The sequence below is a fragment of the Pseudomonas sp. NPDC086566 genome, assembly GCF_050280885.1.
In the GTDB taxonomy this organism is placed as follows: domain Bacteria; phylum Pseudomonadota; class Gammaproteobacteria; order Pseudomonadales; family Pseudomonadaceae; genus Aquipseudomonas; species Aquipseudomonas vlassakiae.
Window position 1 is genome coordinate 614,699 of sequence record NZ_JBNNWD010000001.1, and the last position, 57,292, is coordinate 671,990.

A 57,292-nucleotide genomic window follows, 5' to 3' on the forward strand; every position below is an offset into this window, starting at 1 on the left:
GATCTCCATGCGTGCGGCGGCCTCGGCATTCATCATCAAGCTGCCCAGGCCGGCGCCGGAGGACAGGAACAACTCGCTGCCCACCGAGGTCACCCAGGCGAATGCCAGGGCCTGCAGCACCCCAGTGGCGATGCCGGGCAGGGCTGCGGGCAGCAGAATCAGGCGCAGTTGCTGCCCAGGGCTGAGCATCAGCACGCGCGCGGCTTCGCGGTGCTGGCCCTCGACCTGGCGCAAGCTTTCGAAGGTGTTGAGCGCCACCGGGTACAGGGCGGCGAGGCTGACGATCAGCAGCTTGGCGCCCTCGCCATTGCCCAGCCACAGGGCGATGAGCGGGATCCAGCCCAGCATCGGCACTTGGCGCAAGGCGTGGAACAGCGGGGCGATCAGCCGGTTGGCGGGCGCCGAGAGCGCCATCAGCGTGCCCAGGGCGAGGCCGGCGACGATACCGATGGCCAGCCCGGTACAGGTGCGCAGCAGGCTGGCCCACAGGTTGACCAGCAGTTCGCCGCTGCCCAGCAGTTCGCTCAGTGCCGAACCGACCTGAGCCAGCGGCACGAACGCATAGGCACCTGCCGCGCCTTGGCGCGAGGCGTATTCCCAGGCACCAAGCAGCAACACGGGCAACACCAGACCCCGCAGATTGTTCAGGTTCATCAGCAATCCTCAGCGGCTCTGCCAGGTGGTGAAGCGCCTTTCGACGCGGCGCAGGCCATAGTCCAGGGTGAACCCGATCACCCCGGTGAGCACCACGCCGACCATCACCACGTCAATGCGCAACATCTGCCGGCCCATTTCGATCATCTGCCCCAGTCCGCTGTCGGCGGCCAGCAACTCGCACGCCACCAGCACTACCCAGGCGCGGGTCAGGGCCACACGGATACCGGTGACGATGGCCGGCAGCGCTGCCGGCAACGCGATGCGGCCCACCAGGGCCGGCCAGCTCAGGCGGTACACGGCGGCGACTTCGAAGTGGCTGCGCGGGATGGCACGCACGCCTTCGCAGGTGGCCAATGCCACTGGGAAGAACGCCGTCTTGGCGACGATCACCACTTTGAAGGTCTCGTCGACGCCGAACAGCAGCACGAACATCGGGATCAGCGCAATGCTTGGGATCTGCCGCAAGCAGTGGAACAAAGGCGCGCAGTAGGCTTCCACGGTCTTCGACAAGGCCAGTGCGGTGCCGAATGCCAGCCCGCCCAGCGTACCGAAGACGAAACCCAGGGCCAGTCGCGACAAGCTGCCGGCCAGGTGCTCTTGCAGCTCGCCACTGGCCAGCAGTTCATTGAAGCTTCGCCACACCTCTTGCGGGGGTACCAGCAGGTTGACGGGGAACAGGCCAGCGTTGGCCAGCATGCTCCAGAGGCCAAGCAGGGCCAGGGGCGATATCAGCCAGGTAAGGGGGGAGAGCAAGCGCATGGCAAACCTTGGAGGCAACGGACGATGTCAGGGGCTTTGCAAGAGCTGTGCCAAGCGCCCCGGCGCGTGAAAGTACGCCCATCGGGCCGCTTCCTGTTGCTGGCGCAGCAAGGGTGTGCTGCGCCAGCAACAGCCTTTCAGCAATACGCCGCCTGCGAGCAGGCTCAGAAATCGTAGCTCACGCTGGTGTAGTAGAACGCGCCCTGGGCGCCCTCGGGGCTTGTGATGGAGTACTTCGGCACGCCATACAACTGCGCGCCCTCAAGCTTGTCCGGATGGCTGTCGAACAGGTTGATCGCGCCGGCCGACAGGGTGAGCCCAAGGTCGAAGCGGTACGACACATCCAGGTCGGTCACCCACTGCGCGCCGAAGGTCTGGTCCAGCGCCGGGTTGGCGGCGTTGCGGTTTTGCCACTCGCCATAGCGCCGCTGCGCCACGGTCACGCTCCAGCCGTCATACAGCCAGTTGGCGCTCAGGGTCAGCTTGTCCTCTGGCGTGCCATCCTCGATCAGGCCCTGGGTGTTGCGCCCGATGATCTGGTTGCCGGGTATGCTGCCGACATCGTCCAGCCCGGTGATGCGCGTGTTGTTGTGTGCATAGCCGCCGTTGAAGTCCAGGCGCCCCCAGCGGGCCAGGTCGAGCTGGTAGTGGCCGGCCAGTTCGAAACCGTCGGTGCGGGTGTCGATGATGTTGGTGTAGAAGGCGGCACTCTGGATATTGGCGTAGGGGGTACCGGCGAAGATCGGCCTGACCACCGACGACGGCAACTGGTCGGACAGGGTGATGCGGTTGTCGATGTCGATGCGGTAGGCATCGAGGGTCAGCGAGGCATTGGGCAGCGGCTGCCAGACCAGGCCCACGGAGAAGTTCGTCGACTCTTCGGGCTTCAATGCCTTGCCACCGAGCAGCGCCGCCTCCGGGCTGTCGGCGCGCAGGGTGCGTTGCTGGACCTCGACCCAGTTGCCACTGCCCGGTGGCTGCTCCACCACCTGCACGCTGAACGACGACAGCCCGCTCTGTACCAGCGAGGGCGCGCGGTAGCCGGTGCTGGCACTGGCCCGGGCGGCGATCTGCGGGGTGAAGTCATAGCGCAGCGACAGCTTGCCATTGGTGGTGTCGCCGAAGTCGGAGTAGTGCTCGCTGCGCACCGCCACGCCAGCCTGGAATTGCTCGGTAAGCTGTGCTTCGACATCGAAGTAGGCGCCGATCACGCGGCGGTCGAGCGACACCGCATCGACCTGGGTAATGCCCGAGTAATAGCCTGGAATACGCCGGCCGGTGATCGGGTCGACAGTGTTGAACAGTGGCCCGTTGGACCAACCGGCGGCATCGCCTGCTGTGAGGTCGTAGTTTTCCTGGCGCCAGGCAAGCCCTGCCGAAACGGTCAGCGGTTTGAACAGCCAATCGTTTGCGAAGTCGCGGGTCCAGTCGAGGGTCAGGTTGGTCTGGTCGGCTTCGCGGCGGCCGGTGTAGATGGTCGAGGGGCTGGCGTTGCCCCAGCTGGGGTTGATGGCGTCGCGGTCGGTGGAGTCGACTCGGTTGTTGCCGTAGTTCAGCGCCAGGTCGAAGTGGCCCAGAGTGTCGTCGTCCAGGCGCAGACCGCCAGTGACAGCGTAGTCTTCCAGGCCATAGCGGGTGACCGGCAGGCGGCCGTCAGGGTAGCGCGCCAGGGCCACGCTACCGTAGTTGTTGCGCAGGGTCGTGGGCGGGTCGAAGAAGTTCTCGGCGTCGGTGTTCTTGTGCGCATAGGTGGCAAAGCCGTAGGCGCTCAGCCCCTCGCTCAGGCCCATCTCGGCATTGGCCGTGAAGTTGTACTGGTCGGAGACGTTGCCCGAGCCCCAGCGCCAGTTGCGGTAGCGGTTGTTCTGCTCGCGCGGGGTGTTGATGCTGGTGGAACCGGGGTAGAACAGGCGGTTGTCGTCGCGGGTGTCGCTGGCCGGGTCCTGGCTACCGGCGTCGAACGCCAGGGTCAGGAAGCCGTCGTTGGGCAGTGCGAAGCCTTTCCAGCCGCTGAGCTTGCGCTGCAGGCCGTCGCCCTTGTCGTAACCGCCGAAACGGTACCCGGCATTGCCGCCGTCATCGCGTTCCTTGAGGACGATGTTGATCACCCCGGCGATGGCGTCCGAGCCGTACTGGGCGGCGGCGCCATCGCGCAGGATCTCGACCCGTTCGATGGCTGCCAGCGGGATCAGGCTGAGGTCCACCGCTGCAGCACCGCGGGCGTTGATCAGGCCTTGGCGGGTGACGTTGGCGCTGGTGTGGCGGCGTTTGCCATTGACCAGCACCAGCACCTGGTCTGAGGCCAGGCCACGCAGCGAAGCACCCTGGGCAATGGAGCCGGCAAAGGCGCCCTGCGGTGATTGCGGGAAGCTGAACGAGGGCGAGAGTGCGGTGAGGGCGGCTGACAGGTCGCTGGCGCCGGTTTCCTGCAGCTTTTCGCCCGTGAAGACGTCCACGGGCGCGGCGCTTTGCAGGGCAGTGACATCACTACGATGGGTGCCGACCACGACCACGGTGTCGAGGTGGTCGTTGGCGTCGGCGGCAAAAGCGGGCACGGCAAGGCTGCCGATGGCCAGGGCGACGGCGCTGGCCAAGGGGGTGTGGTGGGGCATGCTGGTTTTCCTTGAGTAGGCATCGTTGCCCTGGGGCTGCGTGGCAGCCCCAAGGGCGCATCAGAAGCGGCTGGTGACGCTCAGGCCGACCGTGCGTGGGTCGCCGTAGGTGATCACGTATTGCCCGGCGCTGCCGTTGGGCCGGCCATGCACCTGGTAGCGGCGGTCGGTGAGGTTGTTGACGAAACCGGTCACGCTGAGTTTTTCATCCGGGCTGAACCAGGTCAGGCGGGTGTTGGCCAGGGTGTAGTGCGGTTGGCTGAGGGTCTTGTCGGCGCTGCTCTGGCGGTCGGCGAGGAAGTACTCCTTGTCGCGGAAGCTCACGTCACCCCCTGCCACCAGCTTGCCGCCCACGTCGAGCGGGATGGTGTAGTCGGCGCCCAGTGACACCACGTTGCGCGGCGAGCGCACGAAGCTGTTGCCGCTGTAGTCGCCGGTCACCGCGCCGGTGTTGGGGTTGGTGTTCTTGAAGTCGGTGTATTCGGTATCGAGGAACGATACCGCAGCCTGCAGGTGCAGGCGCTCGGTCGGCTGGCCTTCGATTTCCAGCTCGGCACCCTTGACCTTGCCCTTGGCGCCGTTGGTCAGTGCAGTGGTCAGCACACCGTTGTTGACCGTCAGCAGGTTCACCTGGATGTCGGAATAGTCGTAGTAGAAGAGGTTGGCGTTGACGGTCAGGCGGCGATCGAACCACTCCGACTTGAGGCCCAGTTCGTAGGCGTCGAGTTCTTCCGGGTCGACCGTGGTCAGTTGCGCCAGGCTGGTCGACAGGCCGGTGTTGAAGCCGCCGGAACGGAAGCCATGGGCGTAGCGGAAGAACACCCGCAGGTTGTCGTTGATGCGGTATTCGGGCGTCAGGTCGTAGGTCCAGGCTTCCCAGGTCTTGTCCTCCTGGCGGTTGCCGTTGGTGCCCACGCCTGCCAGCGGGATCAGCGGGCCGTTGGCAGTGGCGCGGGTCAACTGCGTCAGGTCCAGGTCGATGTCCTTTTTCTCCTGGGTCCAGCGCAGGCCGCCCGTGACGCTGAAGGCGTCGGTGAAGTCGTAGGTCAGGTTGCCGAACAGCGCATAGCTGTCGGTACGGTGGTCGTAGCCCAGGTCGCGAAACGCGGTGGTGCCGACCTGGTTGGAGCCGGTGCCATTGGGCGTCGGCCCCGGGGTAACGATCCGCTGCGCCGAGCTGTCGAGGTCTTCGTGGAAGTAGTGGGCGCCGGCCAGCCAGTGCAGCGGCCGGTCCTCGGGCGAGGCCAGGCGCAGCTCCTGCGACCACTGGCGGTAGCTGTTGTCGGTGATCGCCGCGCCATTGACCTCGTAAGGGGTGTAGTCGGCGTCGCTGGTGGAACGGTTGCGGATGTAGTCGTAGGCGCTGATCGACGTCAGCGTGTAGTCGCCCAGGTACCAGTTGAAGGTCAGCGACGCGCCGTCGTGGTCCAGGCGGTAGTCTTCGTTGACGTTGACCGAGATATCACGGCCATTGGGGCGTTGGTACCCGACATTGTAATAACGGCCCACTGGCAGCGAGCCGTTGCTGCCGTCGCCTTTGAACTGGCGGCTGTGCAGCTTCAACAGCGCGTCGAGGTCGGGGTTGAGCTGGGCCAGGAACTGCAGGCGGATGGCCTTCTTGTTCACGTCGCCGTAGGTGTGGCCGTCGAAGTCGTTGTTCTGGAAACCATCGCGCTCTTCGGAATACAGCGCCACCCGGCCGGCCAGCTTGTCATCGACCAGCGCGCCACCGACTGCGCCGGTGAGGATGCGCTCGTTCTTGCTGCCGAAGCCAACGGTGCCGTAACCGTCGGTGTCGAAAGTCGGCTTCTTCGAGATCACGTTGACCGCACCGGCGGTGGTGTTCTTGCCGTAAAGCGTGCCTTGTGGCCCGCGCAGGATTTCGATGCGCTCCAGGTCGAACAGCGGCCCGCCACCGGCAATCGGCGCGTTGAGGTAGACGTCGTCGGCGTAGATGCCCACCGGGTACACGGTCGCCGCACCGGTGTCGCCGGTGCCCAGGCCGCGGATGTACCAGCGCGGGCGGCCGTCGCCATCGGGGTTCTTGGCCGAGGCGTTGGGGACGAAGGTGGTGATGTCGCCCATCGCGCGTACACCGTCGGCGGCGAGGCTGGTGCCTTTGATGGCGGATACCGCGACCGGCACTTCCTGGAGGGTTTGCTCACGGTGCTGGGCAGTGACGGTAACGGTTTCCAGGGCCGTTTCGTTCTTGTTCTCTTCGCTGGCGGCGATGGCCTGGCCGGTGCCAGCCAGCAAAAGTGCGAGGCTGATCTGGCGGGCCAGTGGATGGCGTTGATGCATGGTGGTTCTCCCCGTATGTAAAGCGTTGTTGGGAAGAGCTAGAGCAGGGACTGTGCCATGTTTGTAAGGTACTGATATGTATGGATTAATCTGGTTTTTTCGGCGTCCGCTGCAGGCGGGGCAGCAGCGGGGTGCTTGGCGGCTGCTGCTGGGGCAGCAGGTGCTGGTCAGGCAGCAGCATCGACTGAAAGAAAACGGGGGCACGAAGCCCCCGGTGCGTCACACAGCCAACCGTGAAGTCGAGCCGATCACACTCTCCAGCACACTGAAGTCGATCCATTCGCGCACATCGAAGCGGCGCGGGATGAAGCCCCACCTGAACAGGAACTCGGTAAAGTCCTGCAGGGCCTCGATCGAGCGGCTGTCCAATGTGGTCCGCAGGCGGCGGTGGGCATCGTCGCCATACGCGGCAGCTACCCAGTATTCGCTGGTGTTCAGCTCCCGGGCGAGAAAACGCCGGGTGTCATCCGGGTTGGCCCAGGCCCACTGCTCGGTCCGTAGCACAGTGTCGACCAGGGTACGGCTGGCATCGAAATGCTCGGTCAGCAGGTGACTGTCCACGGTCAGGGTGCGCGGGGTACCGTTGTTGCTGCGGATCAGCGGGTCGGGGTGGCTGCCGGTGTCGACCACCACGCGCAGGCCGAACTCGTGGGCCAGGTGCACGGCGTGGGCACCCTTGAGGAAGATCGCGTCGATGTCGCCGCGCAACAGGCCGATCAGTTCGTTGTTGCGGCGGCTGAAGCGGCTGGTGCCCAGGCTCACTTCGGCACCATACAGATGCTGCTTTGCATCATCGCTGTAGGTACCACCGTAGGGGTAATCCACCAGTTCGACATCGGCCACCGCCAGCCCTTCGAGCTTGAGGGCGTTTTCCAGCCCACGCAGGGCCTGGGCGCGGGTGAAGTCGATCTGCACGTTGGCCCACTTGGGCAGGCCGAAGCGCCGGTTCCTCAGGTCGCGGATGCTGCGCACGCCGCTGTCTTCGGTGGTCAGGATCAGTTGCACCTCGTCGCTCCACGACAGCCCCAGCACGCGGGTGTCGACGCCGCTGGCATAGGCCCAGATCGCCGGGATGTTGCCGCCGTGGCGCACCGAGTTCTGCAGGTGGTGGTCATAGTGGGCTTCGCGTACCTCGCGTTCGCTGGACTCACGCAGCGACTGGATATTGGTGCCGAACGGCGCGAAGGCCTCGGCCAGCCGCCCGGACTGCACGGCGATGCCCAGGCCGGTCGGCACGGGACTGTGGGTGTACCAAAGGGTTTGCAAAGGCTTGCTCATGGCGTGACGGGCTTCCTGTCCAGGTTGATGGGGGCCAGCAGCTGGGCCAGCGGGCGCGGGTCGATCCAGTCGCGCACATCGAAACGCGCCGGGATGAAGCGCCAGCGTTTGAGGAATTCGACGAAGTCCTGCAAGGCCACGATGGCTTGCTCGTCCAGGCGGGTGCTCAGGCGCAGGTGGGCGTCGCTGCCGTAGGCGACGCTGACCCAGTATTCGCTGCTGTTGGTTTCCCGCGCCAGGTAGCGACGGGTGTCGTCCGGGTGTTGCTGGGCCCAGCGCTCGGCACGCAGTACCGAGGCGAGCAGGGTGGTGGCGACCTGCGGGTGCCGCTCGAGCAGGTGGCTGTCTACCGCGAGGGTGCGTGGCGTACCGTTGTTGCTGCGGATCAGCGGATCGGGATGGCTGCCGGTGTCGATCACCGTGCGCAGGGCAAAGGCATGGGCCAGTTGCACCGCGCTGGCGCCTTTCAGGAAGATCGCGTCCACCTCGCCGCGCAGCAGTCCGGCAAGCTCCAGGTTGCGGCCCTCGCTCTGGGTGCTGGAGACCGGTGTACCGGCGACGTTGCGCACCGGGCGGTCGCTGAAGGTGCCGTCGTAGCGGTAGTTGACCAGTTCGACATCACCGACCTGCAGCCCTTCGAGTTTCAGCGCATTCTCCAGGCCGCGCAGGGCCTGGGCACGGGTGAAGTCGATCTGCGCCGCGCCCCAGTCGGGCAAGCCGAAGCGTCGGCCCTTGAGGTCCTTGACCTGCTGTATGCCGCTGTCGGGGCGGGTGAGGATCAACTGAGCCTCATCGGCCCAGGACAGCCCGATCACCCGGGTTTCGCGGCCCTGGGCACGGGCCCAGATGGCCGGAATACTGCCGCCGTGGCGCACCGAGTTGCGCAGGCTATGGTCGAAATGCGATTCGCGCACCGCCTGCTGCTCGGCTTCGCGCAACGATTGCACCTGGGTGCCCAGGCGAGCAAGGTCATCCTGCAGCCAGCCTTGCTGGACGGCGATGCCCAGGCCGGTCGGCACCGGGCAGCGGGTATACCAGAGGGTTTCCAAGGGTTCGCTCATGTTGCTGCTCCTAGGTAATCAGGCGCTGGCCTTCAGGGGGGCGGATGCCGGGCCTTGCTGGACCAGAGGCAGCACTTCCTGGCCGATGCGCAGGGCTTCTTCCAGGTGCGGGTTGGCGGCGAGGATGAACGTGCTGAAGCCGGCCTCGCGGTACTCGGCGAGGCGTTCGGCGATGTGCTGGTGGCTGCCCACCAGGCCCACGGTCGGGCCGGGCTTGGCTTTGGCGAAACCGGCCCAGAGGTTACGCGCCAGGATCAGCTCGTCGAAGCCCTGCACGCCTTGGTGATAGGCCGCCTGACGGGCTGCGCCGACCGAGTCTGAGCCGGTCACGAAGCCCTTGGCCGAGGCGCTGGCCTTGCCTTCCAGGCGCTCGAACTGCTGGCGCAGTTCGCGCCAGGCCTGTTCCTCGGTTTCACGGGCGAACAGATCGACGCGCAGGCCGAAGCGCACCGTGCGACCTTGTTTGTCCGCCAGTTCGCGGACCCGCTCGATATGCGGCTTGAGCTTGTCGATCGGCTCGGCCCAGTTCAGGTAGACATCGGCATGGCGCGCGGCCACCTCCAGCGCGGCATCGGAAAAGCCGGAGAAGTACACGCCCGGCTTGCGTTCGTGTTGCAGCCCCGCTGGCAGGCTGCCGTTCTCAAGGCGATAGACCTGGCCTTCGTAAGAGAACCTGTCGTTCTGCCACAGGCCCTGGATCACATCGAGAAACTCGCCGGTGCGCTGGTAGCGCAAGTCGTGCTCGAGGAAATCGCCATTGGCGCGCTGGCTGGCCGGGTTGCCGCCGGTGATGATGTTCCAGTCCAGCCGGCCGCCACTGAGGTTTTGCAGGATGGCGGCCTGTTGCGCGGCGTAGGCGGGCAAGGTCCAGGTGGCCTGGAAGGCGATCAGGAAGCGGATGCGCCGGGTTTCACGGGCAAGCGCTGCGGCGGCGATCCAGGGCTCCGGCCCGGTCGGCAGCAGGGCGCCCTCGAAGCCGGCGAGCTCGGCGGCCTTGGCCACCTGGGCGATGTAGTCGATGTAGGTGAACCCGTCGCGTGAACCATCAGGCAGACGCCCGGGGGCGATGTGGCCTGGGCGGTGCTGCGGGTTGCCACGGTTGTGGCTGTCAGTGGAAAGCTGCGGGCCGTCGGTGCCCAGCGGCAGGCGCCAGAAGAATTCGGTGGTCATGGGGGCTCCTGAAGGGGGAGGGTGTGGAATGACGAGGGTGGTGCAACCGCTGTGCCATGCGGCGCCGGGGCCTGTGGCGCGGGGGGTTGCGTTGCCAGAGCCGTTCGAGGTGCTGCTGTGGCAGCAGTCGGGAAGCAGCGGATGCTGTGAGAGCAGCATGGACGTGCCGGCCACTCCCCGAGCGTACCCGGGTAGTGGCCGGCGCACTCAGGAGTCAGGCCGGCACGAGCGCCGGCAGGGCCTCGCCGGCACTGCGCAGGTAAGCCTCGTGCAGTGCCGCGTAAGCCCCGTTCCTGGCGATCAGCTCGGCATGCGCGCCTTGCTCGACAACGCGCCCGTGGCTGATCACGGCAATCCGGTCGGCGTCACGAATGGTCGCCAGGCGGTGGGCGATGATGATTGCCGTGCGCCCCTGGCACAACCGGCGCAGGGCTTGCTGGATACGCCGCTCGGTGTGCACGTCCACCGCCGAGGTGGCTTCGTCCAGCACCAGTACCGCGGGGTCGGCCAGGTAGGCGCGTACCAGGCACACCAGTTGCCGCTGGCCGTGGCTCAGATGCCCGCCGAGCGGGCCGACTTCGCTGTGGTAGCCCTGCGGCAGGCGTTCGAGCACCTGGTCGGCGCCCAGCTCGCGCGCCGCCGCCACCAGTCGGGCGTCGTCGGCACCCGGCGCGGCCAGGCGCAGGTTGTCGAGGATACTGCCGCTGAACAGTACGTTGTCCTGCAGCACCACGCCGACGTTGCGCCGCAGGTCGCGCTGGGCCAGCCCGCGCACGTCGACGCCGTCCAGTTTCACTGCGCCATGCTGTACCTCGTAGAAGCGCGTCAGTAGCTGGACCAGGGTGCTTTTGCCATGCCCGGAGGGGCCGACCAGGGCCAGTACCTCGCCGGCCCGGATGTGCAGGTCCAGCTGGTCGATCACCGGCCGGGTACCATTGGCGGCATACGCGAAGCCGACCTGCTCGAAGTCCACCTGGCCGTGCGCTCTGGCCAGCGGGTGTGGCGCCGGTGGGTCGAGCACCTGCGGGCGGGTGTCGAGCAGCAGGAAGATCCGCTGCGCCGAGGCGCTGCCGGTGGCGTAGCGCTCGAACAGGTCCGACAGCTCCTGCAAAGGCCCGAGAAACAGGAACACATAGAACAGGCTCTCGGCCACCTGGCCGACGCTGACCTTGCCTTCGGCCAGGCCATAGCCACCTACCAGCAACAGCACCGCCATGCCCGCCGTGCTGAGCAGCGCGGTGAACGGCGCGAACCATCCGGCACGCAGGCTGCCGCGGATCAATGCCTGGTTGAAGTCCTCCAGCAGGCCCTGGTAGCGCACCTGGTTGGCCTGCTCCTGGCCGCACTGCTGGATCAGCCGCACACCACTGACGCTCTCCACCAGGTGTGCGGTGAAGCGGCTGCGCTGTTCGGCAACCTTGGCCCAGTTGCGCTGGGACACCCGCTTGAAGCGCCAGGTGGCGATGGCCAGCAGTGGCACCGTGGCGGCCAGGCTGAAGAAGAAGGCGGGTTCGATTCGCCACAGCATCACTGCTGCCAGGCCACAGCGCAGCAGGGCACCGAGCAGCTCCGGCGGGCCCTGCACGAGCAAGGGCTCGAGTGCATCCACATCTCGGTCGGCGCGCGAGATGATGCGCCCGGCGCGGGTCTGGTCGAAGTAGCTCACCGACAGTGCCTGGACGTGGGCGAACACCTTGATTCGCAGGTCGTTGAGCACGCGAATGGCTGCGCGCCCGGCAATCCACTGTGACACCCCGGCGAGCAGAAAGCGCCCGAGCCAGCTGGCCGCCAGGCCCAGGCTCAGCCACAGCACCAGGCGTTCGTCCAGCAGCCAGCGCCCGCCATCGGCCAGCAGGCCGTTATCGAGCAACTCGCGGACGAACCAGGGCCGCAGGAACACGGTGAACACCAGCAGCAGCTCGATACCGATGACGGCGAGGATCTGCCGACGAATCGGCTGCAACAGCGGCAGCAAGCGCTGCAACATGCTGCGGTCCAGTGCCTGGCGGGCCAGGTGCTGCTCGATCTCGATATCGCTGGGCGTCTTGTTGCGCGCATCAGTCATGGTCGATCCCCAGCAGGTCACGGTAGTGTGGGTTGTTGGCACTCAGCTCGGCATGGCTGCCGCTGGCGCTGATGCGGCCGTTCTCCAGCATCAGCACGCGGTCGGCCAGCAGCAGCGTCGACAGGCGGCTGCTGATCAGCAGCAGGGTCGGGCCGTGGCCGGCATCGCCACGCAGACGCCGGATATTGTCCAGCACCCGGCGTTCGCTCAACGCGTCCAGGGCGCTGGTGGCGTCGTCCAGGCAAAGGATGTCCGGCGCCGCCAGCAGCGCGCGGGCCAGGCACAGGCGCTGGCGCTGGCCGCCGGAGAGGGTTACGCCGCGATCGCCCAACGGCGTATCCAGGCCATGTGGCAGGCGTTCGAGCACGTCTTCGGCAGCGGCAAGGCGCAGGCCCTCATGCAATTGCGCCGTGCTCGCCTGCGGCGCCGCCAGGCGCAGGTTACTGGCCAGGCTGTCGGAGAACAGAAAGGTTTCCTGAGCCAGCACCTGCACCCTGCGGCGCAGTTCGGCAAGGTCCAGGCCGCGCACATCGTGCCAACCGGTTGCGTCGCTGCCGACCAGCACAGCGCCGTGCTGCACATCGGCCAGGCGCGGCAGCAAGCTGGCGAGCAGGCTCTTGCCGGTGCCGGTAGCGCCGACCAGGGCGACCACTTCGCCGGGCTGTACGGTCAGCGAGCAGTCGTGCAGCACGTCGCGACCGCCTGCCACCGCACCGACCCGCACCTGTTGCAGCTTCAGCCCCAACGGCCCTGTCGGCAGCGGGGCAGGGCCAGCGACGATTGCCGGGCGTTCGTCGAGCAGTTGCCAGATGCGCTCGGCGCTGGCGCGGGCGTCGGCGAAGGTCTGCATGACCCGGCCTATGCCCTCGATCCGAAACACCAGGGTGGTGGCCACCAGCAACGAGGTGACCAGCTCACCGATGCCCAGCGCGCCGGCTGCCACCCGATGGGCCCCGTACAGCAGAATCCACACGTGCCCGAGTGCGACCACCGCCTGGGGCAGCGGAATGCGCGAGCTGGCGTAGCCCAGTGCGGCGCGGGCATGCCCGGTGAACACGCCAACCTGGCGGGCGAAGCGTTCGATGCGCTGCTGTTCCAGGCCGAACGCCTTGATCACCCGCACCCCGCCGATGCCTTCGGCCAGGTCCTGGCTGACCTGGTCGTAGGCCGCACCGACCGCACGGTCGAGGCTGACCAGGCGATCAGTCTGGACCACGAACAGCCACAGGCCGGCAGCGGTCAGCAACAGCGGTACCAACCCCAGCAGCAGGTCGTACCAGCACAGCAGGCCGACGGCGGCCATTACTACCAGCGGGGTTTCGATGATCTGCCGCCAGAAGGTGATGAGTGCGTCACGTACCTTGTCGGCATCACGGGTGGTGCGGGTCACCAGCTCACCCATGCCGTGGCGCCAGTGGTAGCCCAGATGCAGGCGCTGTACCTGGGTCAGGATACGGGCGCGCAGGCGCGTGAGCAGGGCCTGGCTAAGCACCAGTGACAGCACCGCCGCCGCGTATTGCAGCAGGCCGCGGCCCAGGGCGATGGCCAGCAGCAGCCATAGCCAATGCCAGGCCAGGGTGGCATCCAGGGTGCCGTCAGCCATCGGTATCACGGCACGGCCGCTGCTGACATCGTTGACCGCATGGCCGATCAGCCATTGCTGCCAGACCAGGCCCAGGTTGCCAGCGATGTACAAAGCGGTGACGAGCGCGAAGCGCCAGGGCATTTCACGGTAGATGGCCAAGGCGCGCAGGAGGGGGTGGTTCATGGAGAGACTCGGTACCGGGGCCGCACGGCGGCCCTTGCATTGGGGTTAGCGGCGCGTTGCGCCTTGGGCTTCCTTGGCGTTGAGCACGGCGGTGTACTCGCCTGGGTCGGCACCGTTGAGGTAGTAGTTGCCGACGTTGTGCAGGCGCCAGCGGATCGGGTCGTGGGTGGTGTGTACACGGGCGTTGCGCCAGAAGCGGTCCAGGTTCCATTTGCTCAACGAGGCGCTGGCCCCGAGCAACGAGAACAGGTCGCTGGAAATCTTCAGCGACGCGGCGTCGGAATGCGCACGGGCGGTGGCCACGGACAGGATCAGCTCGTCCTGCAGGGCCTTGTTCTCCGGGTCGCGCTCATGGGCGTCGAACACGCGGGCGGCATCGCGCAGCAGCGATTCGGCGCCGCGCAGGGCCACGGCGTACTCGCCGATCTGGCGAATCACATGGGGTTCGTCGCTGGCCCGCTCGACGCCGCTTTCGACCCAGGCACGGGCGTGTTCGCGCAGGTAGTCGATGCCGGCCTGCAACGCGCCGGCGGCGATGCCGGTATCGATGGCGGCGTGGAGGATTTGCGGGAAGGTCAGCCCGGTGCGTTTCATTGGGCCGCTGCGGCGCGACAGGTAGCGTTCATCGAGGACGATGTCGTCGAAATTGACCGTGCCGCTTACCGAGTTCTGCTGGCCGAAGGCTGCCCAGTCGTCGACCAGCGTAAGCCCGGGTGTGTCGCGGTGCAGCAACACGCCGACGCCACCGTCTTCACTGGCAGCGGTCAGCGAGATCCAGTCGGCCAGGTATGCACCAGTGGAGTAGAACTTGCTGCCATTGAGCACCAGCTTACCGTCGGCACGGCGCTCGACGCGGGTCTTGAGGGCGAACTTGTTCTTGCCACCGACCTCGGCCAGGGCATTGCCCAGGCGTTTGCCGGCGAGCACGTCGGCAATCAGGCGGTCGCGAACGTCATCGGCATAACCGGTGAAGATGCCGCGCAGCATCACGTTGTGGATCTGCAGCAACTGGCCGACGCCGCCATCGGCGGTGGAAATCAGCCGCACGGTTTCGACGATGGTCTGCACCGAGGCGCCGAGGCCGCCGAACGCGGCCGGCACACCGATGGCGGTGAGGCCGCTGCTCGACAGCAAGTCGGCCTGGCGGCGAGGCAGTTGGCCGTTGTTGGCGGGGTCGGCGGCGATCAGGGCGATTTGCGCGGCGACCTCGCGGGCGGCGGCGATGGCATCGGCTTCGCTGTTCAGGCGCTGGGTGGGATTGGGTTCGATGGCGCTCATGGGGGGTCTCGAAGGTTGTCTGGAAAGGCCAGGGCGTTTGCCTGTGAGCCTTGAGCAAGTTCTTTGCCATCGCCCGCCATGCCCCATGGCACAAGGCCTCAGCCTCGTCACTGCTGCTTGGGCAACAGCTGCCGGCAGGTGCTGTGCTGATCTGGCAGCACCCGGCCCGCAGTTTTGCTCCCAGCCCAGCAGCCGGCGCTTGCTGGCCGCTGCAAGGCCCCCGTGAATCAAGGCTTGCAGCGGTTGGCACGCACACTGCAAACGGGCCAGGACGACGCCCAAGGAGCCACTTCATGACCCTCGCTACTCCCATCCCGCCTGCGGACGGCATTGCCACCCTCGACCGCATCTGGTTCACCCGCTGCCCGGTCCCGACCGCCTCGGGGATCGCCTTCAAGCTCGGCTGGCTGGAGGAAGAATTCGCCCGTGACGGCCTGCCGGTCTCGACCCTGCAGGAGGCTCGTCAGCTGGGCCATCATCACTATGATCATCAGCTCCCGGGGCTGTTTCGCGAAGGCGGCAACGTGCCGGCCCTGGCCGCACGTGCCGCAGGTTCGCCGAGCCGTCTGATCGGCCTGACCTGGATCGAGGAATGGCAGACCATCCTGGTTCGCCCGGACTCGGACATCCGCAGTGCCGCCGACCTGCGCGGCAAGCGCCTGGCCCTGCCAGCGTGGGGCGACAGCCGCCCCGGCAGCATCGCCCGGGCCATGAGCCTGCAGGGCTACAAAGGCGCGCTGGCCTCGGCCGGGCTGCAGCTGGACGACGTGCAACTGGTGGAGGTGGCACTGCTCGACCAGGCCGACGCCACCACCGCGCAGCTGGGCCTGCAGCGCCTGTGGTCGGGGCTCGAGTACCTGGCTCGCGGCGAGGTCGATGCGGTGTACGTCAAAGGCGCTGCGGCGGCCGATGCGGCGCGCCGGCTGGGCCTGGTGGTGGGCGTCGACCTCGACCTGCTGCCCGACCCGAGCCATCGCATCAACAACGGCACGCCCCGGCCTATCACCGTGCACCAGAGCCTGCTCGACCACCACTACCCGCTGGTGGTGCGCTTTCTTGCCCAGACCCTGCGCGCTGCCGAGTGGGCTGCCGCTAACCGCGAGGCGCTGAACCACTTCCTCGAAGACGAGACCCGCGCTGGCAGCCAGGGCGTGGCCGAAGCCTACCGGGGCAACTTCCACACCACCTTGGCGCCGGACCTTTCTGCGCAGCGCCTGGATTTCCTTGGCAAGCAAAAGACCTTCCTCTACCTGCACGGCTTCCTGGAAGGCGATTTCGATATCGCCGACTGGGTCGATCCGCGCCCCCTGCAAGCTGCCCGAGAACTGCTGGCCCAGCGCCGCGCCTGACACCGTATCCGGAGAATCGACATGACCGTACTGATCAACGAACGCCCCGTCACCGCCGAACTGCAAACCTTCATCGACCAGGTGGTCGCCGAGGCCGAGGCGGCCTTCACCGTATTCCGCGAAACCAACACCATCACCGCCAACGGTACCGTGGGCTTCATCGAACGTGTGCCGGGCGAGGAGTTGCTGGTGTCGGTGAACTACGGTGGCCCATGGAACCACCGCAAGCCGCTGCAGGCCACCGTTACCGACTTCGCCGGCAACGTCATCGTCGGCAAGGGCAAGCGTGGGCTGGGGCGTTACACCAAGCTGTTCCAGACCCACGCCGATGTCACCACCGTGTCCCATGTGCACAGCCCGTACCTCGGGGCCTGGGCCCAGACCCACCGCACCTTGCCGTTCCACTACGTGCCAGTGCAGCGCTATCAGCTGGCCCGCGAGTTGCCGGTTTACATCGACCGGCGTCAGGCAGAAGTGGACTTCATTCTGGAAAAGATCGCCGAAAACCCGTTCAACCTGGCGATTCTCGAAGCCAATGGCGGCTCTACCGTGTGGGGCAAGCAGGGCCTGCGCGCCACGGCGGAGTTCATCCTGCTGCTGGAGGAGGGCGCACAGATCCAGCTGCTTGCCGATGCGCTGGGCGGCTCGCGCCCCTACGGACCGGGCGTGCTCACCCAGCAATGGAAAATGAGCGGCCTGTACGAGCGGGCGACCGAGCTGGGCCTGGTACCCGGCATCGACCGGCGCAGCTGATTCGGCTGGCGGGGCGCAACGTGCCCCGCAAGCCTGCTGGCCAACCTCACAGCCAAAGCAAGGACTCTCGACATGGCGGTAAAGATCCTCTGGTACCTGACCACCCCCGACGGCCCCTATCCCTGGGAGCCGGAAGGGCGCTGGAACACTGATTTCCAGCACCTCAAGCAATTGGCGGTGACAGCCGATCGCCTGGGCTATTACGGCTCGCTGCTCGGCTCCAGTCCAAACGAAAGCCTGGCGGTTTCGGCGGCGCTGATCGATGCTACCTCGCGCCTGCGGTTCCTGGTGGCCCAGCACCCCGGTGAGCTATCGCCGGCGGTGCTGGCCAAATGGGCGCTGACCTTCGACCAGTTCTCCAACGGCCGCCTGCTGTTCAATGTGGTCAATGGCAACGATGCCGGCCTGGCGACCCTGGGCGTGCATTACCCGCACGATGAGCGCTACGACTTCAGCCTGGAATACTGGCGCGCCTTCCAGGCCTTCTATGCCGGGGAAACCGACGGCTTCGACGGGCGCTACGTCAAGCTGTCGCCGCGTTCGCCGGCAGCGGCCCGGCACCCCTTGGGCGGCTGGCACCCGCCGCGGCAGAAGCCCGGCATCCCGCTGTGGGGCGCGGGTACATCGGCGCCGGGTGTGGCCCACTCGGTGCAACTGCTCGACGTCTACCTGAGCTTTGCCGACACACCGCCGAAGCTCGGTGACAAATTCCGCCGGGTGGCGGAGCAGGCGGCGAAGATCGGCCGCGAGCTGACTTATGGAACACGCCTGCAGGTCATCGTCCGCGAGACCGAGGAAGAAGCCTGGGCCCATGCCGAACGGCTGTTGCAGCGCACGTCGCTGGCCACGGCGCGGGCGGCCATCGAGCGTCAATTGCCACCCGGCCAGAGCCTGGACAGCTACGTCAGTGATGACCCGCGCATCCAGCGCAACCTTGACAGCATCCGCGCCGGGCGCCTGCCCACGGCGCGCGAGCTGGAGATCTATCCCAATGTCTGGCTCGGCCCCAGCCTGTTCGGTTTCAACCTGCTCGGGCCCGCCGCAGGGACTTACCTGGTCGGTAGCGCCGAGCAGGTCGCCGCACGCATCCGAGAGTACGAAGCGCAGGGCACTTCGGCGTTCATCCTGTCGGGCTTCCCGCTGATCGATGAAGCGCAACGGGTGGCCGACCTGCTGTTCCCGCTGCTGGACCTGGACCACGGCTTCGACGTGCCGCGCCTGGGCGTGGCAACCGCGCCGAGCGTGGCGCAACCGGCGTGAGGAGAGGGTGATGAGCGAGCTGTTTTCGCGCCGGGCGTTTCTCGGCAACAGCCTGACGGTCGGTGGCGGCCTGCTGCTTGGCGGCGGGCTGCTCAGTGGTTGTGACGGCGGGGCGCCTGTGGCAGCGGGAAGTACGCCGCTGACGAGTACGCCAGTGCGCGGCGGCCGCCTGCGGGTGGGCATCATCGATGGCGACCAGGCGGGCAACCTCGATGCGCACAAGCCGGTGGGCGGCGGCATCATCCGTGGCTGGGCGCTGTATGCCAAGTTCTGGGAGTGGAACGCCGATGTCAGCACACGCCTGGCCCTGGCCGAGTTTGCCGAACCGAATGCCGATGCCAGTGCCTGGACCATCCGTATCAAGCCGGGCCTGGAGTTCCACCATGGCAAGAGCATCAGCGCCGATGACATGCTGTTCTCGATCCTGCGCCTGACCGACCCGCAACTGGCTTCGCCGTTTGCCGGGCTGGTTGGCGCGATCGACCGCCAGGCGCTGCGCAAGCTGGACGCGCGGACCATCGAGGTCCGCTTCAAGCAGGGGCAGAGCTTCTATCCGCTGGATGAAACGCTGATCAGCTTCGGTGGCATCGTGCCCACCGATTATCACCCGCAGTACAACCCGGTCGGCGCCGGCCCGTATCGTCTAAAGAGTTTCATCCCTGGCCAGCGCTCGCTCTACAGCCGTTTCGAAAACTACTACAAGCCCAACCAGCCCTATGCCGACGAGCTGGAAATCATCGAATTCAAAGATCAGGTCTCGCGCGCGGCAGCGTTGCGCGCCGGGCAGATCGATGTGGCCAGCGGCGTGCAAGCCGAGCACAGCGCCTTGCTCAAGGCCGACCCGCGTCTGCGCCTGTACGCATCGCCCACCACGTCGTTCACCGGCTTCAACCTGAACCTGGCCAAGGCGCCGTTCCAGGACCTGCGCGTGCGCCAGGCGTTCCGCCTGCTGGCCGACCGCCAGGAGTTGGTGGCGCGTGGCCTCAACGGCTTTGGCCGGATTGCCAACGACCTCTACTCGCCGCACGACCCGACCTACAACCACGCCATCGGCCAACGTCCCTACGACCTCGATCAGGCGCGCTCGCTGCTGCGCCAGGCGGGGCAAGAGGACTTGCGTGTCGAGCTGACCACCACGCCGGGAGCTGGCGTCAACGCTGCACTGGTGTTCGCGCAGCAGGCGCAGAAGGCCGGGGTCCAGGTCAAGGTCAACCAGGTCGACGCATCCGTGTTCAATGGCCCGCAGCGCGAACAGTGGCAACTGTCGCCGGGCTCGACGCCGGCGCGTGGTTTTCTCGCCACCGCGCTGCACAACGATGCGCCCCAGGCCATCTACAACCGCAGCAACTTCCACGACCCGCGCTTCACCGAGCTGTACCGGCAGGCCCTGGCCCAGCCCGATCTCGAGCGGCGCAAGGCCCTGGTGCACGAGGCCCAGGCCATCCAGCACGAACGCGGCGGCTTGTTGATCTGGGGGTTCTCGGACGTGCTCGATGCCGCCTCTGCCAAGGTCGGCGGGCTGGCCCCGGAACAAACCACCTTCGCCTCCTGGCGCTTCGACGAACTCTGGTTGAACCATGCCTGATCACGCCCAACGCTCCCTCCGCACACCCGCCTGGCTGGCCTGGTTCGTTGGCCGGCTGGGTTACGGCCTGCTGACCGCCTGGGTGATCAGCCTGGTGGTGTTCATCGCCACCCAGGCACTGCCCTCGGACCCGGCGCGGGTGATTCTCGGCCCTGATGCGCCGCTGGAAAGCATCCTGACCTTGCAACGCCAGCTTGGCCTCGACCAGCCGATCCGGGTGCAGTACCTGCGCTGGCTCGGCGCGGCGCTCAGCGGCGACCTGGGCACTTCGCTGGATTCGCAGCTGCCGGTGGCGCAGCTGCTGTTCGGTCGGCTGGGCCATACCCTGGCCTTGCTGGCCGGGGTGCTGGCACTGGTGGTGCCGCTGGCGCTGCTGCTGGGAGTGAGCCTGGCCCTGCGCCGCGACCGGCCGCTGGACCGCTGGGGCCTGTCGGCGCTGATCCTGCTCAAGGCCACGCCCGGCTTTTTGCTGGCCATCGGCCTGGTGCTGCTGTTTTCCATGCCCGGCATGGGTTGGCTGCCGGCGGTTTCGATCCTCGACCCGCAGCAACCGCTGTGGCGCCAACTGCAGTTCCTGGTGCTGCCAGTGATCGCCCTGAGCCTGTCGGCGCTGCCTTATCTCACGCGCATGGTGCGCGCCTCGATGATCGAAGCGCTGGAGTCCGACTACGTGGTTGCCGCACGCCTGCGGGGAATTCCCGAGCGGCGTATCGTCTGGCGCCATACGTTGCCCAGCGCCCTTACCCCGGCCATCCAGGGCGTGGCGCTGACCCTGCGCACCTTGGTCGGCGGCGCGCTGCTGGCCGAGGTGATCTTCAGCTATCCCGGCATCGGCACCGCGCTCAATGCCGCAATCCAGATGCGCGACCTGCCGATGATCCAGGGCGTGGTGCTGGTCATCACCCTGGCGGTGGTGCTGATCAACCTGCTGGCCGACCTGTTGACGGTGCTGCTGACCCCCAGGCTGCGCACCGCACGCCGGGTCAGGATGATCCGACGCAACCGGCGCGGCATCCGCCCTTGGTGGCGGCGAACACGTAGCACACCTGCCCAGGAGGCGCGGCATGACTGATTCCCGCTGGATGGCCGAGCCGCAGGTGCGGCGCGGCGCTGTGATCACCTTGCTGGTGGCCTTGCTGGCACTGCTTGGCCCGTGGCTGGCACCGCATGCGCCAACCGCGATGCTTGGGCCTGTGTACGGGCCTCCCAGTGCCGACGCACCGCTGGGTCATGACTTCTTGGGCCACGACCTGCTGTCGCGGCTGCTCAGCGGTGGCCTGTCGGTGCTATGGATGTCGCTGGCAGCGGCGACGCTGGCCTTGCTGGTCGGTGCCAGCCTGGGCCTGCTGGCAGGTTTGTCGCGGCGCCGGCTGGACCAGGCGATCAGCTGGGCCGCGGATGTTTCGCTGGCCTTCCCGGACCTGATCCTGGTGCTGCTGATCGTCTCGATGCTCGGCCGTGCGCCATGGTTGATCGTGCTGACCGTGGCCGTTGCATTCACCCCCGGCGTGGTGCGCCTGGCGCGGGGCAGCGCGGTGGCGGTGGCCGGGCAGGAGTATGTCGAGGCCGCGCAGATGATGGGCTACCCGCGCTGGCGCATCCTGTTCAAGGAGATCCTGCCGAACATCCTCACGCCGCTGCTGGTCCATTTCGGCAACATGCTGACTTGGGCGGTGGGCATGCTTTCGGGCCTGAGTTTTCTTGGCTATGGCGTGGCACCGCCAGCGGCGGACTGGGGCTTGATGATCAACGAGAACCAGGCCGGGCTGCTGGTGCAGCCGTGGGCGGTATTGGCGCCGGCGCTGCTGATCGGCGTATTCGCCTATGGCACCAATATCCTGGCCGAAGGTATCGGCCGGGTCAGTGCACGGATCGGGGAAATACAGCCATGAATGCAGGGTTGAAGATGAGCCGCGACGTGTTGCAGGTTCACGACCTGAGGGTGGAACTGGCGGGCGAGGTCGATGTACTGGCCAACGTCTCGTTCAGCCTGGCGGCGGGGGAAATCGTCGGCCTGGTGGGCGAGTCCGGCTCGGGCAAGACCACCTTGGCTACCGCCTTGCTGCGCCATGCCCGGCAGGGCGCACGGATCGTCGCGGGGCATATCGAAGTGGCCGGGCAGGCGCTGCTCGAACTGCAGGGCGAAGCACTGCGCCTGGCGCGTGGCGGCCTGGTCGGCTACGTCGCCCAGGACCCGGCCACGGCATTGAACCCGGCGTTGCGCATTGGCACGTTGCTGCGTGAAACCCTGCTGGCGCATGAGCCGATGCTGGACCGGGGCAGCGTAGACCGGCGCATCGGCGACACCCTGGTCGATGTCGGTCTGCCCAATGACCAGGGATTTCTGCGGCGCTTCCCGCACCAGCTGTCCGGCGGCCAGCAGCAGCGGGTGATGCTGGCGCTGGCGTTTGTCCTGCGGCCCAGGCTGATCGTGCTGGACGAACCGACCACGGCGCTCGACGTCACCACCCAGGCGCATGTGCTCGCTACCCTCAAGCGCCTGTGCCGCAGCCAGGATGTGGCGGCGTTGTACGTGACCCACGACCTGGCGGTGGTGCGTGACCTGGTCGACCGGGTCATAGTCATGTACGCCGGCAGGCTGGTCGAGGTGGCCGGGCGCGATGCGCTGTTCAGGGCCCCGGCACACCCCTACACCCGTGCCTTGCTCGCGGCCATCCCCGACATTGCCCGGCGTCAGCCGTTGCAGGCGATTACCGGGCATGCCCCGGCGCCCGGGCAGCGCCCTCAAGGCTGTGCTTTCGCGCCCCGGTGTGCCAGGCGCCGTGCCGAATGCGCGGTGATCGAGCCACCTCTGGTTGGCCACGCTTCGGACCATCAGGTAGCCTGCCTGGCGCCGCTGCGCGAGTCGATGGCCTTGCACGAGACAGCCGCCACGTTTGTCGCGACGCATGAGGCAACGCCGCTGCTTGAGGTACGAGGCCTGGAGGTGGCCTATGACCGTCAGGTGCTGTTCGATGTTTCGCTCGCCGTACGCCAGGGTGAATGCCTGGCGCTGGTCGGTGAGTCCGGTTCGGGCAAGACCAGCCTGGCCAGGGCCATAGCGGGGCTGGGTGAGAACGTCGAGGGGCAGCTTCGCTACGCGGGCGAACCCTTGGCACTGGCCGCCAGGCAACGCGATGTGCGGCAGCGCCACCAGATCCAGTACGTGTTCCAGAACCCGTACCGGGCCCTTAACCCACGCCAGACCATCGGGCAGATCCTGAGCGCACCGCTGGCGCATTTCTTCGGTATCCGTGGCGCACAGGCGCAGCACCGGGTCGAGGCGGTGCTGGAGCGGGTATCGTTGCCGGCGAGCATTGCGCAGCTTTACCCCAACAGCCTTTCAGGTGGCGAGCGGCAGCGGGTGGCGATTGCCCGGGCGTTGATCTGCCAGCCGAAGTTACTGGTCTGCGATGAGATCACCTCGGCGCTGGACGTGTCGGTGCAGGCCTCGATCCTGGCGCTGCTTCGCAGGCTTCAGGACGAAGGGCTCACGCTGTTGTTCGTGACCCATGACCTGGGTGTGGTGCGGGCGATTGCCGATCGGGTGCTGGTGTTGCGCCAGGGCCGGGTGGTAGAGCAGGGTTCGGCCGATCAGGTGCTTGGGCAGCCGGCTGCCGCCTATACCCGCACGCTGATCGAGCATTCACCGAGTCTGGCAACAGACTGACCCTCTGCCTGGCGCAATGGGCGCAAGCCAAAGGGCTGCATTGGCAGCCCTTTCGCTTGCAGCTACACCTGACCGGCAAACCTGGCCTGCCGGCGCCGCACCTCCTCCTGTACAGCCGGAATGATCCAGCGCCCATAGTCCACCGTGTCATACAGCGGGTCATAACCGCGGTTGAGGAAGGTGGTCACGCCCAGGTCGATGTAATCCAGAAGCGCCTGCGCCACAGTCTCGGGCGTACCCACCAGTGCCGTGGTATCCCCGTAAGCGCCGACCGCCGTCGCGGTTGGCATCCACAGCGCGCGGTCATGCCGATCGGCGCGCGCCGCCGCGGCGAGCAGGCGCTCGGAGCCGGTGCCCTTGATCCGCTTCTGCCACGGGCTGTCGGCGGCGAACTGTGGGTTGGCCTTGATCTGCGCCAGGATCTGCTCGGCGCGCTGCCAGGCCTGTTCCTCGGTGGCCCCGAGAATCAACCGTACCGACAGGCTGACCCGTGGTGCTGCAACGCCGGCGGCGCTGGCCGCTGCCTTGACCTTGGCAATCTGCTCGGCGACGCCGCTCAGGGGTTCCCCCCACAGGGCGTACAGGTCCGCGTGCTTGACGGCAATCTGATAGGCGATGTCGGACGAACCACCGAAGGAGATGGGGATATGCGGCTGCTGCAGGGGCTTGACCGGTGAGAATGCACCCTTGATGTTGAAATAGCGGCCTTCGAAATCGAACGGTTCCTCGGCGGTCCAGGTGCGGCGAACGATGTCCAGGTATTCATCGGTGCGCCGGTAGCGTTCGGTCTTGTCCAGCAGGCTGTCGCCTTCCTGGGGCTCGGCGGTGATCCCGGTGATGGCATGCAAACGGATACGCCCGCCACCCGTGGTGTGGTCAAGGGTAGCGAAAGCCCGTGCCGCCACCGTGGGCGCGGTCAGGGCCGGGCGATGGGCGATCATGAAGCCCAGGCGTTCGGTGTGCGCGGCGGCATAGGCGGCGATCTGCAAACTGTCGGCGCTACCCGGGCCGCTGGCGATCAATACCCGGTCGAAACCAGCGTGCTCATGGGCGCGGGCATGATGGCGGATGAACGGGAGGTCGAAGTCGGGCGTGCGTACGCCGCGGGTTTCCGACCATTGGCGGGGGAAAATCATACCGACGAATTCAATGGACATGGGCATGGCCTTGTGTGGGGGAATCAGAATTGGTAATCCACCTGTGCCAGCAGGGTGCGGCCCGGCATGGGCTGGAGGAAGGTGTTGGTCGAGCCGGCCAGGCCGCTGACGAAGTTCAGCTCATCGGTGACGTTGAGCATGCGCAAGGTCACGCCCCATTGGGGCTGGCGGTAGTAAGCGGCGAGGTCGAGGTTGTACTCGTCAGGCACCTTCACCGTCTTGCTCAGGTTCAGGTACCAGCTGCTGGTCCACCAGCCCGACAGCTCCACGCCAAAGCCCGAGGCGAAGCGGTAGTCGATGTAACCGCCGGCGTTGTATTCAGGAATCTGCACCGCATCGAACTTGCCGGACGGGCGCTGGTTGAGGCTGTTGTTGTCGCCGAACACGGTGCCGTTGTCCGGGATGAAGCCGGCCGAGGCGAAACCCGCCTGGCTGGTGAACTCGTTGTAGGCACTGATGCGGCTGAGGTTGAGGCCGCCGCGCAGGTGCTCGTCCTGGTAGCGCAGGGTGGCTTCCCAGCCTTTGACGATCAGCCGGGCGATGTTGTTGTTGCTGTCTGGCGCCTGGTCGCGGGCCTGGCGGTAGGCAGCCAGGGTGAAGAACAACTGGTCAGGCATGGCCTCGACCTTCAGGCCCAGCTCATGCAGCACGCTGAGGCTTTCGAAGGCCAGCGGGTTCAGCTGGTTGGCCCCGGCGCCACTGCCCCAGCCCAGGCCATTGGTGAAGAAGCCGGTATTGACCGCCAGCGAGCGATCGAAGGTGTAGTACAGCGTGCTGTTCTCCGAGGGTTTGAAATAGGGGCTGACCTGTACCGAGAACAACCGGTAGTTGTTCGCGTCCTTGCGCGGGTTGCCGCCGGCGAGGACGAAGGGGTTTTCGATGTGCGCGTCGATCCAGCTGCGGCTGGCGCCCAGGTTCAGCCCTACGCGCTCACCCAGGCGCAGGTTGTGCTGGCTGAACAAGGTCCGAGTGGTCCAGGTGCTGTCGGCGGTATAGGGCGCCACCGATTCGGCGTACAGCCCGTGGCCGGCCGGGTACATGGCCGGCAGGTTGAGCCAGCCGTAATAATGGGAGAACTGCGGCACGCCCGGCTGGCCGATCCAGGCTGCGTTGCCGCCAGCGGGGTTGCGCCCGGCCAGGCCCAGCAGGTCACCGGGGTTCTTCAGCGTTGGGTCGAGCGTCAGGTCGTAGGCGTTGATGGTAGAGCCGAAGCTGTTGTTTGCAGCAATCGATTCGTTCGTCTCGCGCCGGTAGATCAGCCCGGTGTTGCTGTCATCGATCAGCGTCAGGCCGCCCAGTTGCCATTGGCCGCGGGCGCGGAACTCGAAGCGGTTGTCGAAGATGTCGTCCTTGCCTTGTACCTGGAATGCCCCCACCGCATCGGTGGTGTCGGTGGAATGCTGGTAGAAGGTGCTGTTGGCCAGGGTGATGGCCGGGGTCAGCTCGCCTTCGACGCGCAGCTGCGTGGTGAAGCGCCGCGAGCGGTTCTGGTCCTGTTCCCGCTGGCCGGTCTGCGACGACAGCGAGGTCAGGCCATTGCCCGCCAGCGAGGGGTCGTAGACCCAGCCGCGCAGGCTGCCGGGGCTGGCCTGGGTGTTGGGCGAGGCGTTCTGGAAGGTGCCATTGACCACTGCATACTGGCCCTGGGCATTGCGCTGGCGCTGCACCCAGCCGAGCACCTGGGCGTCGGCGGCACCTGAAGACAGCACCGGCGACCACAATGCCTTGCCGTTCTGGATGATCGGCGTGGCGCGGCCAGCGTAGTACTTGCCGTGGTCTACCAGCTCCTGGCTGGCGCGGTTCCAGCCATGGGTGATGTTGTAGTCGAAATAGTCATCGTAGGCCGCGTTCCAGTCCACCCGCACGCTGTCGTTGCGAAACGCCAGCGCACCATAGAAGGCGTCGAAGTTGTTTTCGACGTTGTCGTAGAAATCTTCCTGGCGCTGGCGAGTGATGCTGACCCGGTAGGCCAGGCTGTCGCTGAGGGGGCCGGTGTTGTCGATGCTGAAACGGGTGGCGTCCCGCGATTCGCCGTCGGGGATCCAGCTGCCGATATCGCCGCTGAGCCTGGTGCGAAACTGGTTGAAGTCAGGCTTTTTGCTCAGGTAGTTGACGTAGCCGCCGCTGCCGCTGACCGAGCCGTAGCTGACCGAGGAGGGGCCGGCAACGATGTCGGCGCCCTCATAAGCGTTGAAGTTGGCGGGGTGGCGCACGCCATAGGCGCGCTGGCCGTCCTGGAACACCTCGCTGTTCTGACCGCGCATCTGCGGCGCGATGCCGGCGTTCTGGCCACCCCCACGGGTGATCCCGGGGGCATATTTGACCAGGTCGTCCGAGCTGCGGATCGGGTCGCGGGCCAGCTGTTCGGCGTTGATCTGGGTGACCGAGCGCGGGGTGTCGAGCACCTTGGCTTCAAGGCCGCCGTAGATCGAGGCCGGTGGCCGGGAGGGCAGGGCATCGTCATCGGCCTGCCGGGCCTGCACGGTCACTGTTTGCAGTTGCGTGTCTTCGGCCTGGACCAAGGGCGCGCTGGTGGCCAGGATGGCCAGGGCCAGCGAGCTGGGCCTGAATGTCGGGTGCAGCAGGGCAACGCGGAGCATGTGGCTGGGCCTCGTTCTGTTCGGGAAAGGGAAAAAGCGAGGGCGCAGCCGCGCCTGCGGTTGGGGGATTCAGCGGGTGGCCGCTAGCGGCCGGCCGTTCAGCTTTTCAGCCACAGGCTTTCGAAGCGCCAGGTACTGAACAGCGATTGCTCGGCCTGTGCGCCGCCTACGCGGGTACTGACGCTGTCGAGCAGGTCGGCATAGCCCCAGATCAGCATGCCGCCGCGCTGGTACTGGATACGCTGGGCGCGGTGCACCAGTGCCTTGCGTTTTTCCAGGTCCGGCTGGGCCATGGCGGCGAGGAAGGCTTCGGCGAATTCGGGGTCGTGGAAGTGGGTCTTGTTGGCCACGGCGAAGGGCGCATCGGTGTGCATGGCGCTGGCCAAAAATGGCGCGCCGATGCTGCCACCGGTGCTCAGGGTCCAGTCATTGCCTTGCGGCCCCTGGAAGGTGGCGAGGTCGACCTGGCGCACGGTGATGGTCACGCCGATGCGCCGGGCCTGTTCGGCCAGTACCAGCGCAGAGGCAAGCCCGGGCCCCGGCGTGGTGACCAGTTCCACCTGCAGGCCCTCCTGGCCCGCCTCCTTGAGCAACTGCGAAGCCCGTTGCGGGTCGTGCGGGCGCGGCCCGAGGCCATGATCGAACGTCGGGTCGAACGGTGCATACAGGTCGTTGGCCACCCGGCCCTGGCCGTTCAGCGCACGGCGCACCAGCTCCTCGCGGTCGGCCAGCAGGCGGAACGCCTCTCGCACCCGCGGGTCGTCGAACGGCGCCTTGGCGGTGTTCATGTCGAACGACAGCCAGTTGCCGCTCACCGACTTGAGCAGGCGCAAGCGCGGGTCGGCCTGCAACACCTGCAGGTGTTCGGTGGACATGACGTTGGCCATGTCGATCTGCCCGGCGCGCAAGGCCGCCAGTCGGCCGGTCTGGTCTTTGAAATCGATGATCTCGAGCTCGTCGGCGTACGGCTTGCCAGGTTTGTAGTAGTTGGCGAAGCGGCTGAACAGCGAGCGCTGGCCCGGGGTGAACCGCTCGAGCTTGTAGGGCCCGGCGCCAACGGGGTTGGTGACCGGGTGATAATCGACCGGCACGATGCCACCGAAGTTGACCCAGGTTTCTGGCAGCGGCAAAAAGCTGCGGCCCTCGCGGAAGGCCAGGCGCACCGTGCGCGAGTCGAGCTTGACCAGGTTGTCGCGGTCGACCCAATGCAGCAGGGCGGCATAGGGCGAGGCCAGCTGCGGGTCGGTGAGGCGGCGGATGGAGAAGATCAGGTCGTCGGCATCGATGGTCTTGCCGTGGTGGAATTCCAGCCCCGGCTTGAGGCGCAAGGTCCAGCCGCTGGCATCGGCGTTGGGCTCGGCGAATTCGGCCAGGGCCAGGCGCGGCTGCATCTGCTCATCCCATTCCCACAGTTTGCTGTACAGTGCAAAGCCGCGCACGATGCCGCTGCCAACCGGTTTGTGGGCGTCGAGGTTGCCGCTCTGGTTGCCGTCGATGATGCCCAGCCGCAGACGCCCACCGTAGCGTGGCTGGTCGGCGACAGCGCTGCCGGGGCTGTCGTCGGCACCGCAACCGCTGAGCAGGCCGCCGGCCAGTATCCCGGCGTGCCCGAGGAAGCTGCGCCGGCTCAGTGGGTAACCGTCCCTGGCCATGGCCTCAGCCCCCATTGCTGGCGTGCAGTTGCACGGCGGTGGCGGCCGGGCGGGCAAGGGCTGCGCGCTCGCCACGGAAGTGCGGCAGGATGTGTTCGCCAAGGCGGTAGGCCTCTTCCAGGTGCGGGTAGCCGGCCAGGAAGAACAGGTCGATGCCAATGCCGTGGTACTCACGGATGCGTGCCACCACATTGCTGTAGCTGCCCACCAGCGCGCAGCCGGGTGGGATGCCGATGTAGCCGAATCCGGTCCAGACGTTGGGGTGGATGAAAAAGTCGTCGTACGCTTGCTGGTCGTCTTTCTCGCTGTAGCCATGTTCGTAGCTCAGCTTGCGTGCGGTACGCAGCCCGGCGTGGGCCGCGCGGGCCTTGACCGAGCCCTTGGCCACGCCTTCGTCGAAGAAGCGCTTGGCCTCGGCCAGGGCGGCCTCTTCGGTGTCGCGGGCGATCACATCGATGGACAGGCCGAAGCGAATCTCACTGCGGCCCCACTTCAGCGCACGGGCACGGATGTCGGCGATCAGCGCGGCGATCTCGTCCGGGTGCTCGGCACGCATCAGGTAGAAGTCGGCATGCTTGGCCGCGAACTCGCGGGCGGCTTCCGATGAGCCGGCGGTGCAGATCAGCGGCAGCTCGGCCTTTTTCAGCGGGCCACGCAAGCCACCGCCTTCTGCACTGTAGTAGGTGCCTTGGTAATGGAATTGCTCGTTGTGCCAATAGCCGCGCACCACGTCCATGAATTCGGTGGCCCGGGCGTAACGCTGGTCATGGCCCTCGAAGTCGCCGACCTGGCGCTGAATGGCATCCGAGCCGCCGTTGATGATGTTCCACACCAGGCGGTTGCCGGTGGCGCGCTGGTAGGTCGCGGCCTGTTGCACCGCCACCCAGGGCGTGTAGTGGTAGGGCTGGAAGGCGGTGACGAACTTCAACGTGCGGGTTTCCCGGGCCAGCAGCGAGCAGACGGTCCAGGGTTCCTCGCCGGTCGGCGCATTGACCATCAGTGCGCCGCCGAACCCGTTGATCTCTGCCGCGCGGGCGATCTGCCCCAGGTAGTCGATGTAGCTGAAGTGATCGCCCACGGCGAAGGCGGAAACCGCGCCAGTGCTGGGGCCGCCGGCGTGCCAGTCGCCGCGGTTGCGCGGGTCGCCGGGCAGGTATTGGGTTTCGCCATGCAGCGGCAGGCGGGTGAAGAACTCGATGCTCATGGGGTGGCCTCTTTACTGGACGGTTGGGCTGCAGTTGGGCGTTACCGGCTGGCCGTTGATGACCTGGCGGGCAAAGGGAATCGAGTCCTTCAGCGACGCATTGACCGTTTCGCTATGGCCCAGGCCCTTGTACAAATGGCCCTGCACCACGGAGCCTGCCTTGCAGGCGTCCTGCATCAGGGCAACCTGGGTGGCGGCGGCGGGAGTCTTGTCTTCGGCTCCGGTGCCGATGAAGATCGGCTGGGCCAGCTTGAGGGTCGGGTAGGACACCTGGGCCAGCCATGGCTTTAGCTTGTCGCCCTGGTAATCCTTCTTGGCATTGGCAGGGGTCAGGCCGCTGCCCACCACGTCGCTGACCAGCGACGACAGGCAGCTGGTGCGGGCCTGCTCGAACAGAGGCAAGGCCTTGTCGGTGTAGAAATCGCGCGGATCGATGCTTGGGTCGTACTGCTGCGCGGCGAGCAGGGTATAGAAGCCATAGGCCAGGGCCGGGTCGACCTTGTCCTGGTCCTGTTCACCGACGTTCTTCGAACCTACGGTGTAGATCACCCCGGTGCCGATACTGCCCTTGACCCCCAGGTCGGGCGCGTAAGTGGCGGCATACGCACCTGCGGCGAAGGCACCGGCGCCGCCCTGGGATTGGCCGATGATCAGCACCTTGTCGGCGAGCCCCGGGACGCCGGCGACCACAGCCTTGGCCGCATCGAGAATGCCGTAGGCGGCCATGCGGTTGTTGAGCAGCGGGTGACCGCCTGGCACACCCAGGCCTTGGTAGTCGGTGGCGACGATGGCATAGCCCTCGGCCAGCCAGCGATTGAGGTACTGCACATCGCGGTAGGAGCGGCCGGCCCACGACGGCGCGCAGATATCCGCCACGCCTACCGTGCCATGCCCCCAGCTGGCGACCGGCCAGCCGCCAGCGGGCGCCTTGCCTTTGGGAATGAACAGCGCGCCGGAGACCACGATCGGCGTCTTGCCGTCGATACCGTCCAGCGAGGTGTAGAGGATGCGCTGGGCGCTGGCGGCATTGGGGAGGCTCAATGCCTGCTCCAGTGGCTCGCTGCGCAGCAGCTTGCCCGGGGTGGCAGGGATCGCCTTGCTCCAGGTGTAGAAGCTAGAAACCCGGCCGTCACCCTGCTGCGGGTCAGGCTTGGGGGCAAAGGTGTCGGCCGCCATCGCACCGATGGAAAAGGCCAGGGCGGTGACGCTGAAGGCGATTGAAGCAGGCAGTTTCATGCGCAAGGTTCTCAAGGTTGTTGACTGAGTTGAGCGTCCAGGGACGGCCAGTAGTGGGTCAGTTGCAGGTCGATCAGTGCCTGGCGGGTAAAGCCGGTGGCAAGGTCCTGGCTGATGTCGTAAGGGGCGCGGATCAGGCGGTTGTCCAGCGCGTACTGGGCGAGGGCGTGGTAGTGGGCCTTGAGCTGTGCATCGCTCTTGGGTGCCCAGCGGGTTTTCCAGGCCACCGGGTCGTCCTGGTCGTCGCGGCGCAGTACGCTTTCGGCGACGCCGGCACGCGACGACAGCGCGTAGTAGCCGTCACGGTTCTGCTCCTGGGAAATCCACCACGCCGCACGCACCCAGGCCGTTGCCACCAGTTGGGTCAGCTCCGGGTATTGCGTGATGAAGGCGTCGGTGCCCCACAGGTCCGAGACCAGCCGCCAGTCATCAGCGCCTTGCTTGGTCGACCAGAGGATGCGCGCCACGCCCTTGTCTTCCAGGGCGTAGGCCTCGTTCAGCAGCACCGCCGCATCGACCTTGCCGGCGGACACAGCCGCGGCGCCTACTTGCGGGTTGAGGTTGGCAATCTTGAAGTCGCTGAGTTTCAGCCCTTGGCTGGCAAGGTAGTTGCTGAAGGCGAACTCCCAGGGGCGGCCGCGGTGCAGGGCCAGGCGCTTGCCCTTGAGTGCCTGGATGTCGTGCACCGGGGAGTCGGCGGGTACCACCAGGTAGATGTTGTTACCGCTGCCGCCGGGCACCACCAGCTTGCCCGGCACCTGACCCGCCCCGGCGATCACCGAGGGCAGGTCACCGCGCACCGCGAAGTCCAGGCTGTTGTTGCTGAACCCCTCATTGATCTGCGGCCCGGCGCCGGCATGGGGCAGGGCGGTCCACTGCAGCTTGACGCCGCGTGCCGCCAGCTGTTGTTCGAGCCAGCCTTCTTCGATCACCCGGCCGGGTATGCCGCCGAATACCGGCGCGCCGCCTTGGGTGAAAGCGACGATGGCGATGCGCACCGCAGCCGGTGGCTCGGCCGCCAGTGCGGCCAGGCTCAGGAACAGGCCGCCGAGCAAGGCGAGGGCGTGACGCCAGGGTGTGTTCATGTGCAGCTCCAGGCAGAGGTTCGACGTGCCCGGCCCGCGTGGTTGAGCGGATCGGACGTTTCCAGGCCTGGAGCGAAATGCATGCCAGCTCTTGCTCGATCAGCTGTAGCCCTTGACTGGCGGGGGATACAGCAAAATCCTCGATGCCTCGGGCCGGTCTTTGCCTGCTGGTCGGCAGGCACGCGGTTGCTGCTGCGCTGCTGCTCCAGCAGCACTCAGCTGCTGAATTTTTCAATAGTCAATAATGGAATATATAAATATTAATTAATAATTTTTTGATCTAATTTATTTCATGCAACTATTGGGGCGCGCTTCAACTGCCAGGAAAGCCCCCATGTCGCTGATCACCCATCCGAATGCCCGCGAGCTGACCAAGTCAGTGCGTGCCACCGTCCTTGTATTCAAGGATCCCCGTTCCCAGGAACTGCTCAGCCGCATCGAGCGCCTGGCACCTAGCGAAGCCAACACCCTGATCATCGGCGAAACCGGCACCGGCAAGGAGCTGGTTGCCCGCCATATCCATCACCTGAGCCGCCGCGGCCGCGAGCCGTTCGTGGCGGTCAACTGCGGTGCATTCGCCGAAACCCTGGTCGAGAGCGAGCTTTTCGGACATGAAAAGGGCGCGTTCACCGGCGCCACCTCGAACAAGGCCGGCTGGTTCGAAGCGGCCAACGGTGGCACGTTGTTCCTGGACGAAATCGGCGACCTGCCGCTGAACATGCAGGTGAAATTGCTGCGGGTGCTGCAGGAGCGCGAAGTGGTGCGCCTTGGCTCGCGCACGCCGATCCCGATCAATGTGCGCCTGGTGGCGGCGACCAACGTCAACCTGGCGGACGCCGTAGTGGCGGGGCATTTCCGCGAGGACCTGTTCTACCGTCTGCACGTCGCCACGATTCGCCTGCCGCCGCTGCGCGAGCGTCCAGGCGACATCCTGCCGCTGGCAGAATTCTTCATCGAAGAGCACTGCCGGCGCCTGGGCTACGACCGCGCCTCACTGAGCCCGGATGCCGAACGCAAGCTGCTGGCGCACAGTTGGCCGGGCAACATTCGTGAACTGGAGAACGCCATTCACCATGCGTTGCTGGTGTGCCGGCACCAGGTGGTGGCGCCAGGCGACCTGCACCTGGTCGACATGCGCCCGCTGGGGCCCTCCCAAGGGCAGATCCCGCACACCACCCCTGGCGTGGCGAGTGCTGCGCCGCCCAGCCTGGAAAGCGCCTTGTTGGCCTTGTTCGAACAGAACGTTGCCAACCTGTATGAGCACATCGAGGAAACGGTTTTCCGCGAGGCTTACCGGTACTGCCATGGCAACCAGCTGCAAACCGGTCGACTGCTGAACATCAGCCGCAACATCGTGCGTGCACGGCTGGAGAAGATCGGCGAGTTGAGCAAGGCCTGACGCCAGCGCCTAACGCTATCGGCTGGAGCGACTGTTTGTTTTCTCTGGTGTCGATGCCGCGGGCCGGTGCAGGTGAGCACCGATCGGATCGGTGATCTGAATGACGTTGCCATGCTGCCAGCCATCCGCGCCGGGATCTCGCGCAGGTATTCGAATATCGGCCCGCTGGTCCTTCTTCCTGGAAGTATCCACGCCCAAGCGCCGATTGCGCTGCTCGACCATCGCTGCGTCAGCCTGGCCATCGGCGGTGAAGCCCATCATCAATTGCGGCACACCGACAGGCAGTGCTTTGTCCTGGTCGGTATGCCAGGTGTGCCATGTCTTGCCATAGGTATGTGCCAGGCGCTCCATCAGGGCATGCTCGGCAGGCGCGGGTATGCCTGGAGCGATCAACTGGCCAGAGGACACCTCATAGCCATGGCTGTGCCACATTGCCTTTTCCCTGGCCGGCAGCGACGCAAAGAGTTGCTCATCGATGATGTACTCGACACCCATGATCTTCGCGCCCTTGGTGTTGCCGTCAAAGATGACGCACTGAATGACATCCTCATTCAGAATTGAGCAGTAGTGATGCGCTTCCATCTGCACATCCGGGTAGCCGTTGTAGAAGTGAAAGCCATCCAGATAGGCGTTGATTGCTTCAATGGGCGGCTTGGATTGCAGCGTCGCAGCACCGGCCTCGAGCAGTTGGGTTTTAGCCGACTCGGGCCTGCCTGGAGTCTCCACAGGCGACTTCGTCTCGGCAGCGGAACAAGCCCACAGCAGAGTGCAGGTAAGGGGAAGGGATATCGATTTGAGTAGTTGGCGCATGAGCGTGTCTCTGGCTGTTGTTCCTAGAGGACAACCCAGAGCGAGCAAGCGGACAGACCAATGGACGAATGGCTGGATTTGATCCAAGCCGTGTAAGCTCATTACACCATTTAACATAATATGCATTATGCGTACATTCGTATACAGCGAGCGGGACGTAGGTCAGGGAGATTTCAAAACAAGACCAGGCTGAATTTCCTGAGTCTGTGTTCATGCCATGCTCCACACGCTATCTTCAGCGCCATGTCCAAACGGCACCCTTCAAGACGCTTCCATCACAATCAAGGACGCCAGATGCCTGACCATCCCTCGGCCGACACCATCATCGATCTCTACAACCGGCACGCCCACGCGTGGAATGAGTTGCGCGGCGATCGTTTGACCGAACACAAATGGATCAAACGTTTCCATGCCTTGCTGAATCCCTCTGCAACGGTACTGGATCTGGGCTGTGGCTCCGGTCAGCCCGTGGCACGTTATCTGATCGATGCCGGGCTGGCGGTAACTGGCGTGGATTCATCAGCGCGGATGCTTGCTCTATGTCGCAGCCGTTTCCCTGAGCATTCATGGATTCATGCAGACATGCGCACGCGGTCGCTCGAGCTCCAGTTCGACGGCATCCTTGCCTGGAACAGCTTTTTTCATCTCAAGCCCGATGATCAGCGCAGGATGTTCCCTGTGTTACAGCGTCATGCGGCACCCGGTGCAATTCTGATGTTCACCAGCGGTACCTCGCTGGGTGAAGCTTTAGGTATCTTCCAAGGCGAAACCTTGTATCACGCCAGCCTGGATCCTGAGGAATACACCGCACAACTAAGTGAACACGGCTTCGCGGTACTGGACCATATCGTCGAAGACCCTGAGTGTGGCGGCCAGACGGTATGGATCGCCCGCCGCTTCTGTTAACAGTTATGCATTTATTTTATAACTACACTAAATAACCATTTAGTGTAGTTATATGATTATGCAGCACAAACAGTAACTTTTTCACCAATCCTTCACTCCCCCCGCACTTTTCTCCACCTAGGATTCGCCGACAATTTGCCCACCCGCAGAGTCAGCCATGAATTTCAAAACAACCGAGCAACGCGCCTTGCTGTTACTGCTGGCCGTCACCGCCTCGTTATTGACGCTGGGCTTGGGCAGTCGCGAGTTATGGGGAGCAGAAACCCGCTGGGCCAACATTTCCCTGCAGATGTTACAAAGCGGAGACTATTTTGACCCCTACCTGAAAGGCGGCGCCTATTACGACAAACCCCTGCTGTCCTACTGGCTGATCACGGCCAGCGCCTGGCTGACCGGTGGCCTGGGGCCTTGGTCGCTGCGCCTGTCCTCGGTGGTCGCGGCGTGGTTGAGTGTCTGGCTGACCTACCTGCTGGGCGAGCGCCTGTTCCGCAAGGGCACCGGCTTGGTCGCCGGCTGGATGCTGGCCACGACCTTCTACTTCGTGTTCTGGGCACGGGTCGCCACTGCCGACATCCTTACCGTGTGCGGCGTACTGGCAGCAATCTGGTGGTATTGCCGCGGGCCGGACGATACCCGCTTCTGGCGCTACGTCGGGTTCTTCGGCCTACTGGCGCTGACGTCGTTGTTCAAGGGCTTGATCGGCTTCATCCTGCCTGGCCTGGTGTTGCTGCCGCACTTGCTGCGCGAAGGCCGCTGGCGCCGCCATCTGAACCTGCGCCTGCTGGCTGCTCTGCTGCTGGCAGGCATGCTGTACATGTTGCCGTTTCTGCTCTCGCACCTGTACGGCGCGCCTGATTACGGCGAAAGCGGCCTGGGGCTGGTGCTGCGCGAGAATGTGCTGCGGTTCTTCCAGCCATTCGACAACCTCGGGCCAATCTACACCTACCTGGTGTACCTGCCGGTCTATACCCTGCCCTGGGCACCCTGCTGGATCATCGCCGTGTGGGTTGCCCTGCGCCACTGGCGGCAGATCGAGCCCAATAGCCGCTGGCTGGTACAAGGGCTTGGTCTGCTGATGCTGTTCTCACCGCCAGTGGCAGCCGGCGCAGCTACTATGTGCTGCCGCTGGTGCCGTTCGCGCAGCTGCTCGGTGCCTGGTGGATTACCCGGCGCCTGGCCGTGCGCGAAGACACCGGGCGTCGTCTGCAGGCCGGTTTCGCGGTGACTGCCGTGTTGCTGCTGGCAGTGCTGGGTATCCTCGTGCCGTGGAGCAATGGTGGCGGCGGCGTGATCCGCTTCGGTGAGGCGGTACGCGAACAGGCGAGCCGTCAGGCCCCCTTGGCGCAATGGCAGCTGGTCATGGTCGAGGTGGACAACAAGGTGCCGATGTACCTCCAAACGGGTGGTGCCCCCTTCTACTATGTGGCGCAGACCGAGCATTATCCCCGCGCTGGCGACACCGCGACGTTGATGGCCTGGCTGGAGCGCACCAGCGGCAAGCACTGGGACCCGCAGCGCACGATCATCGTCGCGCATTACCGCCATGGCGAGACGCCACCCCTTGGCTACCTGGAATACGACCACCAAGTGGTCACCACCCAGCCCAGCCGTGGCGAGCAGTGGCTACACACCCGTGATGATCAAAGCGTGGCTTATATCCCCAAGGCCTAGGCACACCCCTTGCAACGCTGCCAAGCGTCAACTAACAGCTTCTAAACCGGCAACTAAACGCACAGTTTTACAGCCATCCGAATGGATGTTTATGCATATTAAGTTTCTTGTTAGCTTCACACTTGGCCGGCAACCTGAACCGCAGCTGTCTGCCTGTGCGATGTAATGATAACGCGACCCTTTTTTTATACTTCTTTCACAAAATCGAGCATACCCTTTGGCTGGATAAGCCCTTGACCATCACTACGGCATGGATGACTGAGCACCGCAGAAAACTTTGACTTAGCGCAACACAGCAACTTTTAGCTTGTGCACGGGATGCAAAAAACTTCTTTGCGTCTACGCTGGCAATTGAACCAATGAAATCAATGGGTTCTGTCACTTTTCCTGTATCACCGAGGTGCTCATGAGTGAGGCGTTTCTCCCCTTCTCACGTCCGAGTATGGGCGAAGAAGAAATAGCGGCTGTTGAAAAAGTCCTGCGTTCGGGCTGGATCACGACCGGGCCACAGAACCAGGCACTGGAAGAGCAGTTCGCGCAGTACGTCGGTTGCCGCCATGCGGTAGCCCTGTCATCGGCCACTGGCGGTATGCACATCGCCTTGCTCGCATTGGGTATCGGCCCGGGGGATGAAGTCATCACCCCATCGCAGACCTGGGTGTCCACGGCCAACATGATCTCGCTGCTCGGCGCCACGCCGGTGTTCGTCGATGTCGATCGAAACACCCTGATGACCGACGCGGCACGCATCGAAGCTGCCATCACCCCGCGGACCAAGGCCATCATTCCGGTGCACTACGCCGGCGCAGCCTTTGACCTCGACCCGTTGTACGCCCTCGCCGACAAGCATGGCATCGCCGTCATCGAAGACGCGGCCCATGCCGCCGGCACCCGCTACAAGGGCCGACACGTCGGTGCCCGCGGTACGGCGATTTTCTCGTTCCATGCGATCAAGAACATGACCTGCGCCGAAGGTGCGATGTTCGTCAGCGACGACGAAGCCCTGGCCAGCCGCGTGCGCATGCTCAAATTCCATGGCCTGGGTGTCGATGCCTATGACCGCATGACCCACGGTCGCAAGCCTCAGGCCCAGGTCATCGAGCCTGGCTTCAAGTACAACCTCGCCGACATCAACGCCGCCATCGCCCTGGTGCAACTGCAACGCCTGGATGCGATCAACGCCCGTCGCACCGAGCTGGCCGCTCGCTACCAGCAGCGCCTGTCTGGCCTGCCGGTGCAGCCCCTGGCCGTGCCGGACTACCCACAGCAGCACGCCTGGCACCTGTACATCCTGCGCATCGACAGCGAACGCTGCGGCCTGGACCGCGAAGCCTTCATGAAAGGCCTGCAGGAACGCGGCATCGGCACCGGCATCCACTTCATCGCGACCCACCTGCATACCTGGTACCGCCAGCGTTATCCGCAGCTGTCGCTGCCGAACACCGAATGGAACTCGGCGCGGCTGTGCTCCATTCCGTTGTTCCCCGACATGACCAACCAGGACCTCGACCGCGTCGTCACCGCCATAGAACAGCTTGTGGGAAATCGCTCGTGAGACCTTACCCGATCCATTGCGTGTCCATCGTCATCCCGGTCTACAACGAGCAGGAAAGCCTGCCCGAGCTGCTGCGTCGTACTGGCGCAGCCTGCGAGCAACTGCGTCACCCCTATGAAATCGTGCTGGTCGACGACGGCAGCCGCGACGACTCCGCGCACATCCTTGAGGCCGCCGCCCAAGCCGAAAACAGCCCGTTCGTGGCAGTCATCCTCAACCGCAACTACGGCCAGCACGCGGCGATCATGGCCGGTTTCGAGCAGTGCAAGGGTGACGTGGTCATTACCCTCGACGCCGACCTGCAGAACCCGCCGGAAGAAATCCCGCGACTGGTTGCCGAAGCCGAACGTGGCTTCGACGTGGTCGGCACGGTACGCAGCAACCGCCAGGACTCGGCCCTGCGCCGCTGGCCGTCGAAGGTGATCAACTACGCGGTCAAGCGCTCCACCGGTGTCGCCATGAGCGACTACGGCTGCATGCTGCGTGCCTACCGACGCACGGTGATCGACGCGATGCTCGCCTGCCGCGAGCGCAGCACGTTCATCCCGATTCTGGCCAACAGCTTCGCCCGCCACACCACCGAGATCCTGGTGACCCACTCCGAGCGAGAACACGGCGATTCGAAATACAGCCCGATGCGCCTGATCAGCCTGATGTTCGACCTGATCACCTGCATGACCACCACGCCATTGCGCCTGCTGAGCATCGTCGGTTTCAGCATGGCCGCGCTCGGCGTGCTGTTCGCCTTCGGGCTGGTCGTGCTGCGCCTGGCGTATGGCCCGGGCTGGGCCGGCAACGGCCTGTTCGTTCTGTTCGCCGTCTTGTTCGTGTTCACCGGCGGCCAGTTCATCGGCATGGGCTTGCTCGGCGAGTACCTGGGCCGGATGTACAGCGACGTGCGCGCCCGCCCGCGGTTCTTCATCGAAAGAGTGCTGCGCAGCGGCCCACCGCCTGCACCCGCAGCAAGCGTCACCGTTGACGGTTTCAATTCCTCTACTTCTGGTCAGGTTCACTCATGAGTGCAAAAACGGTTGTCTTCGCGTACCACGATATCGGCTGCGCCGGTATTGAAGCCCTGCTCGACAGCGGCTATGACATCGCAGCGGTGTTCACTCATGCCGACGATCCCAAGGAAAACACCTTCTACGCCTCGGTTGCCCAACTGTGTGCCCGCAAAGGCATCCCGGTGCATGCGCCAGAGGACGTCAACCATCCGCTGTGGGTCGAGCGCATCAGCCAGCTGGCCCCCGACTACCTGTTCTCGTTCTACTACCGCAACCTGCTGAGCGAACCGCTGCTGGCCACCGGCCGCAAAGGTGCGTTCAACCTGCACGGCTCGCTGCTGCCGCGCTACCGTGGCCGCGCCCCGGCCAACTGGGTGCTGGTCAACGGCGAAAGCGAAACCGGCGTGACCCTGCACCGCATGGTCAAGCGCGCCGATGCCGGTGCCATCGTCGCCCAGCTGCGGGTAGCCATCGAGCGCAGCGACACGGCGCTGAGCCTGCATGGCAAGTTGCGCGCTGCCGCCGCCGACCTGCTGCGTGACACGTTGCCAGACCTGCGCCAGGGCAAGGTCAGCGAAACCCCGCAGGATGAGTCGAAGGCCACCGTATTCGGCCGCCGCACCGCAGCCGATGGGCGCCTGGATTGGCAACAGCCTGCCGAAACCCTGTTCAACCTGGTGCGTGCCGTGACCCAGCCTTACCCTGGCGCCTTCTGCCAGGTGGGTGAGCACAAGCTGATCGTCTGGAGCGCCGACGTGGTCAAGGGCAACGACGGCCTGGCCCCTGGCCGTGTCATTAGCACCGACCCGCTGCGCATCGCCTGTGGCGAGGACTCGCTGGTGATCAGCGCCGGTCAGCGCAACGACAACGGCCTGTACCTGAGCGGCCCGCAACTGGCCAACGAACTGGGCCTGGTCGAAGGCTCGCTGCTGCGTGGCGCCGACTCGCGCCGCACCACCCGCCGTACCCGGGTATTGATCCTCGGCGTCAACGGTTTCATCGGAAACCACCTTTCCGAGCGCCTGCTAAGCGACGAGCGCTACGAAGTCTACGGCCTGGACATCGGCTCCGACGCCATCGAGCGCCTGCGCAGCCACCCGCGCTTCCACTTCGTCGAAGGCGACATCAGCATCCACTCCGAATGGATCGAGTACCACATCAAGAAGTGCGACGTGGTGCTGCCGCTGGTAGCCATCGCCACGCCGATCGAATATACCCGCAACCCGTTGCGCGTGTTCGAGCTGGACTTCGAAGAAAACCTGCGCCTGGTGCGCTACTGCGTCAAATACAACAAGCGCGTGATCTTCCCGTCCACCTCGGAAGTCTACGGCATGTGCCAGGACCCGAACTTCGACGAAGACACCTCCAACCTGGTGGTCGGGCCGATCAACAAGCAGCGCTGGATCTACTCGGTGTCCAAGCAGCTGCTCGACCGGGTCATCTGGGCTTATGGCCAGAAAGGCCTGAACTTCACCCTGTTCCGCCCATTCAACTGGATGGGCCCACGCCTGGACCGCCTGGACTCGGCGCGTATCGGCAGTTCCCGGGCCATCACCCAGCTGATCCTGAACCTGGTGGAAGGCACACCGATCCGCCTGTTCGACGGCGGCGCGCAGAAGCGTTGCTTCACCGACATCGCCGACGGCGTCGAGGCCCTGGCACGGATCATCGACAACGACAACGATGCCTGCAACGGCCAGATCATCAACATCGGTAACCCGGACAACGAAGCCAGCATCCGCCAGCTTGGCGAAGAACTGCTGCGCCAGTTCGAAGCCCACCCGCTGCGCAGTCACTTCCCGCCGTTCGCCGGCTTCCGCGACGTCGAGAGCAAGGCGTTCTATGGCGGCGGCTACCAGGATGTGTCCCACCGCAAGCCGAGCATTGCCAACGCCAAACGCCTGCTGAACTGGGAGCCAACCGTGGAAATGCGCGAAACCATCGGCAACACCCTGGACTTCTTCCTGCGTGAAGCGATGCGCGAGATCGAGGCCCGTCCGGCAGAAGAAGCACGCTGATGCAGGCAGGGTTGCGCATCGATGTCGATACCTACCGCGGCACCCGTGAAGGTCTGCCGCGCCTGTTGGAGTTGCTCGACGAGGCGCAGGTCAAGGCGACGTTCTTCTTCAGTGTCGGGCCGGACAACATGGGGCGCCACTTGTGGCGCCTGATCCGCCCGCAATTCCTGTGGAAGATGCTGCGCTCCAATGCCGCCGGGCTGTACGGCTGGGACATCCTCCTGGCCGGCACCGCCTGGCCCGGCAAACCGATTGGCCGCGACCTCGGGCACCTGATGCGTCAGGCCCGCGCCGCCGGCCACGAGGTCGGCCTGCATGCCTGGGATCACCACAGCTGGCAGGCCAATGCCGGGCACTGGAGCATGGCGCAACTGACGGAGCAGATCCGTCGGGGCGTCGACACCCTCAGTGACATCCTCGGTGCACCGGTCGACTGCTCGGCAGTCGCCGGTTGGCGTGCCGACGAACGGGTGGTCGAAGCCAAGCAGGCCTTCGGTTTCCGCTACAACAGCGATTGCCGGGGTAGCAACCTGTTCCGCCCCCGGCTGGCTGACGGCTCGCCAGGGACGCCGCAGATTCCGGTGGACCTGCCGACCTTCGACGAGGTCGTCGGCCCGCAGGTGACTGCCGCGCACTTCAACGCATTCATCCTGGGGCAGTTCCGCCCTCAGGCACTCAACGTCTACACCATCCATGCAGAGGTAGAAGGGATTCTGATGGCCCAGGACTTTCGTCAATTGCTGGCCGATGCACGCCAGCGCGAGATTGCGTTCAAACCGTTGGGCGAGTTGCTCCCCGCCTCGCTCGACACCCTGCCCGTTGCCCGGGTGCAGCGCGGCACCCTGCAAGGCCGTGAGGGCTGGCTGGGAGTGCAAGGCTCATGAGCAGACGCTGGACGCTACCGCTGCTGCTCGGCCTGTTCGTGCTGGCCTTCCTGCTGCCACTGGGCGGGCATGGCTTGTGGATCCCCGACGAAACCCGCTACGCCCAGGTCAGCCAGGAGATGCTGCTGACCGGCAACTGGGTCTCGCCGCACTTCATGGGGCTGCGCTACTTCGAAAAACCCGCCGCCGGCTACTGGATGATCGCCCTCGGCCAGGGGCTGTTCGGGCAGAACCTGTTCGGCGTGCGCTTTGCCTCGGCGCTGAGCATCGGCCTGAGCCTGATCCTCTGCTACCTGGTGGCACGCCGCCTGTGGAACGACCCGCGCAAGAGCCTGATCTGCACCTTGGTCTATATGAGCCTCTGCGTCATGGTGGGCCAGGCCGTCTATGCCAACCTTGACCCGCAGTTCACCCTGTGGGTCAACCTCAGCCTGGTGGCCCTGTGGTTCGCCATCGACAGCCACAGCAAGGGCCAGCGCCTCGCCGCCTGGGCGGTACTGGGGCTGGCCTGCGCCATGGGCTTCATGACCAAGGGCTTTCTCGCCTGGCTGCTGCCGGTACTGGTCGCGCTGCCGTGGATGCTCTGGCAGAAGCGCTGGCGTGAACTGCTGGTGTACGGGCCAGTGGCCGTGGTGGTGGCGATCGTCGTCAGCCTGCCTTGGGTGCTGGCGGTGCATGTGCAGGAACCGGACTACTGGCGGTTCTTCTTCTGGCATGAGCACATACGCCGGTTTGCCGGTGACGATGCCCAGCACAGCGCGCCCTTTTGGTACTACCTGCCGCTGCTGGTGGCTTACAGCCTACCCTGGATCGCCATCCTGCCACTGGCGCTGAAACAGGCCTGGCAGCGCCGTGCCCAGGCCAAGGTCGTGTTCCTGCTGCTGTGGCTGCTGATGCCATTGCTGTTCTTCAGCCTGAGCAAGGGCAAGTTGCCTACCTACATCTTTCCGTGCCTGCTGCCATTGGCCCTGCTGATCGGCCATGCAGTGGAAGAGCGCCTGCGCCTGCATCAGGGGCGTGCACTGCGCATCAACGGCTGGCTCAACGTGGTAATGGGCACGGTTGCACTGATCGCACTGGCCTGGCTGCAGTTGAAGAAACCCGTGTACGACCACGAACCCACCAGCCTGCTGCTGATCTGCGTGGCACTGACGGGGTGGACGCTCGCCAGCCTGGCACAGGCCCTGTCGCCGATTCGCCGTTGGGCAGCCCCGGTGTTGGGCAGCCTGTTGCTCATGGCCCTGCTGCCGGCGGCATTGCCCAAGTCGGTGGAAGGCAACAAGATGCCCGACCAGTTCATTCTGCAGCACCTCGACGAACTGGCAGGTGCCACGCACCTGATGAGCAACGACCTCGGCGCGGCGTCGGCACTGGCCTGGCGCCTCAAACAACCGAACGTGGCGTTCTACAACACCGTTGGCGAACTGAAGTACGGCCTGGCGACCCCGGAAGGCCAAGGTCGGCGGCTGAACGACAAGAACGTCCGCCAATGGGTCGATGATGCCCGCCGCAGTGGCACGGTCGCCGTGGTGATGCGGGTAAAGGGTGAGGATGAGCAACGTGAACTGGCCTTGCTGCCCGACGATGGCACCCGTTATCCCCAAGGCAAGATGGTGATCCTCATTCTTCCCCGAGTATCGCCATGAGCTGGCTGCTGTTGGTCGCGGCCTGCCTGCTGACTTGCCTGGGCCAGGTGGCGCAGAAGTTCGCCGTGGAAGGCTGGCGCGGGCAAGCGGGGCCGTGGACCGACAAGTTGCGTTCGCCCTGGCTGTGGCTGGCCCTCCTCGCGCTCGGCAGTGGTTTGCTGGTGTGGCTGCTGGTACTGCAGCGCATGGAGGTGGGCGTCGCTTATCCGATGCTCAGCCTGAACTTCGTGGTGATCACCCTGATCGCCCGCTTCGGCTTCCATGAACCGGTCGATCGCCGTCACTGGCTGGGGGTGGCCCTGGTCATCGCCGGTGTCGCCCTGCTGGGGCAGCAATCATGAACCAGCGCCTGGGTATCAGCTTTGCCCTGGGCAGCGTGCTGCTGGTCAGCACTGCCCAACTGGCCATGCGCTGGAGCATGACCCGCTTGCCGCAGCCCGGCCAGTGGCTGACGGCACTGACCGGCCAGGGCGTGGATGCCGTCGCCGTGGCCGTGATGCTGGCTGCGATCGCCGCCTATGGCCTGTCGATGCTCTGCTGGCTGCTGGCCCTGCGTGACCTGCCGTTGGGCCGCGCCTACTCGCTGCTGAGTCTCAGCTACGCCCTGGTTTACCTGTTGGCGGCCAGCCTGCCGCTGTTCGACGAATCCTTCAGTTTGAGCAAATCGCTTGGCGTGGCACTGGTCATGCTCGGCGTCATCACGATCAACACGCGTCCGGCCCGTTCGCCCGCATCAAGGAGTGCTCCATGAAAATTACAGTGTTTGGTAGCGGGTACGTCGGGCTGGTGCAAGCCGCAGTGCTGGCCGAGGTCGGCCATGATGTGGTGTGCATGGATGTCGACGTAAAGAAGGTCGAGCTGCTGTGCCAAGGCCATGTCAGCATCTTCGAGCCGGGCCTTTCCAGCCTGGTGCGCGAAGGCCTGGATGGCGGCCGCCTGCAGTTCACCACCGATGAAAAGTTTGCCGTCGAACATGGCCGTGTCGCCTTCATCGCCGTCGGAACGCCGTCCTGCCCGGATGGTTCGGCAGACCTCAAGTATGTGCTGTCGGTCGGCGATGCGGTCGCTCGCCATCGCCAACAACCGCTGATCCTGGTCGAGAAGTCCACGGTGCCGGTCGGCACCGGTGACACCCTGCGGGCCCACATCAATACCGCACTCGCTGGCCGTGAACTGCGCGTCGATATCGTCTCCAACCCGGAATTCCTCAAGGAAGGCTCGGCGGTTGCCGATTGCCGCCGGCCGGACCGTATCGTCATCGGTTGCGAGGGTGAAGACGTGCGCGATGTCATGCGCGACCTCTACGCCCCGTTCAACCGTAACCATGACCGCATCATGTTCATGGACTTGCGCAGCGCCGAGCTGACCAAGTACGCCGCCAACTGCATGCTCGCCACCAAGATCAGCTTCATCAACCAGATCGCCGAACTGGCCGAGCACCTGGGCGCCGATATCGAATCGGTGCGCCAGGGCATCGGTGCCGATACCCGCATTGGCTACCACTTCATCTACCCAGGCTGCGGCTATGGCGGCTCCTGCTTCCCCAAGGACATGCGTGCGCTGATCCACAGTGCCGAGCAGGCGCATTGCTCCAGCGACCTGCTGCAGGCAGTCGAGGCAATCAACGAACGCCAGAAGCACAAACTGTTCGAACGCATCAATGCGTTCTACAACGGCAACCTGGCCGGCAAGACCTTTGCCGTGTGGGGGCTGGCGTTCAAACCGAACACCGACGACATGCGCGATGCCCCCAGCCGCGTACTGCTCGAGGCGCTGTTTGCAGCCGGCGCCAGCGTGCGTGCCTTTGACCCCGAAGCCATGCAGGAAACCCAGCACCTGTATCCGGATGAAGACAAACTGATGTTGATGGGTACCCCGGAATCGGTGCTGTCCGGCGCCGATGCATTGATCATCTGTACCGAGTGGCAGCAGTTCAAGGCACCGGATTTCGACCTGATTCAGCAACGCCTGAAAGCTCCGGTGATCTTCGACGGGCGCAACCTTTATGACGCCGAGCGCCTGTCGCGTAAAGGGTTCAAGTACTTCCCGATCGGCCGTGGCGACTCCTGCCAGTTGCCAGTCTCCCCGCAACTGCCCCGCCAGGGTTCGAAAGCGGCGTGAAGGCACTGTCCGTCACCGTTCGCCGGCAGTCCCTGATTGCGGGGCTGCTGGCACTGCTGCTGTTCTGCGCCGGGGTGTACGGGCAGGCGCCGATCGGTTTCGACTCGCGCTTCGTGCTGTTCGCCCAGGAGATGCTGCGCCATGGGCCAACGGTGTTCCCGACCACCTACGGGCAGCCCTATGCTGACTACACGTCGCTCTCGACGCTGTTCATCTGGCTGCTGTCACTGCCATTCGGGGCGGTCAACGGCCTGAGCGCATGGCTGCCCAGTGCCATCGCCGGCGCGGTGATCGTGACCCTGATGTACCGGCTGCTGGCGACGTTCTCGCTGCGCTGGGCGTGGAGCAGCATTGCCATGCTGCTGCTGACGGCCACCTTCGTCAGCGAAGTCCGTGCGGTGTCGCAGGACCTCATGCTGGCGGCCGTCGCCTTCAGCGTGTTCTACCTCGGTTACGCCCACGACCAGCGGGCTGCCGGGCGACGCTGGCCGCTGGTGTTCGCCCTGTTGCTGTTGGGCTTTGGCATTCGCGGGCCGATCGGGCTGGTGGTGCCGACCGGCATGCTGTGCAGCTATTACCTGCTGACCGGCCAATGGCGGAGGATGCTGCTGTTTGGTGTACTCGCCAGCCTGCTGCTGGTGGCCAGTGTCTGCCTGCTGCTGTGGCTGGCCAAGGCCAGCGGTGGTCAGGCGTTTCTGGATGACGTGATTCGCATGCAGTTCATGGGGCGCATGGACGGCAGCGAGGGCGCCAGCAGCCCGCTGTACTACTTCACCAGCGCCCTGGGCAACTATGCGCTGGCCTACCCTCTGGCGTTGCTGGCCTTGGTTGCCGCGTGGCTGCGCCGTGCGCAGCTGCAGGGGCCGGCGTTGCGCCTGGTCGTTTATTGCGCGGCTGCTGCACTGCTGGTCATGGTCGGGTTGTCGATTCCCCTGGCCAAGAAAGCCCGTTACCTGCTGCCGATGCTGCCAATGGTGGCGATCATTGCCGCCTACCCGTTTCAGGTGGCACAGGGGCGGCTGTTCGCCTGGCTGCGCGGTGTCATTCAGGGGCTATGGCTGCTGATCCCGGGGCTGATGATGATTGCCTTGCTCGTGGCTCAGCGCCGTTTCCCCGAGGAAACCGGCTCCATCACGGTGCTGATGGTGGTGCTGGCAGCGTTGCAGTTGTGGGCGCTGTCGCGCCTGGTGCAGTCACACTGGCGGGCCGAAGTGACCGCCGGTTGTGCGGTGATGGCGTTGTGGCTGGTGTATGTCGCGGTGCTCGAACCGGTGGAGCGCCGCCTGTATGACACCCGCAGCTTTACCCAGGCAGTGGCCACCCAGGTCGCGCAGCAACCTGCCCCGCTGGTGTTGCACCGCTTGGGCCAGGATGCCAAGGCCATCAAGTTCATGGTCAACCTCGACCAGGATCTGCAGCCGCTGTTCACCGAGACCCCCGCGCAACTGCAGGCGGTGCAGGGTCCGGCGTGGCTGATGATGGATCGGCACGACTTCCAGGCCCTGCAAGGCACACCGATGCGAGCGCTGCAACAACAACTGAGCGGGCGCTTCGACAACAACGACTATGTGCTGGTGTATCTGCGGCGCTGAAGATCAGAATCTGCGAGTGCGCAGGCGCTCATGATAACGGCCGCCCAATGCGCCGCCCCAAGGCATGATCAGGCCGATCACCAGCAGCACGATCAGCAACGTGACCCCCTCGAACGGGCTGAAGAATTCCAGCACGGCGCAGCCCAGGGTCGCCAACAGCCCGACCACCGTCAAGGCGTCCGGTTTGAGCACCGGGCAGTCGCTGCTTGCCACCGAAGGATGCAGAAAGCCTACCAACCACAGGTAAAGCCAGCTCACTACAGAGGCAATGAACAACGCCAGAAACAATAAGTGATGACCAAACGTCGAAGTGTGCATGATGGGCAGCCCTGCTCAATATGCGTGTTGCGTTAGCGCTGATTTAAGCCATTCAAAGTGAAAGTTCTGTCAAAAAAACCTGACCTTGCGACTGGACTGCTTAAACTATCTTTTTCTATTTGGCGTCAAGGAACTTCACCATTGAAAGGCCCGCAGAACTCCCACGCCGAAGCGGTGTTGCTCGAGGCCAGGCAGCTAGGCCGTGCCGATGTGCAGGCCCAGGCCGTCATGTTGGCGCCAACCGACTTTTCACTGCTCGCTGGCGAGCGCACAGCCCTCATCGGCGCGTCAGGTTCGGGCAAAAGTGTCTTCTTGCGCGCCCTGGCGCTGCTGGATGCGCCAAGCTCAGGTGAAGTGCTGTGGCTGGGCGAACCGGTGACAGCGCCACTGATACCGCAGTTTCGCTCACGCGCCTGCTACCTGCCCCAACGTGCCGCGCTGGTGGAAGGCAATGTCATGGAAAACCTGCGGCTGCCCTTCACGCTCAAGCACAACCGAGACAAGCGCTTCGACGCCGCCACCGCGGCGGGCCTGCTGGAACTCGCTGGCAAGCCACGCCGCTTTCTCGACAAAGCTGGCAGCGACCTGTCCGGTGGCGAGGCACAGTTGGTCGCGCTGGTGCGGGCCCTGCTGCTGGCGCCGCAGGTGCTGCTGCTCGACGAACCGACCTCGGCGCTCGACCCACAATCGGTGGCCGCCGTTGAAACGCTGGTCATGAACTGGCTCGACGCGTCACCTGATGCCCGGGCTTTCCTGTGGATCACCCACGATCATGCTCAAGCCCGACGCGTCAGTACGCGCACCTTGACGATGGACCAGGGCACCCTGTTGAAATGAACTACCACAACCTTGCCTACACCGACGTAGCGATTGCCGCCGCGCTGATCCTGATCAACGGCCTGCTGTCGCTACTGCTGAAGCTGCAGCTGGAGCGCCAGTTGCTCATTGCGTCGCTGCGCACCATCACCCAGCTGTTGGCCATCGGCTACATCCTTGGCTGGGTGTTCCAGCATGCCCAGTGGTACATCGTGCTGCCGCTGATGCTCAGCATGACGCATATTGCCGGGTTTTCGGCAGCGGGCAGAGGCCAGCTTCGCCATCGAGGGCAGTTGGCCGACAGCGTCTTGTCGGTCGGTCTGAGTGCCTGGCTGGTTACGGCGATCGGCCTGTTTGTGGTGCTGCGGGTACGCCCTTGGTACGAGCCCCAGTACGCCATTCCCATTCTTGGCATGATCCTCGGCAATACCCTGACCGCCGTCGCCTTGGGCATCGACCGCATGACCCGTGAGCTAAGTGCCCAGCGGCCGGTGGTGGACATGATTCTGTCGCTCGGCGGTACGCGCTGGGAGGCGGCACGTGCCGCGGCGAGCCAGGCCTTGAAGGCCGGCATGATGCCAACGCTGAATCAGATGTCGGTGGTCGGTATCGTCAGCCTGCCGGGCATGATGACCGGCCAGATACTGGCGGGCCAGCAGCCAGGGGACGCGGTGCGTTACCAGATCGTCATCATGTTCCTGATTGCCGCCGCGTCGGCACTGGGCACGGTGTGCGCCGTGCTGATGACGTTCAACCGGCTGTTTTCCCCTGCGCATCAGTTCATGGCGCACAAGCTGGCCAAGCGGAGCTGAGCGAACTGCGGTGGCTAGGGCTATCGCCTTAGGCCTGAGACCTGGACGGCACCTGTGGGAGCGGCTTTAGCCGCGAAGAGGCCGGCACAGGCGGCAGATAAAGGCACATAGCCACCTCGTACATCCGCCCTAATGCCCTGCCCGCTCCTCGGCGCTATAGTCCGGCCATCCGCCACACCCCACGCCAAGGAAGCCCACCCTCATGAAACCTGCCAAGCTCCTGCTGAGCGCCGCCGTCCTGTTCACCGTCGCCGGTTGCCAGACCATCAAACCCTCCGAGCAGACCCTCAAGGAACGCGCCGAGTTCGCCCTCAATACTCCGGTCAGCAAGGTCGCCAACGTCCGTAGCGACAGCACCATCACCTACTACACTGCCACCACCGCCAAAGGCGAGTACAACTGCCAGATGCCCAGCGGCGCAATCGTTGCCGTGGGCAGCATGGGCCTGTATGAGCCGACCCCGTCCTGCCTGAAGGAAGGCCAGGCGATCATCCTGCAGTGATGCTGCCTCTGCCATCGGCGCCGGCCGCTGTTTGCGGCGCCGACGGCACCTCGCGCAGTTCTCGCAGGGCCGCACGCAACTCCGCCGGGCGCACCGGCTTGGACAAGAGCGCGATATTGCGCCCCTGCACGATCGCCTGGATCTTCTCCAGGTCATGCCCGGTCATGATCAACGCCGGCACCTCCCAGCCCCGCTGTGCCCGCAAACCCTCGATGCAATCGACGCCGGTGGCCTCCTGGCCCAGGTCGTAATCGGCAACGATCACGTCACATTCGCTGACCAGCCCCAAGGGGGAACTATGCGCTTCAACTTCGCAGCCCCAACGCTGCAGCAGCGCCGAGGTCGCGCGCAGGACGTTGTGATCGTCTTCCACCAGGCACACCTTCAGGCCGCCGAACATGGCGCCTTGCAACACCTGCTGTTCATTGCTCCGGGCCACCGGTTGTGCCGCCAGGCGCGGCAAGCCTTGCAGGCTCACCGCCGTACCACGCCCCAGGTGCGAACGCAGCTGAACCTGCATGCCCATCAAATGCCCCAGGCGCTTGACGATCGAAAGGCCCAGGCCAACACCTTCGACATCCTTGTCACGCACCTGGCGTACCCGATAGAACTCTTCAAAGACCAAACCCAGGTGCGCCTCATCGATCCCGCGCCCTTGGTCATAGACCACGATGGCCAACGCCTGGCCATGACGCCGCACACCGATCAGCAGCGGCCGCTGGGCTGCGTACTTAAAGCTGTTGGACAGTACGTTCTGCACCATGGTCGCGAGCATGCCGCGGTCGGCGCGGGTCCAACAGGCACACGGGCGCAAGCGCATCTCGACACCAGCCCAGCGCGCTGCTTCGGCGTTCTGGCGCAGCAGTTCGGCGAGAAACTCGTGCAACGCGAAGGCCTCGTACTTGGGCTGCACCCTGCCGTTGTCCAGCGTGTACAGGTCGAGGATCGAGCGGAACAGCTGCGACACGTTGAGCAGCGAGCGGTCGATGCTGTCCACCAGGCGCCGCTCCTGCTCGGCCAGCGGTGCCTCGCGCAGGCAGGCAGTGAACAGGCCGATGGAGTGGATTGGCTGGCGCAAGTCATGGCTGGCCTGGGCGAGAAAACGCGACTTTTCCCGGGTGGCCGCCATCGCCAGTTCCGAAGCCTTGCGCGTGCGCTCAAGGAGCATGTGGGCGTAGAGCGGGATGACCGTACTGGTGGTGAGCAGCATCAGTACCATGAACGGGTTGGCCTGCCAGTACGGGTTGAGCTGGTACACCGCGACCAGCGCGGTCAGCGCCAGTACCGTGGCGATGGCCAGGTAGCGGGTACCGAAGCGCATGCCGTTGCCGAGGTTGACCCAGACCATCACCGCGTACAGCGGCAGCGCCGCTTCGCCGCCCAGCACCAGGCCGAAACAGGTGCCGGTGTAGTCATGCACGATGCCCAGTACCCGCCGCCATGGGTAGTGCCCTGGCCAACGGGCAATGGCCTGGCGCAGGCCGATCGACAGCAGGATGAAACTGATGATGTAGTAGATCACCGGCAGGTAGCTGGCGATCGATTCACCCGGCAGGAAACCCAGCACGGTGATGTAGACCAGCGCGCAACTGGCGACGATGACCCGCAGGTTGGCCTGGTCGAGCTCGTTGTTCTTGTTGTAGTCCATGGTAAACGTCCTTGTGCACGGGGCCGCCTAGGCGCCTTCTTGGCGCAGCGCTTGCGGGCGTTTGCGGCAGCAGGCTGCTAAGTTAGCATGGTGGCGACAACGCCGTTCACAGGGAGTGCCAGATCGTGACGTGCCGCATCATCGTGGCGGACGACCATCCGCTGTTCAGGGAAGCCATGGTCCGTACCGTGCAGCGGGTATTGCCGCAAGCGCAACTGGAAGAGGCCGGTGACCTGCAGCAGGTCCTGGCGCTTGCCCGCCAGGGCGAGGTGCCAGACACGCTGATTCTCGACCTGCGCTTCCCTGGGCTCGATTGCATCGAGCGCCTGGCCGAACTGCGTCAGCTGTTGCGCCGTACCACCCTGATCATCGTGTCGATGGTCGACGAGCCGGCGCTGATCGAACACGTCATGGCCTGCGGCGTGGATGGCTTCATTGGTAAAAGCATCGCCCCTGATGAACTCGGCGCGGCGATCCTGGCTATCCGGGACGGCGAGGTTCTGGTCAAGTACAGCCCTTCCGGCCTGTTGCCGAACCTGGGCAGCGCCAACGAGCTGGAACAACTCACTCAGCGTCAGCACGAGGTGCTGCGCCTGATCGCCCAGGGCAAGACCAACAAGGAAATTGCCCGCGCCCTGGACATCTCGCCGTTCACCGTCCGTATTCACGTTTCATCGTTGCTCAAGGCGCTGAATGTCACCTCACGCACCGCAGCGGCCGTCAAGTACAGCGGCACTTGATACCGTCGGTCGGTGCCGACGGTAATGCAAGTGATCATGCGTGGGCGCCCGGCACTCTCAATCCATGAGCGGTGGTCAATCATCACCGCTCATCACTCCTGTGCTTGGCCCACCCTCGGGTGGGCCTTTTTCGCCAAGCGAGGGCGCCATCATGAACCGGATACTGCAAATGGGCGGAGGTAGCGCCCAGGACGATTGGCCCGAACTGGACCCAGAAGACCGCAACGACCGGGCAGCTGACCCGGACGCCGATCCCAACCTGACTGAGGATGAGCAGAACCGGCCCGGAGTGCCTGCGAGCGACCCCGAATCCGGTGCATGAAGGGTCAGCTGGTCACACTTGAATCGCTGACGGTCTGGCTGGGCTTGCTGCCTGAAGGCCGCCAGCTCACTGCGGTTATTCCGTAACGCTCGGCCATTGGCCGGCTCACCTTCTTGATCCTCTCCCGGCCGAATTTCGGGATGATGCCGATCCCTGCATCACAACTGGCCCAGTGCCAAGCCTCGGCGTTATCGATTTTCTCGAGCCGGATAATGAAACTGCGCGGCTGGCCGTGCAGCAGGTAATCGATAATGTACAGCTGGGGACTAGGCATCACGCGGCCCTCCTCTTCTCCATGGATGACTATTCATTGAGTGATGCCGTCCGCGAAAGATTCAAAAAGATTGTCGAACAATTCAATGGGATGCATCAGGGTCCTGGCCTGCTACCCTGATGCAGGCGGGCCTCAGCGAGCCTCGTCATTGCTGCTGGCGGCCGCCTCCGTGGCTGTTCTGCCCGCCCTTGCGGCCGGCTTCCGATGCCCGCTGCCGGTCATTGGCGAAGTTACCGCCCGACGCCTGGCCACCTTTGTGGCCAGCCCGGGATGCACGTTCGCGGTCGTTGGCGAAGTTGCCTGGGTTGGTCTCCTTTGTGCCGCCACGTTGTCCGGTCCGTTGTTGATCACCAGCCATGTCCTTTCTCCTTGCGATGCGGATGGGGTGGGCGCATGAAACGGTGCCCTGCCCTGGTTCCGAACAGGCGATGGCAGGTTCTGCTCAATCGGATTGCAAGCGGCTGACCGGTGGCGCCAAAGGCCCCCGTTGCAAATGATTGCGTAGCGGGTTTTGGCCGGGCAATTTTTCTCCCGCTCAAGGGTCACAACTTCATGGTCACAACTGCAAACGGCCTCACACTGCCAAGCCTCGCAGCAGAACCGACGAGCGGCCTATAATGCTCGCTCATCTGCCCGGCGATGCTTCAAAGGGCCATCTTCAAGGTCTGCACAAGGCATCCTCATGACTGAGCAACCCGCATCGCCGCAAAACCCCGCGCTGAGCCCAAGCCACCTGGATTTCCCGGTGGTCGGTATCGGTGCGTCGGCTGGAGGGCTGGAGGCAATCCGCACCTTCTTCCAGCAGATGCCCGGCGATTGCGGTGCAGCCTTTGTGGTGGTGTTGCACCTGTCGCCCGACCACCAGAGCGTGGCCGACAGGATCATCCAGGAAGCCACGCCGATGCCGGTGCGCCAAGTCACCGAGCCGGTGCCGATCGAACGCAACCATGTCTATGTGATTTCGCCGGCCAACCGTCTTTCCACCAACGACGGCTACCTGCGCGTCACTCCGGCCAACCGCCGACGCGGCGACCATGTGGCCATCGACCTGTTCTTCCGTGACCTGGCCGACGTGCACAAGGACCACGCCTTCTGCGTGGTGTTGTCGGGCACCGGTGCCGACGGTGCGGTGGGCCTGTCGCGGATCAAGGAACAAGGCGGCGTGACCCTGGCGCAGACCCCGGACGACGCCCAGTACGACAGCATGCCGCGCGCCGCCATCGAGACCGGTATGGTCGACCTGGTGCTGCCGGCTGCCGAGATGCCGCAGAAGCTGACGGAACTGTGGCGCACGGCGCGGCAGGTGAAATTGCCGGAGATCGAAGACGATACCCTGCCGCCGCCGTTGGGCACCCGGGCCAGCGATGCCCAGGCCGCCGAGCCATTGCTCGAAGAAATCCTGCTGCAACTGCGCACCGCCACCGGCCATGACTTCCAGCATTACAAGCGTGCCACCGTGCTACGGCGGATCGAGCGCCGCCTGCATGTGACCGGGCAGACCGACTTGGGCAGTTACCTGAACTACCTGGAGCAACACGGCAGCGAAGCGACTGCCTTGCTCGGCGACATGCTCATCGGTGTGACCAATTTCTTCCGCGACCGCGAGGCCTTTGAATCGCTGGAACGTCACGTGCTGCCGCAATTGGCCAGCGAAGGCGAGGACAACCGCGAGATCCGCATCTGGTCAGCGGGCTGCTCCACCGGCGAAGAGGCTTACAGCCTGGCCATGCTGGTGTGTGAGCAACTGGCCCTGGAACAGCGCGCACGCAAGCTCCAGGTGTTCGCCAGCGATCTCGACGAACGCGCCATCGGTATCGCCCGAGCGGGTTCCTATCCCGAGGCGATCGTTACCGACGTGCCACCTACCCGGCTACGCCAGTTCTTCGTCAAGGAAGACCAGCATTACCGGGTGCGCAAGGAGGTGCGCGAGAAGGTGCTGTTCGCCCGCCATAACCTGCTGTCCGACCCGCCGTTCTCGCAGATCGACCTGATCGTCTGCCGCAACCTGCTGATCTACCTCGACCGCGAAGTCCAGCACGACATCCTGCAGATGTTCCACTATGCCCTGCGCAGCGGTGGGTACCTGTTCCTCGGCACCTCAGAATCGGCCGATGTGGCCGGTGAACTGTTCGCCCCGGTAGACAAGCGCAACCGCATCTTCCGCGCCCGTGACGTCAGCCCGGCCGGCCGCCGCTCAGGCCGCCAGCTGCCCGGGGCGAACTTGACCGGCATCGCCCAGGACCTTCAGGCCAAGGCCAAGCCCGGACGCAAACCGTCCTATGCCGAGATGCACCAGCGCGCCCTGGCCCGCCGCATGCCGCCAAGCCTGATCATCGATGGCGACGGCAATATCCTGCACATGAGCGACGGCGTCGGGCGCTACCTGCAGCTGGCAGGGGGCGAGCCGAGCCGTAACCTGCTCAACCTGGTGCTGCCGAGCCTGCGCCTGGCCTTGCGCAGCACCCTGTTCCAGGCCCGCCAGGGCACCGAGGCCGTCACCTCGCGGCCGGTCGACCTTGGCGAAGGTGAACACAGGCAGCAAGCCGAGATCACCGTGCAGCCCTTCAAGGACGAACTCAGCACCGGCGAGTGCCTGCTGGTGGTGTTCGAAGAGCGTGCGCCCGACCCGTCCTTGCCGCTGCCAGGGGTCATCCGCCAGACCGACAGCATGGTGCTGAACAACCTGGAGCGCGAGCTGCAGCGTACCCGCCAGCAACTGCAGGAAACCATCGAACAGTCGGAGGTATCCAGCGAAGCGCTGACCGCCTCCAACGAAGAAATGCAGGCCATCAACGAAGAACTGCGTTCGGCCAGCGAAGAACTGGAAACCAGCAAGGAAGAGCTGCAATCGATCAACGAGGAGTTGCTCACCGTCAACTACGAGCTCAAGAACAAGGTCGAGGAAACCGACAAGGTCAACGACTACCTGAGCAACCTGATCGCCTCGACCGACATCGCCACGGTGTTCGTCGACCGCAACCTGCGCATTCGCTGGTTCACCCCGCGCGCCACCGACTTGTTCAGCATGCTGCCGGTGGACACCGGCCGCTCGCTGCTGGACATCACCCACCGCCTCGATTACCCGGCACTGGCCGATGACGCCCGCGCCGTGGCCAAGGGTGAAACCATCATCGAGCGCGAGATCGGCGCCCAGGACAACCATTGGTACCTGGCGCGCTTGCTGCCGTATCGCTCCAGCGAGCAAGAGATCGACGGCACCGTGCTCACCTTCATCGACATCAGCAAGAGCCACGCCGCCGAAGAGCGCGTGCGCCTGGGTGAAGAGCGCCTGAGCAAGCAACTGGCCGAATCGCAGACCTCCAGCCACATGAAGGACGAGTTCTTCGCGGTGATGTCCCACGAACTCAAACACCCGCTCAACCTGATCCAGCTCAACGCCGAAATCCTTCGCCGGCTGCCGACGATCAAGAGCATCGGCGCCGCCAGCAAGGCTGTTGGCACCATCTGCGAAGCGGTGTCCAGCCAGGCCCGGATCATCGATGACCTGCTCGATGTGGCGCGTATTCGCACCGGCAAACTCAAACTCAAGACTGAACCCGTGGACCTCGGCGCTATCGTTCGGGGCATCCATGCGGTGGTGCTGAGCGAACAGCACCCTTGCCCGGTACGCTTGGAAATGCCAGCCGACGACCAGCCGCTGATGATCGAGGGCGACTTGACGCGCCTGGAGCAGATCATCTGGAACCTGCTGAACAACGCGCTCAAGTTCAGCCCGGCGGGTAATGACATTCGC

45 protein-coding genes and 1 pseudogene (2 of these 46 cut by a window edge) are annotated in these 57,292 nt (G+C 65.0%); 25 read left to right on the forward strand and 21 right to left on the reverse strand.

Annotation, left to right across the window (positions count from 1 at the left end; all coding sequences use genetic code 11):
- From ACQKPS_RS02970 to ACQKPS_RS03015, 10 genes are all read right to left on the reverse strand, one after another.
- Nucleotides 1-654: the 5' portion of an ABC transporter permease gene (locus ACQKPS_RS02970; RefSeq protein WP_313201103.1), read on the reverse strand. 102 nt of this gene lie to the left of the window's left edge; the window shows 654 of its 756 coding nt (coding positions 1-654); it begins with the start codon at nt 652-654; the stop codon falls past the left edge of the window.
- A gap of 9 nt (nt 655-663) precedes the next feature.
- On the reverse strand, nt 664-1,416 hold the full coding sequence (locus ACQKPS_RS02975) for an ABC transporter permease (RefSeq protein ID WP_283724302.1): 753 nt from the start codon (nt 1,414-1,416) through the stop codon (nt 664-666).
- Between the two features lie 164 nt (nt 1,417-1,580).
- Nucleotides 1,581-4,028 carry a TonB-dependent receptor plug domain-containing protein gene (locus tag ACQKPS_RS02980; protein WP_427602632.1) on the reverse strand — a complete coding sequence of 816 codons (2,448 nt, stop codon included), beginning with the start codon at nt 4,026-4,028 and terminating at the stop codon, nt 1,581-1,583.
- A gap of 60 nt (nt 4,029-4,088) precedes the next feature.
- A complete protein-coding gene (locus tag ACQKPS_RS02985; RefSeq protein WP_283724304.1) occupies nt 4,089-6,329 on the reverse strand; it encodes a TonB-dependent receptor in 2,241 nt (746 codons plus the stop codon).
- A 219-nt stretch (nt 6,330-6,548) separates the two neighbouring features.
- Nucleotides 6,549-7,607 (reverse strand): ABC transporter substrate-binding protein, encoded by a 1,059-nt coding sequence (locus ACQKPS_RS02990; RefSeq protein WP_427602633.1) that lies wholly within the window; start codon nt 7,605-7,607, stop codon nt 6,549-6,551.
- A complete protein-coding gene (locus ACQKPS_RS02995; RefSeq protein ID WP_427602634.1) occupies nt 7,604-8,668 on the reverse strand; it encodes an ABC transporter substrate-binding protein in 1,065 nt (354 codons plus the stop codon). Before ACQKPS_RS02995 ends, ACQKPS_RS02990 begins: the two co-directional genes overlap by 4 nt.
- A gap of 18 nt (nt 8,669-8,686) precedes the next feature.
- Nucleotides 8,687-9,838, reverse strand: a complete 1,152-nt coding sequence (locus ACQKPS_RS03000) for an LLM class flavin-dependent oxidoreductase (protein WP_427602635.1) — start codon at nt 9,836-9,838, stop codon at nt 8,687-8,689.
- 214 nt (nt 9,839-10,052) lie between these two features.
- A complete protein-coding gene (locus ACQKPS_RS03005) occupies nt 10,053-11,903 on the reverse strand; it encodes an ABC transporter ATP-binding protein (RefSeq protein WP_427602636.1) in 1,851 nt (616 codons plus the stop codon).
- A complete protein-coding gene (locus ACQKPS_RS03010) occupies nt 11,896-13,671 on the reverse strand; it encodes an ABC transporter ATP-binding protein (RefSeq protein ID WP_254485486.1) in 1,776 nt (591 codons plus the stop codon). The genes ACQKPS_RS03005 and ACQKPS_RS03010 overlap by 8 nt, the downstream gene beginning before the upstream one ends.
- 45 nt (nt 13,672-13,716) lie before the next feature.
- Nucleotides 13,717-14,949, reverse strand: coding sequence for an acyl-CoA dehydrogenase family protein (locus tag ACQKPS_RS03015; protein WP_254485485.1), 1,233 nt, complete (start codon nt 14,947-14,949; stop codon nt 13,717-13,719).
- Between the two features lie 293 nt (nt 14,950-15,242).
- On the opposite strand from ACQKPS_RS03015, the gene ACQKPS_RS03020 reads away from it, so the two are divergent.
- The 7 genes from ACQKPS_RS03020 (at nt 15,243) to ACQKPS_RS03050 (ending at nt 23,566) form a co-directional block, all read left to right on the forward strand.
- Nucleotides 15,243-16,298, forward strand: a complete 1,056-nt coding sequence (locus ACQKPS_RS03020; protein WP_313201094.1) for an ABC transporter substrate-binding protein — start codon at nt 15,243-15,245, stop codon at nt 16,296-16,298.
- A 21-nt stretch (nt 16,299-16,319) separates the two neighbouring features.
- On the forward strand, nt 16,320-17,051 hold the full coding sequence (locus tag ACQKPS_RS03025; RefSeq protein ID WP_254485483.1) for a class II aldolase/adducin family protein: 732 nt from the start codon (nt 16,320-16,322) through the stop codon (nt 17,049-17,051).
- A 72-nt stretch (nt 17,052-17,123) separates the two neighbouring features.
- Nucleotides 17,124-18,311, forward strand: a complete 1,188-nt coding sequence (locus ACQKPS_RS03030) for an LLM class flavin-dependent oxidoreductase (RefSeq protein ID WP_254485482.1) — start codon at nt 17,124-17,126, stop codon at nt 18,309-18,311.
- 10 nt (nt 18,312-18,321) lie between these two features.
- Nucleotides 18,322-19,896, forward strand: a complete 1,575-nt coding sequence (locus ACQKPS_RS03035) for an ABC transporter substrate-binding protein (RefSeq protein WP_283724311.1) — start codon at nt 18,322-18,324, stop codon at nt 19,894-19,896.
- Nucleotides 19,889-20,968 (forward strand): ABC transporter permease, encoded by a 1,080-nt coding sequence (locus ACQKPS_RS03040; protein WP_427602638.1) that lies wholly within the window; start codon nt 19,889-19,891, stop codon nt 20,966-20,968. The genes ACQKPS_RS03035 and ACQKPS_RS03040 overlap by 8 nt, the downstream gene beginning before the upstream one ends.
- Nucleotides 20,961-21,788 (forward strand): ABC transporter permease, encoded by an 828-nt coding sequence (locus tag ACQKPS_RS03045; RefSeq protein ID WP_254485479.1) that lies wholly within the window; start codon nt 20,961-20,963, stop codon nt 21,786-21,788. The genes ACQKPS_RS03040 and ACQKPS_RS03045 overlap by 8 nt, the downstream gene beginning before the upstream one ends.
- On the forward strand, nt 21,785-23,566 hold the full coding sequence (locus tag ACQKPS_RS03050; protein ID WP_427602641.1) for a dipeptide ABC transporter ATP-binding protein: 1,782 nt from the start codon (nt 21,785-21,787) through the stop codon (nt 23,564-23,566). Before ACQKPS_RS03045 ends, ACQKPS_RS03050 begins: the two co-directional genes overlap by 4 nt.
- 62 nt (nt 23,567-23,628) lie before the next feature.
- On the opposite strand, the gene ACQKPS_RS03055 is transcribed toward ACQKPS_RS03050, so the two are convergent.
- The 6 genes from ACQKPS_RS03055 to ACQKPS_RS03080 form a co-directional block, all read right to left on the reverse strand.
- Nucleotides 23,629-24,723, reverse strand: coding sequence for an LLM class flavin-dependent oxidoreductase (locus tag ACQKPS_RS03055; RefSeq protein ID WP_427602643.1), 1,095 nt, complete (start codon nt 24,721-24,723; stop codon nt 23,629-23,631).
- 23 nt (nt 24,724-24,746) lie between these two features.
- On the reverse strand, nt 24,747-27,323 hold the full coding sequence (locus ACQKPS_RS03060; RefSeq protein WP_254485476.1) for a TonB-dependent receptor plug domain-containing protein: 2,577 nt from the start codon (nt 27,321-27,323) through the stop codon (nt 24,747-24,749).
- A 98-nt stretch (nt 27,324-27,421) separates the two neighbouring features.
- Entirely contained in the window at nt 27,422-28,975 is a 1,554-nt protein-coding gene (locus tag ACQKPS_RS03065; protein ID WP_254485475.1) for an ABC transporter substrate-binding protein, read from the reverse strand.
- A gap of 4 nt (nt 28,976-28,979) precedes the next feature.
- On the reverse strand, nt 28,980-30,179 hold the full coding sequence (locus ACQKPS_RS03070) for an LLM class flavin-dependent oxidoreductase (RefSeq protein WP_427602646.1): 1,200 nt from the start codon (nt 30,177-30,179) through the stop codon (nt 28,980-28,982).
- A 12-nt stretch (nt 30,180-30,191) separates the two neighbouring features.
- Nucleotides 30,192-31,415: a lipase family protein gene (locus ACQKPS_RS03075; RefSeq protein WP_427602648.1), complete on the reverse strand. Its 1,224-nt coding sequence runs from the start codon at nt 31,413-31,415 to the stop codon at nt 30,192-30,194.
- An 11-nt stretch (nt 31,416-31,426) separates the two neighbouring features.
- The gene (locus ACQKPS_RS03080; protein WP_313201084.1) at nt 31,427-32,500 is read right to left on the reverse strand and encodes a PhnD/SsuA/transferrin family substrate-binding protein; all 1,074 of its coding nucleotides are present in this window, start codon (nt 32,498-32,500) and stop codon (nt 31,427-31,429) included.
- Nucleotides 32,501-32,834: 334 nt separating this feature from the next.
- Here ACQKPS_RS03080 and ACQKPS_RS03085 point away from each other — a divergent pair, with 334 nt between their 5' ends.
- On the forward strand, nt 32,835-33,899 hold the full coding sequence (locus tag ACQKPS_RS03085) for a sigma-54 interaction domain-containing protein (RefSeq protein ID WP_254485471.1): 1,065 nt from the start codon (nt 32,835-32,837) through the stop codon (nt 33,897-33,899).
- Between the two features lie 15 nt (nt 33,900-33,914).
- On the opposite strand, the gene ACQKPS_RS03090 is transcribed toward ACQKPS_RS03085, so the two are convergent.
- The gene (locus ACQKPS_RS03090) at nt 33,915-34,709 is read right to left on the reverse strand and encodes an OBAP family protein (RefSeq protein WP_427602650.1); all 795 of its coding nucleotides are present in this window, start codon (nt 34,707-34,709) and stop codon (nt 33,915-33,917) included.
- Between the two features lie 294 nt (nt 34,710-35,003).
- Between ACQKPS_RS03090 and ACQKPS_RS03095 the strand changes: the two genes are divergently transcribed.
- The 11 genes and pseudogenes from ACQKPS_RS03095 (at nt 35,004) to ACQKPS_RS03145 (ending at nt 48,106) form a co-directional block, all read left to right on the forward strand.
- Complete coding sequence (locus ACQKPS_RS03095; RefSeq protein WP_427602652.1) at nt 35,004-35,615, forward strand: class I SAM-dependent DNA methyltransferase; 612 nt, start codon at nt 35,004-35,006, stop codon at nt 35,613-35,615.
- Between the two features lie 157 nt (nt 35,616-35,772).
- A pseudogene (locus ACQKPS_RS03100) lies at nt 35,773-37,286 on the forward strand (ArnT family glycosyltransferase).
- Between the two features lie 406 nt (nt 37,287-37,692).
- Nucleotides 37,693-38,841 (forward strand): UDP-4-amino-4-deoxy-L-arabinose aminotransferase, encoded by a 1,149-nt coding sequence (gene arnB / locus ACQKPS_RS03105; RefSeq protein WP_427602654.1) that lies wholly within the window; start codon nt 37,693-37,695, stop codon nt 38,839-38,841.
- Nucleotides 38,838-39,860: an undecaprenyl-phosphate 4-deoxy-4-formamido-L-arabinose transferase gene (gene arnC, locus ACQKPS_RS03110; protein ID WP_254485466.1), complete on the forward strand. Its 1,023-nt coding sequence runs from the start codon at nt 38,838-38,840 to the stop codon at nt 39,858-39,860. Before arnB ends, arnC begins: the two co-directional genes overlap by 4 nt.
- Entirely contained in the window at nt 39,857-41,863 is a 2,007-nt protein-coding gene (arnA, locus tag ACQKPS_RS03115; protein WP_427602656.1) for a bifunctional UDP-4-amino-4-deoxy-L-arabinose formyltransferase/UDP-glucuronic acid oxidase ArnA, read from the forward strand. Before arnC ends, arnA begins: the two co-directional genes overlap by 4 nt.
- Nucleotides 41,863-42,747: a 4-deoxy-4-formamido-L-arabinose-phosphoundecaprenol deformylase gene (gene arnD / locus ACQKPS_RS03120; RefSeq protein WP_427602658.1), complete on the forward strand. Its 885-nt coding sequence runs from the start codon at nt 41,863-41,865 to the stop codon at nt 42,745-42,747. The genes arnA and arnD overlap by 1 nt, the downstream gene beginning before the upstream one ends.
- On the forward strand, nt 42,744-44,393 hold the full coding sequence (gene arnT / locus ACQKPS_RS03125) for a lipid IV(A) 4-amino-4-deoxy-L-arabinosyltransferase (protein ID WP_427602660.1): 1,650 nt from the start codon (nt 42,744-42,746) through the stop codon (nt 44,391-44,393). Before arnD ends, arnT begins: the two co-directional genes overlap by 4 nt.
- The gene (gene arnE / locus ACQKPS_RS03130) at nt 44,390-44,734 is read left to right on the forward strand and encodes a 4-amino-4-deoxy-L-arabinose-phosphoundecaprenol flippase subunit ArnE (RefSeq protein WP_254485462.1); all 345 of its coding nucleotides are present in this window, start codon (nt 44,390-44,392) and stop codon (nt 44,732-44,734) included. The genes arnT and arnE overlap by 4 nt, the downstream gene beginning before the upstream one ends.
- The gene (gene arnF / locus ACQKPS_RS03135) at nt 44,731-45,144 is read left to right on the forward strand and encodes a 4-amino-4-deoxy-L-arabinose-phosphoundecaprenol flippase subunit ArnF (protein WP_254485461.1); all 414 of its coding nucleotides are present in this window, start codon (nt 44,731-44,733) and stop codon (nt 45,142-45,144) included. Before arnE ends, arnF begins: the two co-directional genes overlap by 4 nt.
- A complete protein-coding gene (locus ACQKPS_RS03140; RefSeq protein ID WP_427602663.1) occupies nt 45,141-46,514 on the forward strand; it encodes a UDP-glucose dehydrogenase family protein in 1,374 nt (457 codons plus the stop codon). Before arnF ends, ACQKPS_RS03140 begins: the two co-directional genes overlap by 4 nt.
- Nucleotides 46,511-48,106: an ArnT family glycosyltransferase gene (locus ACQKPS_RS03145; RefSeq protein ID WP_427602665.1), complete on the forward strand. Its 1,596-nt coding sequence runs from the start codon at nt 46,511-46,513 to the stop codon at nt 48,104-48,106. The genes ACQKPS_RS03140 and ACQKPS_RS03145 overlap by 4 nt, the downstream gene beginning before the upstream one ends.
- Before the next feature lie 3 nt (nt 48,107-48,109).
- Here ACQKPS_RS03145 and ACQKPS_RS03150 read toward each other — a convergent pair whose 3' ends face one another.
- Nucleotides 48,110-48,424, reverse strand: coding sequence for a hypothetical protein (locus ACQKPS_RS03150; protein WP_283724172.1), 315 nt, complete (start codon nt 48,422-48,424; stop codon nt 48,110-48,112).
- Nucleotides 48,425-48,565: 141 nt separating this feature from the next.
- On the opposite strand from ACQKPS_RS03150, the gene ACQKPS_RS03155 reads away from it, so the two are divergent.
- From ACQKPS_RS03155 to ACQKPS_RS03165, 3 genes are all read left to right on the forward strand, one after another.
- A complete protein-coding gene (locus tag ACQKPS_RS03155) occupies nt 48,566-49,261 on the forward strand; it encodes an ABC transporter ATP-binding protein (RefSeq protein WP_427602668.1) in 696 nt (231 codons plus the stop codon).
- Entirely contained in the window at nt 49,258-50,052 is a 795-nt protein-coding gene (locus ACQKPS_RS03160) for an ABC transporter permease (RefSeq protein ID WP_427602669.1), read from the forward strand. The genes ACQKPS_RS03155 and ACQKPS_RS03160 overlap by 4 nt, the downstream gene beginning before the upstream one ends.
- A 202-nt stretch (nt 50,053-50,254) precedes the next feature.
- Complete coding sequence (locus tag ACQKPS_RS03165) at nt 50,255-50,554, forward strand: hypothetical protein (protein ID WP_054884491.1); 300 nt, start codon at nt 50,255-50,257, stop codon at nt 50,552-50,554.
- Here the strand turns inward: ACQKPS_RS03165 and ACQKPS_RS03170 are convergent.
- Nucleotides 50,541-52,202, reverse strand: coding sequence for an ATP-binding response regulator (locus ACQKPS_RS03170; protein ID WP_427602672.1), 1,662 nt, complete (start codon nt 52,200-52,202; stop codon nt 50,541-50,543). The genes ACQKPS_RS03165 and ACQKPS_RS03170 overlap by 14 nt on opposite strands.
- A gap of 125 nt (nt 52,203-52,327) precedes the next feature.
- On the opposite strand from ACQKPS_RS03170, the gene ACQKPS_RS03175 reads away from it, so the two are divergent.
- Nucleotides 52,328-52,942, forward strand: a complete 615-nt coding sequence (locus ACQKPS_RS03175; protein WP_254485454.1) for a LuxR C-terminal-related transcriptional regulator — start codon at nt 52,328-52,330, stop codon at nt 52,940-52,942.
- Nucleotides 52,943-53,111: 169 nt separating this feature from the next.
- On the forward strand, nt 53,112-53,264 hold the full coding sequence (locus ACQKPS_RS03180) for a hypothetical protein (protein WP_254485453.1): 153 nt from the start codon (nt 53,112-53,114) through the stop codon (nt 53,262-53,264).
- 4 nt (nt 53,265-53,268) lie between these two features.
- On the opposite strand, the gene ACQKPS_RS03185 is transcribed toward ACQKPS_RS03180, so the two are convergent.
- Both ACQKPS_RS03185 and ACQKPS_RS03190 read right to left on the reverse strand, forming a co-directional pair.
- Nucleotides 53,269-53,538: a DUF6555 family protein gene (locus tag ACQKPS_RS03185; RefSeq protein ID WP_254485452.1), complete on the reverse strand. Its 270-nt coding sequence runs from the start codon at nt 53,536-53,538 to the stop codon at nt 53,269-53,271.
- Between the two features lie 145 nt (nt 53,539-53,683).
- Nucleotides 53,684-53,896 carry a general stress protein gene (locus ACQKPS_RS03190; RefSeq protein WP_054884495.1) on the reverse strand — a complete coding sequence of 71 codons (213 nt, stop codon included), beginning with the start codon at nt 53,894-53,896 and terminating at the stop codon, nt 53,684-53,686.
- A 324-nt stretch (nt 53,897-54,220) separates the two neighbouring features.
- On the opposite strand from ACQKPS_RS03190, the gene ACQKPS_RS03195 reads away from it, so the two are divergent.
- A protein-coding gene (locus ACQKPS_RS03195; RefSeq protein ID WP_427602675.1) for a CheR family methyltransferase crosses the window boundary here: on the forward strand, nt 54,221-57,292 show its 5' portion. The gene runs 693 nt beyond the window's last position; only the first 3,072 of its 3,765 coding nucleotides appear in the window; it begins with the start codon at nt 54,221-54,223; its stop codon lies beyond the right edge, outside the window.

Excerpts from the sequence above, each read along its gene's own strand:
- arnB (WP_427602654.1), top strand. The coding sequence starts at position 37,693 with ATGAGTGAGGCGTTTCTCCCCTTCTCACGTCCGAGTATGGGCGAAGAA.
- ACQKPS_RS03140 (WP_427602663.1), top strand. The coding sequence starts at position 45,141 with ATGAAAATTACAGTGTTTGGTAGCGGGTACGTCGGGCTGGTGCAAGCC.
- ACQKPS_RS03085 (WP_254485471.1), top strand. The coding sequence starts at position 32,835 with ATGTCGCTGATCACCCATCCGAATGCCCGCGAGCTGACCAAGTCAGTG.
- ACQKPS_RS03150 (WP_283724172.1), bottom strand. The coding sequence starts at position 48,424 with ATGCACACTTCGACGTTTGGTCATCACTTATTGTTTCTGGCGTTGTTC.
- ACQKPS_RS02980 (WP_427602632.1), bottom strand. The coding sequence starts at position 4,028 with ATGCCCCACCACACCCCCTTGGCCAGCGCCGTCGCCCTGGCCATCGGC.
- ACQKPS_RS03035 (WP_283724311.1), top strand. The coding sequence starts at position 18,322 with ATGAGCGAGCTGTTTTCGCGCCGGGCGTTTCTCGGCAACAGCCTGACG.
- ACQKPS_RS03050 (WP_427602641.1), top strand. The coding sequence starts at position 21,785 with ATGAATGCAGGGTTGAAGATGAGCCGCGACGTGTTGCAGGTTCACGAC.
- arnA (WP_427602656.1), top strand. The coding sequence starts at position 39,857 with ATGAGTGCAAAAACGGTTGTCTTCGCGTACCACGATATCGGCTGCGCC.
- ACQKPS_RS03065 (WP_254485475.1), bottom strand. The coding sequence starts at position 28,975 with ATGGCCAGGGACGGTTACCCACTGAGCCGGCGCAGCTTCCTCGGGCAC.
- arnD (WP_427602658.1), top strand. The coding sequence starts at position 41,863 with ATGCAGGCAGGGTTGCGCATCGATGTCGATACCTACCGCGGCACCCGT.
- ACQKPS_RS03010 (WP_254485486.1), bottom strand. The coding sequence starts at position 13,671 with ATGAACCACCCCCTCCTGCGCGCCTTGGCCATCTACCGTGAAATGCCC.
- ACQKPS_RS03005 (WP_427602636.1), bottom strand. The coding sequence starts at position 11,903 with ATGACTGATGCGCGCAACAAGACGCCCAGCGATATCGAGATCGAGCAG.
- ACQKPS_RS03020 (WP_313201094.1), top strand. The coding sequence starts at position 15,243 with ATGACCCTCGCTACTCCCATCCCGCCTGCGGACGGCATTGCCACCCTC.
- ACQKPS_RS03060 (WP_254485476.1), bottom strand. The coding sequence starts at position 27,323 with ATGCTCCGCGTTGCCCTGCTGCACCCGACATTCAGGCCCAGCTCGCTG.
- ACQKPS_RS03180 (WP_254485453.1), top strand. The coding sequence starts at position 53,112 with ATGGGCGGAGGTAGCGCCCAGGACGATTGGCCCGAACTGGACCCAGAA.
- ACQKPS_RS03055 (WP_427602643.1), bottom strand. The coding sequence starts at position 24,723 with ATGTCCATTGAATTCGTCGGTATGATTTTCCCCCGCCAATGGTCGGAA.
- ACQKPS_RS03095 (WP_427602652.1), top strand. The coding sequence starts at position 35,004 with ATGCCTGACCATCCCTCGGCCGACACCATCATCGATCTCTACAACCGG.
- ACQKPS_RS03015 (WP_254485485.1), bottom strand. The coding sequence starts at position 14,949 with ATGAGCGCCATCGAACCCAATCCCACCCAGCGCCTGAACAGCGAAGCC.
- ACQKPS_RS02990 (WP_427602633.1), bottom strand. The coding sequence starts at position 7,607 with ATGAGCAAGCCTTTGCAAACCCTTTGGTACACCCACAGTCCCGTGCCG.
- arnT (WP_427602660.1), top strand. The coding sequence starts at position 42,744 with ATGAGCAGACGCTGGACGCTACCGCTGCTGCTCGGCCTGTTCGTGCTG.
- ACQKPS_RS02985 (WP_283724304.1), bottom strand. The coding sequence starts at position 6,329 with ATGCATCAACGCCATCCACTGGCCCGCCAGATCAGCCTCGCACTTTTG.
- ACQKPS_RS03165 (WP_054884491.1), top strand. The coding sequence starts at position 50,255 with ATGAAACCTGCCAAGCTCCTGCTGAGCGCCGCCGTCCTGTTCACCGTC.
- arnF (WP_254485461.1), top strand. The coding sequence starts at position 44,731 with ATGAACCAGCGCCTGGGTATCAGCTTTGCCCTGGGCAGCGTGCTGCTG.
- ACQKPS_RS03045 (WP_254485479.1), top strand. The coding sequence starts at position 20,961 with ATGACTGATTCCCGCTGGATGGCCGAGCCGCAGGTGCGGCGCGGCGCT.
- ACQKPS_RS03070 (WP_427602646.1), bottom strand. The coding sequence starts at position 30,179 with ATGAGCATCGAGTTCTTCACCCGCCTGCCGCTGCATGGCGAAACCCAA.
- ACQKPS_RS03025 (WP_254485483.1), top strand. The coding sequence starts at position 16,320 with ATGACCGTACTGATCAACGAACGCCCCGTCACCGCCGAACTGCAAACC.
- ACQKPS_RS03190 (WP_054884495.1), bottom strand. The coding sequence starts at position 53,896 with ATGGCTGGTGATCAACAACGGACCGGACAACGTGGCGGCACAAAGGAG.
- ACQKPS_RS03080 (WP_313201084.1), bottom strand. The coding sequence starts at position 32,500 with ATGAACACACCCTGGCGTCACGCCCTCGCCTTGCTCGGCGGCCTGTTC.
- arnE (WP_254485462.1), top strand. The coding sequence starts at position 44,390 with ATGAGCTGGCTGCTGTTGGTCGCGGCCTGCCTGCTGACTTGCCTGGGC.
- ACQKPS_RS03030 (WP_254485482.1), top strand. The coding sequence starts at position 17,124 with ATGGCGGTAAAGATCCTCTGGTACCTGACCACCCCCGACGGCCCCTAT.
- ACQKPS_RS02975 (WP_283724302.1), bottom strand. The coding sequence starts at position 1,416 with ATGCGCTTGCTCTCCCCCCTTACCTGGCTGATATCGCCCCTGGCCCTG.
- ACQKPS_RS02995 (WP_427602634.1), bottom strand. The coding sequence starts at position 8,668 with ATGAGCGAACCCTTGGAAACCCTCTGGTATACCCGCTGCCCGGTGCCG.
- ACQKPS_RS03040 (WP_427602638.1), top strand. The coding sequence starts at position 19,889 with ATGCCTGATCACGCCCAACGCTCCCTCCGCACACCCGCCTGGCTGGCC.
- ACQKPS_RS03075 (WP_427602648.1), bottom strand. The coding sequence starts at position 31,415 with ATGAAACTGCCTGCTTCAATCGCCTTCAGCGTCACCGCCCTGGCCTTT.
- ACQKPS_RS03090 (WP_427602650.1), bottom strand. The coding sequence starts at position 34,709 with ATGCGCCAACTACTCAAATCGATATCCCTTCCCCTTACCTGCACTCTG.
- ACQKPS_RS03160 (WP_427602669.1), top strand. The coding sequence starts at position 49,258 with ATGAACTACCACAACCTTGCCTACACCGACGTAGCGATTGCCGCCGCG.
- ACQKPS_RS03185 (WP_254485452.1), bottom strand. The coding sequence starts at position 53,538 with ATGCCTAGTCCCCAGCTGTACATTATCGATTACCTGCTGCACGGCCAG.
- ACQKPS_RS03000 (WP_427602635.1), bottom strand. The coding sequence starts at position 9,838 with ATGACCACCGAATTCTTCTGGCGCCTGCCGCTGGGCACCGACGGCCCG.
- ACQKPS_RS03170 (WP_427602672.1), bottom strand. The coding sequence starts at position 52,202 with ATGGACTACAACAAGAACAACGAGCTCGACCAGGCCAACCTGCGGGTC.